Origin of the sequence: Mesorhizobium sp. J18, from assembly GCF_007829525.1 — a bacterium.
GTDB lineage: Bacteria > Pseudomonadota > Alphaproteobacteria > Rhizobiales > Rhizobiaceae > VLJP01.
Genome location: NZ_VLJP01000025.1, coordinates 1 through 41,202, shown reverse-complemented (window position 1 = coordinate 41,202; position 41,202 = coordinate 1). Strand labels below are relative to the sequence as shown.

Below are 41,202 nucleotides of genomic sequence, written 5' to 3'. Positions count from 1 at the left end.
TATGCGTGTTGGCCGTTGCCCCTGAAGACGGCGGAGCCGGCGACCAGCACATTGGCGCCGGCGGCAACCACCTGCGGCGCCGTCTCCGGCGTGACGCCGCCATCGACCTCGATATCGATCGGCCGCTCACCGACCAGCGCCTTGACGCGGCGGATCTTCTCCACCACCGCCGGGATGAAGGCCTGGCCCCCGAAGCCCGGATTGACCGTCATCAGCAGGATGAGGTCGAGCCGGTCGAGCACATATTCGATGACGCTTTCCGGCGTCGACGGGTTGAGCGAGACACCAGCCTTTTTGCCGAGGCTCCTGATCGTCTGCAGCGAGCGGTCGAGATGCGGTCCGGCTTCGGCATGGACGGTGATGATGTCGCAGCCGGCTTCGGCAAAGGCGGCAAGATAGGGGTCAGCCGGGGCGATCATCAGATGGCAGTCGAAGACCTTGTCCGTGCGGTTGCGGACCGCTTTCACGACCGGCGGGCCGAAGGTGATGTTGGGGACGAAATGGCCGTCCATGACATCGAGATGGATCCAGTCGGCGCCGGCCGTCGCCACCGCCTCCACCTCGTCGCCCAAGCGCGAGAAGTCAGACGACAGGATCGACGGCGCGATGATCGTCTTGTTTGTCACATGCCCTCCTTCCCGCCGCTGGGTGCTGCGGCAAAGACCCGGCTTGCCCTGATATCCTCTGCGGAGATGGTCGACAGCGCATCGGCGCTCAACGGACCGGCAGCGCCCTCGAAGAGGCGGTTCGCCTGTCTCAGCCGGGCACGGTCGAGCGCGTTGCGGATCGAGCGCGCATTGGCGAAATGCGGCTGCTGCCTGCGCCGCGCAATATAGTCACGCATGGCAGCCAGCCCCGCATCGTCGAAACGGTAATTCTGCTGCTCGAGCATCTTCACCGCGATTTGCAGAAGTTCCTCGTCCTCATAGTCGGGGAAGTCGATATGGTGGGCGATGCGCGAGCGGAAGCCGGGATTGCTCTCGAAGAAGCGCTCCATCCGTCCGCTGTAGCCGGCAAGGATGACGACGAGATCGTCGCGCTGGTTTTCCATCACCTGGAGCAGGATTTCGATCGCCTCCTGGCCGTAATCCCGTTCGTTCTCGGGGCGGTAGAGATAGTAGGCCTCGTCGATGAACAGCACGCCGCCCATTGCCTTCTTCAGGATTTCCTTCGTCTTGGGCGCGGTATGGCCAATATATTGGCCGACGAGATCATCGCGCGTCACTGAGACGAGATGGCCCTTGCGGATGTAGCCAAGTCGGTGAAGGAGGTCGGCCATCCGCAGTGCCACCGTCGTCTTGCCGGTGCCGGGATTGCCGGTGAAGCTCATATGCAGCGTCGGGGTTTCGTGCGCCAGACCCATGCTCCGCCGGGCCCGCTCCACGAGCAACAGGGCGGCGGTTTCCCTGATCCGCTTCTTGACGGGGGCAAGGCCGATCAGGTCCCGGTCAAGCTCGGCGAGCACGTCCTTGACGCCGGAGTTTTCGAACTCCGCATGCAGGTCGACGGCAATAGGGGTGCTTTCGATGTCGGCTGTGGCGGCTTCGGGCATGGTAGTTCTTCTCGATCCATTCTTAGCTGAGATACTCAAATACCCCTTTCCGTCTCGCGGCGCTCGGCACTCCTCCTGAAGGGGGAACCGTCGCCGCTATGCCGGCGCTCTTTCAGTTTGGGTTTCTCCCTCCCCTTCAGGAGAGGGAGAGTTGGTCCGAAGGACCGGAGAGGGGCTTCGATCAACTACAGCTACGCATACCTCGCTCCGGCCGGGCGATCCGCCGCATAAGGTTTTGTTGCGTAGCGGATCATTCGCCCGCCCATCTCCTCACGCTCCAACCGGAAGCCGGGCTCTTCCGCCGGGCGATTGACGATGAAGGAGAGCTTCACCGATTCCCAGCCATGGCTGGCATCGAAAGCCACTACCCGGATATACCGGTCGCCATAGACCTTCCGGCACTCGGCAAGCTCCATCAGCAGCGCCGCCGCGTCCGGATTGTCGAACATGGGATGGCCCCACATCTCCCAATAGGTGTTGCGGGGATGGGGGTCGTCCGTGAATTCGAGGCTTACAGCCCAGCCATTGTCGATGCAGTACTGCACCTGTGCCCGGATCTGGTCGTCGGTGAGATCGGGCAGGAACGAGAAGGCGCCTTGTGTGATGCGCATGGTCTTATTCTCCATGTTCGTTTCTGGACCGGCGGCGGGCCAAACCCGGCCGAGCGGGTGCCGCGGTGCCAAACAAGATCAGGGTCAGTGCAAGCGAAACCAGAAGTGTCGTCATGGTTCACTCCGCCGCCGTCGCGACCGGCACGAAATCTGGCGAGTCGGTCGAGGCGTAGTTGAAGGTGACGTCCTTCCAGGTATCGAGCGCCTGGCGCAGCGGCAGGCAATGACGGGCCGCCGCATCGAGGATCTCCGGTCCCTCCCTGACATAGTCCCGGCCTTCGTTGCGGGCGAGGATCATCGCTTCAAGCGCCACGCGGTTGGCGGTGGCACCCGCCGCTATCCCCATCGGGTGGCCGATCGTCCCGCCGCCGAACTGGAGCACGACGTCTTCGCCCAGAAGATCGAGAAGCTGGTGCATCTGACCGGCATGGATGCCGCCCGAGGCCACTGGCATCAGCTTGTTGAGCGAAGCCCAATGCTGGTCGAAGAAGATGCCGTTCTCCAACCGCATCGGATTGAACTCCTCGCGGCAGATATCGTAATAGCCCTTCGTCGTTGCGGGATCGCCTTCGAGCTTGCCGACCACAGTTCCCGCATGGATGTGGTCGACGCCGGCGAGCCGCATCCACTTGGTGATGACGCGGAAGGAAACGCCGTGGTTCTTCTGCCGGGTGTAGGTGGAGTGGCCGGCGCGGTGGAGGTGCAGGATCATGTCGTTCTTGCGCGCCCACTTGGCCATGGACTGGATCGCAGTGTAGCCGATGACAAGGTCGATCATCACGATGACCGAGCCCAGCTCCTTGGCGAATTCGGCGCGCTCATACATGTCCTCCATGGTGGCGGCGGTGACGTTCAGGTAGGTTCCCTTGATCTCACCGGTCTCGGCTTGCGCCTTGTTCACCGCTTCCATGCAGTAGAGGAAGCGGTCGCGCCAATGCATGAAGGGCTGAGAATTGATGTTCTCGTCGTCCTTGGTGAAGTCGAGGCCGCCCTTCAGCGCCTCATAGACTACACGGCCATAATTGCGCCCCGAAAGACCGAGCTTCGGCTTCACCGTGGCACCGAGCAGCGGCCGGCCGAACTTGTCGAGGCGTTCGCGCTCGACCACGATGCCGGTCGCCGGACCCTGGAACGTCTTCACATAGGCGATGGGCAGCCGCATATCTTCCAGCCGTAGCCCCTTCAACGGCTTGAAGCCGAAGACATTGCCGATGATCGATGCAGTCAGATTGGCGATCGAGCCCGGCTCAAACAGGTCGAGGTCATAGGCGATATAGGCGAAATACTGCCCGGGAGCGTTGGGAACCGGATCAACCCGGTAAGCCTTGCCGCGATATTTTTCAGCCGCCGTCAGCCGGTCCGTCCATACGACGGTCCAGGTCGCGGTGGAACTTTCACCGGCTACCGCCGCCGCAGCCTCGACCGGATCGACGCCGTCCTGCGGCGTGATGCGGAAGAGGGCGATGATGTCGGTGTCCTTCGGCTCATAGTCGGGCTCCCAATAGCCCATTTTCTTGTATTCCATAACGCCGGCTTTGTAGCGTTCGGCCCCGGTTACCGTCGTCTTTTCGGCCATGGCTCTTGTCCTTTCTTCTTTCGGTCGCTCAGGCGGCCTTGGCAGTTGCGATTTGTGGATCGAGCTGGCCGGCCGCGTAACGCTTCGCCATCTCATCCATCGGAATGACCTTGATCTTCGAAGCGTGGCCGGCCGTGCCGAACCTCTCGAAGCGGTCCCGGCAGAGGTCGCGCAGCGCGTCCATCGCCGGTTTCAGGAATTTGCGCGGATCGAATTCGCGCGGGTTCTCCGCCGCGACACGGCGAAACTGACCGGTCATCGCCATGCGGCAATCGGTGTCGATATTCACCTTGCGGACGCCATGGCGGATGCCGCGCTCGATTTCCTCGACCGGCACGCCATAGGTCTGGGGCATTTCGCCACCATAGCGGTTGATCACATCCTGCAGTTCCTGCGGAACGGAAGAGGAGCCGTGCATGACCAGATGCGTGGTCGGGAGTTTCGCGTGGATCGCCTCGATGACATGCATTGCGAGGATGTCGCCGTCAGGCTTTCGCGTGAACTTGTAGGCTCCATGCGAGGTGCCGCAGGCAATAGCCAGCGCGTCTACCTTGGTACGGACGACGAAATCCACCGCCTGGTCGGGATCGGTCAGAAGCTGGTCATGCGACAGCGCGCCCTCTGCGCCATGCCCATCCTCGGCCTCGCCCTGGCCTGTTTCGAGCGAGCCGAGCACGCCCAGCTCGCCCTCTACCGAGGCGCCGACCCAGTGGGCCATGCGCGCCACGCGTTCTGTGATCGCGACATTGTAGTCGTAGCTTGCCGGCGTCTTGGCGTCGGCCTCGAGCGAACCGTCCATCATCACCGAAGTGAAGCCGTGACGGATGGCGGTCATGCATGTGGCCTCGTCGTTCCCGTGATCCTGGTGGAGGCACACCGGGATCGTCGGATACATCTCGACCAGAGCATCGATCATTTTGGCGAGCATTATGTCGCCGGCATAGCTGCGGGCGCCACGCGACGCCTGGATGATCACCGGCGCGTCGCAGACCTTCGCGGCTTCCATGATGGCGAGGCCCTGCTCCATGTTGTTGATGTTGAAGGCGGGGACGCCGTAGCCATGCTCGGCCGCGTGGTCGAGCAATTGGCGAAGGGTGATGCTGGCCATGCGAAATCCTCCTCAGATCAGCTTCAGCGCGGCTTGCGCCACGGATTCTGGCGTGATGTTGAAATGCCTGTAGAGATCGCCTGCCGGTGCGCTGGCGCCGAAGCCGGTCATGCCGACAAAGGCTCCACTCTCGCCGATCCACCGGTCCCAGCCGAGCCTGGCGGCAGCCTCCACGGCAACCCGTGGCGCAGTCCCTAAAATGACCCGGCGGTAGTCCTCATCCTGTTCCTCGAACAGTTCCCAGCAAGGCATGGAGACAACTGCCGCCTCCACTCCATGCCGGGACCGCAGGTGTTCGGCGGCAGCCAGTGCAATCTCTACTTCCGAACCCGTGGCGAGCAGGGTGACATCCCGCTCGGCGCCCGCCTCATGCAGCACATAGGCACCTCGGCCACTGAGAAGAGCGCCGCCCGCATCGGAGCGCAGCGCGGGCAAGGCTTGCCGTGACAGCGCTAACACGCTCGGCCGGTTCCGGCTTTTCAGCGCCAGTTCCCAGCACTCGGCGGTCTCGATGATGTCAGCGGGCCGGAAGAGATTGAGATTTGGCGTCGCTCGCAGCATGGCGAGGTGCTCGACGGGCTGATGAGTCGGGCCGTCCTCGCCGAGGCCGATGGAATCATGCGTGAAAACGTAGATCACGCGCTGGCCCATGAGAGCAGAGAGGCGGATCGCGCCGCGCGCATAATCGGTGAAACAAAGAAAGGTGCCGCCATAGGGCAGGAATCCGCCGTGAAGGGCAATTCCGTTCATCGCCGCTGCCATGCCGTGCTCGCGAATGCCGTAATGGACGTAGCGGCCCGAATAGTCGCCCGGCGTCACCGGCTTCATGCCCCTGGTGATGGTCAGGTTCGAATGGGTCAGGTCGGCGGAGCCACCGACGGTAAGCTCCGTTGCATCGTTGATCGCTGCCAGCACCATTTCCGATGCCTTGCGCGTGGCGACCTTGGTCGCCTTCTCGGCATGCTCGGCCCGGAACACCCGCAGCGCCTCAAAAACGGCATCCGGGAGCGCGCCGGATATCGCATCCGAGAAGCTTCGCGCATGCGGAGAGGCTGAAAGTCTCGCTTCCCATGCCTTGCGCGCTTTCTTCCCGCGTGCCGCCGCCTCGTGCCACGCTGCAATGATTTCCTGCGGCACCACGAAGGGTGGATAGGGCCAGCCGATATTCTCCCGCGTGGCTGCGATCTCGGCCTCGCCAAGCGGTGCGCCATGCGTCTTTTCGGATCCTTCGAGATTGGGTGCGCCTTTGCCGATACTGGTGCGGCAGGCGATCAGCGACGGCCGGTCGGACGCCCTGGCGCGCTCGATCGCGATGGTTACGGCTTCCATATCGTGGCCATCGACTTCCCAAACCGCCCATCCGGCGGCGGCAAAGCGCGCCGGCTGATCCATCGAAGTAGACAGGGCAGTCGGGCCGTCGATAGAGATCCTGTTATCATCCCACAGCACGATCAGGCGATTGAGCTGCAAATGCCCGGCAAGATCGATGGCCTCGTGGCTGATGCCCTCCTGCAGACAACCGTCGCCGGCAATCACATAGGTGTAATGATCTACGAGATCGGTGCCGAAGCGCGCAGCGAGCATGCGCTCGGCGAGGGCCATTCCGACTGCAGTGGCAATTCCCTGACCAAGCGGACCGGTAGTCGTCTCAACGCCGAGCGTATGTCCGTATTCTGGATGACCGGCCGTGTGACTGCCGAGTTGCCGGAAGCGCATCAGTTCCTCGACCGGCATGTCCGCATAGCCCAGCAGATAGTGCAGCGCATATTGCAGCATTGAGCCATGACCGGCTGAAAGCACGAAGCGGTCGCGGTCGGGCCAGTCGGGCCGCGAAGGGTCGAGCATGATGAAGCGGCGAAAAAGGACCGTCGCGACGTCGGCCATGCCCATGGGCATTCCCGGATGGCCGGAATTCGCCTTCTGAACGCTATCCATGGCCAATGCCCGGATGGCATTGGCCATGTCGCGCTCGGAAACCTGAGCCGGTGCTTTCGCAATCCTGATCGCTGTCTGGCTTGTCATTGTCTCCTCCTCAAGACATGCGCCGCTGCCGCTCAATGAGCTGCAGGATGAGGGGGGTGAGGATGAGCTGCATCGCGAGATCCAGCTTGTTCCCCGGCACCACGATCGAATTCGCCCGCGACATGAAAGAGTCGTGGATCATCGACAGGAGGTAAGGAAAATCGATGCCCCGCGGATTGGCGAAGCGGATGACCAGCATCGATTCATCCGGTGTGGGTATCCAGCGCGCGATGAAAGGGTTCGACGTATCGACGATTGGAACGCGCTGAAAGTTGATGTTGGTTTGCGAGAACTGCGGTAGGATATAGCGGGTATAATCCGGCATCCGCCGCAGGATCATGTCCATCACCGCTTCGGCGGAATAACCGCGCGTCTCCCGGTCGCGATGGATCTTCTGAATCCATTCGAGATTGATCACCGGCACAACGCCTATCTTGAGATCGCAGTGCTGGGCGAGGTTGAGCTTCTCGGTGACCACGCAGCCATGCAGTCCTTCATAAAAGAGAAGCTGGCTCGATGGGAATTCGCGCCATTCGGTAAACGTGCCAGGCGGGGTGCCATAGGTTTTTGCCTCTTCGGCGTCATGCACATAGGTGCGCGTACGCCCCGTGCCGCGGCGGCCATATTCCTCGAAAATGGACTCCAGGAGCTCGAGTTCGTTCGCATCCACGTGGAAATGCGTGAAATTCGGATTGCCGTTTTGGGCCTCTTCCGCGACCTTCCTTTTCATCGCCTCGCGGTCGTAGCGGTGGAAGGCGTCGCCCTCGATAAATGCGGCTTCGATGTTTTCACGCCGGAAAATCTGCTCGAAAATCCGCTTGACCGATGTGGTTCCGGCTCCTGAGGACCCGGTTATGGAGATGATCGGGTGACGCGCCGACATGACCCGGTCCTCAGACGCGCAACAGGCTGCGATGGCCGAACAGCGGCGCGCGCTCGGCGATCAGGCTGGGCTCGGTGTGATAACGCGAGACCCGGGCCACCTCCTTTGCCGAGCCGAAGACGAGCGGAACGCGCTGGTGCAGGCTTTCGGGCACGAGGTCGAGAATGCGGTTGACGGTATCGGTCGCCGCACCTGCGGCCTGTTCGACCAGAAAGGAGATGGGATTTGCCTCATAGACGAGACGCAACCGTCCGTTGCGGTAGCCCTTGCGGTCATCGCCCGGGTAAAGGTAGATGCCGCCGCGCATGAGGATGCGGTAGCATTCGGCCACCATCGAGGCATTCCAACGCATGTTGAAATCCTTTTCGCGGGGGCCTTCGCTCCCCTTCAGGCAGTCGTCCACATAGAGACGCACGCCGTCGTCCCAGTGACGGTAATTCGACATGTTGATCGCGAATTCCTGCGTCCGTGCAGGAATGGTGGGGCTCTCTGACATCTGGACGAAAGTGCCCAGCCGAGCCGAATGGACGAAGATGTGCGTGCCGCTGCCGAAGGTAAGCACGAGCGCGAGCTGCGGCCCGTAGATGAAGAATCCTGCTGCGATCTGCCTGTTGCCCGGCTGGAGAAAAAGGGCGGCCGGATTTGAGCCCGGCACGCCAGCCAGGGGCAGGTCTCCAGGGAGGAGAGAGAAAATCGTTCCAATCGATATGTTGGTGTCTATATTGGACGAACCATCTACCGGGTCTATGGCGATCGCCACCGGCGCGGTTTCGTCGAGAAACTGCGCATTCTCCTGCTCCTCGGAAGCATAAGCGGCCACCGGAGCCTCACGGCAGGCATCAAGGAATATCCGGTCGGCAAGAACGTCGAGCCCCTTCTGGTCGTCGCCTTGGCCGTTGGAGCCACGTTTGGCCCTGTGTTCCGCTTCAAGCGGCCCCTGATTGATAATCCTGCGGACCTCGAGGGCGGCAGCAGTAAGCTGGTGCACGACCGTCCGAACGGCGGGGCGTATGCCGTCCGCCCTGTAGGCGTAGGAGTTCAAAAAGGCATCAAGGGTAGCTGCCACTGTCGTGTCTCCTTCCTGCGTGCCACGTGCAGAAAAAGGTAGGCAGCGAGATTGCCTAAGTACATTTTAATTACTTTACGTATTCGATAAATTTTGCTTAGTTCTGGCTATGAGAAATATCAGTTTGAGACAGCTAAGAACCGTTCGCGCAATTGTGGAACGGGGAAAAATCATTAATGCTTCCAAAGAGTTGAGACTGACAGCCCCGGCCGTTACCATTCAGCTTCGCCAGCTTGAGGAGGAAATCGGGCTGGCACTGTTTGATCGCACCAGCGACGGCATGCGTCCCACTGCCGCAGGGCTTGTCGTGCTGGACGCCGCCCAGGCAATCGAGGAAAGGCTGCGGCAGCTTTCCGACGAGATCGATGCGATCAAGGGCGTGCGGGCCGGAAGTCTCAGGCTTGGTGTGGTTTCGACTGCAAAATATTTCGCACCACGCCTGATGGCGGCTTTCATGAAGGACTACCCCGATATCGAGATGCTGCTTCATGTAGGCAATCGCGCCGAAACGATCGATCGCCTCAAAGCTCATGACGTCGATATGGCTCTGATGGGACGTCCGCCGAAGGACGTGCCAGTGCATGCCACGTCATTCGGCGATCACCCGCTGGTCGTCATCGCATCACCCGACCATCCGCTGGCGACGGAACTCTCCATTCCCAAGGAGAGGATCGCACGGGAGCATTTTCTGATCAGGGAGAGCGGATCGGGCACGCGGATTTCACTGGAGATATTCTTCAGCGACCTTCCGGGCAGGGTTGATGACCTTGGCCTTGAAATGGGATCGAACGAAACAATCAAGCAGGCTGTCATGGCCGGTCTCGGCATCGCCTTCATCTCCGCGCATACGATCGAGGCGGAGGTTTCAAGTGGGAGGCTGGTCGTGCTCGATGTGGTCGGTCTGCCGATCCGCCGGCAATGGTTCGCGGTCAGACGGGCGGACCGGACCGTGTCTCCGGCGATGACGGCGTTTCATGATTTCCTCATGCGAAAGGGCGCCGCCTATCTGCCGCTCCTGGGCAAGCTTTATCCCGAGGAGAGTGTTTCAACCTCCTGAGTCTCAGCCGCCAGAGTCGGGGGCGAGCAGATTGGCGATCGTGCTGGTAAGCTGATAAAGCCGCTGCTCGATCAGTGTCGGGACCTCACAGACATAGGTGAGCGACTGTGCACGCTCCTGGAAAATCCGGGTTTCGAAGGTAAGCTGCTCGGTACGTTGCGCGACCAGCTTGGGGTCGGCATCAGGTTTCTGCCGCAATTGGTCCACGTCTGCTGTTTCCTTGCGCAATGCATCTGCCATTGCCGCTTGCTGGCGGGTGTATCTCTCGATCCCTGCCATCACGTCGGAACGTTCGGCATTCATGTGATCGAAGAGCCCCTGAACAAGCATCAGAAGATGCTCCTCCCGCTCCTCGCCGGAGAGCTGTGCGGCATGGTCTCGTATCTTCTGCTTGGCCTCGTCAAGGGGAATGCGGCGGGCAGCAACTTCCGTCACGAGGGCGGAAATATCCGGATTCTCCGCCCATTTTGTGCTGGATGGAGGCAGTTCCGGTCCATTCCATATCTGCGGCAGCGAAAGCTCCGGTACGCGGCGCTGTATGCATGGCCAGAGCTGTTCCGGGTCTTCGGCGGCCTGCAATGGTGCGGCAATGCCCGCCAAGAGGACGGCGCAAGCCAGAGATCGCAAAAAGAGACTCCAGCGCATCAGGCATTTCCTCCCGTATCCTGTTTCCGATTCATGAGACCGCGCGACGGATCGTAGGCGATGATGGCGCCGATCAGAAAGAGCGCGGTAAAGCCCGCCACGACGCCGAGCGAGGTCCACTCCATCTGACCGTAGAAGGCAAAGCGGATCAGCTCAACCGCATAAGTGAAGGGGTTCGCAAGGCAGATCTTGTAGAGCAGGGGACTCGCCTCCTGGACACGCCATAGAGGATAGAGTGCGGAGGAGGCGAAATACATTGGAAAGATAACGAAGTTCATGATGCCCGAGAAGTTCTCCAGTTGCTTGATCAGCGACGAAAGAAGCATTCCGAGCGATCCCAGCATCAGGCCGGACAGGAAAAGCGCCGGCAGCACGGTGAAATAGCCGAATACGGGCGCCTTGACGTCCCAGAACCAGGCGATCGCCAGAAACACGTAGACCTGGGCCAGTGAAACGACGACGCCTGCAAGAAGCTTCGAGACCAGAAGGAACCAGCGGGGAAAGGGGCTCACGAGCAGGGTGCGCATGTTCCCCATCTCCCGGTCATAGACCATGGACAGAGATGATTGCATGCCGCTGAAGAGCAGGATCATGCCGGCAAGCCCCGGCGTGATGTAGACCTCGTAGAGCACATAGGTCTTGTAGGGCGGTACGATCGACACGCCCAGCACCTGTCGGAAGCCGGCCGCGAAGATGAACAGCCACACGAGCGGCCGTACCAATGAGGCGATGAAACGTTCGCGTTGGTGCAGGAAGCGCAAACCTTCGCGGACGAGGATTCCCCGCAGGCACACAAGATAGTCGAATAGCCCGAACGGGCGCGAATGCAGGGAAACGGCGCTTTCTCCCGTTCGAGATGATGCCGTCTGCATGGTCACGCCGCGACCTCCTGTGTTTCGCCAGCGGGTCGGCAAAGTTTCGAGAAGGCTCCCTTGATGTCCGATGTGCCGGTCGCCTGGAGAATTTCGGGTACGCGGCCGTCTGCCGTAACCTGTCCCTCCCGCAGCATGACGACCGTATCATCGGCTTCCACCTCGTCAATCAGATGTGTCGCCCAAAGGACGCTTATGCCTTCAGCCGCCACGAGCCTGCGGATGAAGGCGAGAATGCTGGCGCGGGACTGTATGTCGAGTCCGACCGTTGCCTCGTCCAGGAGCATCAGCTGCGGCTGATGCAGGAGGGCGCGGGCGATCTCCACCCGCCTCATCTGGCCGCCGGAAAGGCTGCGCACCTTGTCCCGCAGGCGGCTGCCCATTTCCACCGTATCGAGGACGGATTCTATCCGCCGGCGGGCTGCCGCTGTTCCGATCCCGTGCAGCGAAGCATGATAGGAAAGGTTCTGGCGTACGCTGAGATCCAGGTCCAATGTGCGCGCCTGAAAGACGATGCCAAGACGGCGCAGTGCCTCACGCGAATTGCGGCCTATGTCGTGTCCGAAGATACGGATCGATCCGCGCTGCGTCGCATAGAGGCGGCTGATGAGCGAAAAGAGCGTGGTTTTGCCGGCCCCGTTCAGCCCGAGAAGCACCGTGAAACGCCCGGGCGGGATGGAGAAGGTCACATCCTTCAGCGCCTGCTTTTGGCCATAGGAATGGCTGACGGCATCAACCTCCAGCGCCGCCACGGCGGTAGTCCCTTTACCGGCCTGAACATGCCGCACTTTCTTTCCTCCCGCTGGGCGGCCGCCAAAGCTCCGCCGAGCTATCGGACCATTACTTTACGATTATGGTTCCTTGCATTCCATTTTTTTCGAGATCGCGGACGGACCATGTATGGAATCCTGGTCTGGCTGCGACGAACTGGACCTGGATTGTTCCGTGTGCGTCGAATTCGAGCCATGCTGGTGCGCCGTTCATGTGCACTTCGAGGTCGTTGATCACGATCTGGTTCATCCAGACATTTCGGAACAGGTCGGTGAAGAACTTGTATTCGAGATTGCCCTGGGATGTGATCTTCCAGCGATAGGCCTGGCCCGCCTCCAGCTCGAAACTGGTCTGGTTGACCGCGAAGTCGTCTTCGGCGGAGCCGAGGATCAGTTCCGGCAGGTCCTTGCTTGCCAATGTCACCTGGCCGCCGTCGTCATCATCGTCATCGTCATCCTGGGCCATGACGGCCTGGGATTGCAGCATGGCCGCCAGAGTAGCGGCCATGAGAGCCATGAGAAATTTTCGCATCGGGTATCCTCCACTTGTCAATCCTGCTTGGGTAATCCTGCTTGGTCAGTTCTGCTCATTCATTCGGGGACACGACGACGCCCCAGGGCTGCTCGCCCACGGTCACCGACTGCACGGCCTCGTCGGTTGCCACGTCGATGAAGGTGACGTCGTTGGAGATGCCGTTGGTGCTGACGATCATCTTCTGGTCCGGCGTGAAGGCGAGCTGCCAGACGCGCTGGCCGACCAGGACATATTTCTCGACCTCGTAGGTCTCGGCATTGACCACGGCGACGCGGTTGGCGGGGCCGAGCGCCACATAGGCCTTCCTGCCGTCGGCGCTGATGCGCACGCCCACCGGCTGGATCGATTCGGGACGCAGGCCGGGTATCTCGAATGTGATCTTGTGCTTGATCTCGCGCGAGGCATTGTCGATTACCGACACGGTGCCACCGATCTCGGCGCTGACCCAGACCTCCGATCCGTCCGGCTTGAACTCGGCGAAGCGCGGGCGCGAATCCACCAGCACGTTATGCGTGATCTGATGGGTTTCGGTATCGATGAAATGGGCCATGTTGGTCGTCTCGGAGGTGTTGACCAGCGTCTTGCCGTCCGGACTGATGCCCATGCCTTCCGGCTCGACGCCGACGGGGATCTCCGTCACAACCCTCTTGCTTTCCACATCGATCGCCGTGACCAGATTGTCGTCCTCATTGGCGACATAGAGCATCTTGCCGTCGGGAGAGAGCACGAAGAGTTCCGGGTCCGGCCCCGAAGGCAGCGTGCCGACGATCGAATGGCTGGAGGTGTCGATGATCTCGACGGTGTCGTCGTCGGAGGCGCACAGATAGATGAACTTGCCGTCATGGGAAATGGTTATCCCGCGCGGCCGCTGGCCCGTATCGATGGTGTCGACCACCTCCATGGTCTCGGTGTCGATGACGGTGACCGTGTTGCCCCGCTCATTCGACACATAGGCCATATATGCGGAGGCCGGAGACGACATCGCCGCCCCCGCGACGATCGCGCCGGCAAGCACGTATAGGTGATTTCGCATTCACTCTCCTCCCACTGCAATGGTCAGTTCAGATCGCAACTGGTCTCGGGCTCGTCGATCCCCAGCGTGTCCAGCTCCGATACCTGGTGCAGGAAGCCTTCCTGCGGCGATGTCGAGACGACGGAGCGGCCGTCGCCGAGGAAGACCGGCTGGCGCAATTGCTGGTTCCACTTGCGGAAGGTCAGCCGCTGGCCGCGGAACGCGGCGACCTGGAAATCGTCGGAGCGCACGAACTCGGCCACCTTCGCCGGATCGCCGCTCTGCGTCCGCGTCACCGCTTCCCCGATCACCCGCGCCGCCGTCCAGGCCGACATGTCCTTCGACAGCATGCGGCGGCCGATCGCATCCACGAACCGGTTCTGGATCTGCGTGCCGCCCCACTGCTCGCTGGCCGGATGCCAGGCGGAGGCAACGAGCCCCGCCGTGCCGGCTACCGGACGCGGAACCCAGGTGCGGTAGGGCAGGTAGGTCCCGAAGACCTCGCTCTCGTCGGCCACCAGCATCACGTCGTGCTCGGGAAGGTCCTGCGTGAAGACCGGCATCTGCCGCTGGATCTGCACGACGCCCGTGTCGCTGCGCCGCGCCGTGCCCCTGTCCTCGAACAGCTTCTCCGCCACGATCTGCCCGCCGAAGCGGTCCGCCGCCCGCCGCAGCGCATCCGCAAAGAGCCGGTCCGGCTCATGCGACCCATAAAGCAGCACCCAGCGCCGCCACTGCTTCCAGATCAGATACTGCGCCAGCCCGTCCGCAAGCATGGTGCGCGTCGGCGCGGTGTGGAACACGTTCGCCCGGCACTCCTCCTCGCGCAGGACATCGTCATGCGCGCCGACATTGAAGATGATGACACCCTCCTGGCCGGCAAGATCGGCAATCGACAGAAGCTGCTCGGCCGAAAGGTCGGCCAGGATATAGCGCACCCCCTTCGCCATCATCTCCCGGAAGGCCCCGGTCACGTCCGAGCCAGGCTCGACCTCGGTCACATCAAGCGTGAATTCCTGGCCCAGAAACGCGCCCGTCGTGTTGTTGTCGGCGATCGCAACCTCCGCACCCGCAACACCCTCATCGCGCGGCGGAACGTCAAGAACCGACAATGCAAGCCCAGGCGCATAAGCCCGCATATAACCAACCCGGATCTCAAGGGGAGTCACGCCGCTCGGTGCCGGAGGGGCCGACTGGCTTGCCTCCTGCGCAAGGGCAAGGGAAGCGTTGACGCTTAAAAGAAAAAGGTACAGAACAACGCCAAGAGTGTTTGGCACCATGCTCTTCATCAACGCAACCAACCTTCTCCGCACTACGACATGGCAGTGCGATGGATAGATGATAAATCAGGTGCCCAATGGTCAGGTTAGCGGCTTTTGGAACTTTCGCAACCCCGAGAAAGTTAAGGCTTTGCAGTGGCTTGGGTTGCATGCTTGACAGATCATCTTCATTTTTCTCGGCTGTTCGTTTTGTTGCAGGATCGTGATGACTCAGTTCTTGGCCAGCGTCAAAGGTGTGGATGAAGCGCGGATCGCGCTGGCTGGCGGCGCCGATATCATCGACCTGAAAAACCCGCGTGACGGCGCGCTCGGCGCAGTGGCGGTTGAAACCGTTCGCCAGACTGTTGCCGACATTGCTGGCCGCCGGCCGATCAGCGCCGTATGCGGCAATCTTCCCATGGAACCGGAGCGATTTCGCGCCGCAGCGGAAGCGATGGCGGCTACGGGCGTCGATTACCTGAAGGTGGGTATTCCTTCCTACGACAAGGCGAGGGCTTGTGTGGAAGCTCTGGCTCCACTCGCAACGCAGGTAAAGATCGTTGCTGTGCTGTTTGCCGACCTTTATCCGGATTTCGATATCCTGCCGGTCCTGGCGCAGAATGGCTTTCATGGCGTCATGTTGGACACGGCCGGGAAGGGTAGGGGACGGCTGCTCGACCATATCCCGCCCGAACATATCCCGGCCTTCCTGGACCGGGCGCGATCGCTCGACCTGATGGTTGGCCTGAGCGGTTCGCTGGAAGCTCCCGACATACCCCGCCTGTTGCCGCTGCAGCCGGATTTCCTCGGCTTTCGCGGCGCCTTGTGCGCCGATTCCCGGCGTGATGCCTCCATCAATCCGGAAGCTGTCAAGCGTATTCGCGAGCTCATCCCTGAGGAGCTCGTCGCGCAAGCCTCGGCCACCGTGGATTACCGCCTGCTTGCGGCGCGTGGCTATTCGCCGGAAGTGGAAGATCCGGGCCTGGGAACGGACAAGATATTCGTCCGCGACTTTGTCCTGCCGGTCGAGATTGGCGCCTACAGTTTCGAGCATGGGCGCAAGCAGAATGTGCGCTTCGACGTGACGGCGGAAGTCCGGCGGCTCACCAGCAATCCGCAGGATATGCGCCATGTCGTTTCCTATGACATCATCATCGATGGTATCCGAGCGATCGTTTCCCGTGGCCACGTGGAACTGAGCGAGACCCTGGCGGAACAGGTGGCAAGCCATGTACTTGAGGATCCGCGTGTTGTGCGGGTTTCCGTCCGCGTGGAGAAGCTGGAACTCGGTGCCGGCAGCGTCGGCGTCGAGATCGAGCGTATGCGCGCCAAGGAACAGCCGGTGTCGAAAAAGTCGGGTGCGGCCGGTAATTCAAGCGAGGAAGAAATCGCGGAGCGGCGCAGAAAGGGCCTTTTGACATGACGCTCGCCGTCGTCAAGCTTGGCGGCAGCAGCATCTTCCAACCGGAGCTCGCACAATGGGTGGACGCCCTGGCGGCATCGGACCAGCCGCTGGTCATCGTCCCGGGTGGAGGTCCTTTCGCCGATCAGGTTCGCTGCGCCCAGAAGCAACTCGGCTTTTCCGATCGGGCTGCTCACGACATGGCCGTTCTGGCGATGGAACAGTTCGGTTACGTTCTTCTGGATATGTGCACACGCTTTTCTCCGGCCCGCACGGCCAAAGAGATTTCGCGGGCCCTGGACTGCGGCCAGATTCCCGTATGGTTGCCTTCCTCGATGGTCATCGGCAGGCCGGACATTCCTGCTTCATGGGATGTCACATCGGATTCGCTGGCGGCGTGGCTTGCCGGTCAGCTTGGCGCCGATGCGCTGCTGCTTGTCAAGCAGACGCATGACTTCTCGCACGACGACTGTTTTCCGGATCTGGCGGAACGGGGGATTGTCGACCCGATGTTGGCTTCCATGCTGCCCGGGGACATTAATCTTTATGTCGCCGGACCCAAGGATGTGCCGGAAACGCACGGACACACCCTTCCAGGCGTGAGGATAGGGATCCACGCATTTGCGGAACAATCAGGATAACGAATGGCCAAGCTGCAAACGCCCCGCTGGGCCTGGGTCTTGACGGGGTCGGGGCATTTCTTCACCGAAAGCTTTGAATTCATCCGGGAACTGGAACATTGCGATATCTTCGTCTCCAAGGCGGCGGACGAGGTGCTGCGCATGTACAAGCTCAAGCTGGATTTTCCCAAGACCATGCGCATCCTGCATGACAAGACGGCAAGCGCTGTGCCGGTAGGCGAATTCTATCACGGCGTCTACCATACGGTGGTCGTGGCCCCGGCGAGCTCCAACACGGTGGCGAAATGCGTGTGGGGCATATCCGACACTCTGGCCACCAACGTCTTCGCCCAGGCCGGGAAGTGCCGCATTCCCTCCATAGTCTTCGCCTGCGACACCGCACCAGAACTCCTGACGCGCGCGCCGCATGGCCTCGTGAAGGTCTTTCCACGGCGAATAGACCTGGAGAATACGGACCGGCTGAAGGGCTTCGAATACACCACCGTCGTGGAATCGCTGGAAGATCTGAAGGTCGCGATCAGGCGCCGCAGGGCTGAACTGGAGCAAGATGGCTGACAGGTTCATATTTCTCACGGGCCGCCTCGCCCGGCCGAGGCTCGAAAAGGTCCTGGCCGGTCTGGGCGAGACGGAGTTCGATTGGGAAATTATCGATACCGGCGTCAAGATCGCCGCGCTGATGACCGAGGAAATCATCAAGCGCAGAGTGAAATTGCCGGAGGGAACCTCCCAGGTGATCGTTCCCGGCCGCTTCCGTGGGGAGCCGGAAAGGCTCGGCGCGCATTTTGGCGTGCCTTTCCTGCGCGGCCCGGATGAGGTCGCTGACCTGCCGGCTTTCCTCGGCCGGGAAGGCAAACCGCCGGACCTCTCACGGCACGATCTGCGCATATTCGCCGAGATCGTGGACGCATCGGAACTGAGCATGGAGGCGCTGGTATCGAGGGCGAAGGCCCTTTCGGTTGCTGGAGCCGATGTCATCGATCTCGGCTGCCTTCCCGACACGCCATTTCCGCATCTGGGCGAGGCAGTGCAGGCGCTGAAAGCGCTTGGCTTCGCCGTAAGCGTCGATTCGGCCGATATCGAGGAGTTGCGGGAGGGGGCGAAAGCGGGCGCAGACTATCTCCTCAGCCTGACCGAGCACACGCTTGATCTTGTCCACGATTACGCGACCGTTCCGATCCTCATTCCATCTATCCCCGGTGATCTTGCTTCGCTCGACCGCGCCATGGAAGCAGCCGAGAAGAAGGGCTTACGTTTCATCGCCGATCCGGTTCTCGATCCGATACATTTCGGCTTCGCCGCCTCGTTGCAACGTTTCGCGGAAACGCGACGGCGCTGGCCGGATGCGGAGCTGTTGATGGGCACGGGCAACCTGACCGAACTGACCGATGCTGACAGCGCCGGCCTCACGGCGGCGCTTCTAGGCTTCTGCTCGGAGCTCTCGGTCCAGAACGTGCTCGTGGTCAATGTCAGCCCGCATACGAACAGAACGGTGGAAGAGCACGATCTTGCCCGCCGCATCATGTTCGCCGCGCGGACCGATGGGTCCCTGCCGCGCAACTACCATCCCGGCCTCCTGCAGGTGCACGACCGCCGACCTTTCCCCGCCTCCGTAGAGGAGATCGAGTATCTTGCCGGGGAGGTCCGTGACGCCAATTTCCGCATCATGACCGCACCCGATGGCATCCATGTCTTCAACAGCAAGGGCCATTTCGTGGCGCAGGACGCTTTCGAACTGTTTCCGAAGCTCGGTGTCGAGGCGGACGGAGCCCATGCCTTCTATCTCGGGGCCGAACTGATGAAGGCGGAGATCGCCTGGCGGCTCGGCAAGCGCTATGCACAGGACGAGCCGCTTTCCTGGGGCGTGGCCGCGCCAGAACCGGAAGTCGACCGCGCCCGTCTGGCCGAAGCGGGACATACCTTGCGGGCGAAGCAGAAGGATAAGTGATGCCCTATATCCGCGAGTCGATCGTCACCACCGTCAATCGGTCCGGTAAGGTGCATATCGCTCCGCTCGGGATCATTGCTGAGCGCGACGGCTGGGTCATCGCACCTTTCCGGCCCTCGGCCACACTGGACAATCTGCTCCAGCGACCGGTCGCCGTCATCAGCTATACGGATGATGTGCGCATATTCGCGGGCTGCCTCACAGGCCGGAAGGAATGGCCGCTCTCCGCGATAGAAGATTGCCCCGTCCCCCGCCTTTCCGCCGCGCTCGCACATTCCGTGCTCGAAGTGGTTGAGATGAAGGAGGATGAAACGCGTCCCCGCTTCTTCTGCCGCGTCGCAGCCGAAGAGACGCATGCCCCTTTTACCGGTTTCAACCGGGCCAAGGCGGCGGTGCTGGAGCTTGCCATCCTGGTAAGCCGGCTCGGCATGCTCCCGCGCGAGAAGATCGAGTCGGAGATTGCTTATCTTTCGATCGCTGTCGAAAAGACGGCTGGCCCTGAAGAGCGTGAAGCATGGGGCTGGCTGATGGAGCGCGTCCAGAGCCATTTTTCAGGAAGCTAGGCTCGCAAGGCGGTCGAACACATATTGCTTTGCTATACGGACGCTTGTTTCGAGTGTCTCGCCTCGCGCCAGGCTGGCTGCAATGCCGCTTGCCAGCATGCAGCCCGTGCCGCGCATGTTTCCTGGCAGGCGAGCCGCGTGCAAATGAAGGGGCGACTGGTCTTTGCGCAGCAGAATATCGGACGATTGCGGGCCGGAGGCATGGCCGCCCTTCACCAGAAGGGCAGGGCAGCCGGCATCAAGGAGCATGGTTCCTTGTTGGCAAGCCGCCATTTCATCTTGTGCAAGCGCCTCGCCAGTTAGGACAGCCAGCTCATTCAGATTGGGAGTGATGAGCGCGCAAAGCGGCATCAGTTCACGCTTGAGGACCGAAATGGTGTCGCCGGCAAGCAAGGATCCGCCGGAAGAAGCCGCCAGAACCGGGTCGAGAATCGTTTGCAGGCGAGGATGGTCGCGCAGGACTTCGGCGACAGCGATGATTGCCCCGGCGCTGCCCAGCATGCCTATCTTGACGGCGCCAACGGGATTGGCGGCAAGAGCGGCGCGCATCTGAGAGACGATCAGTTCAGGCCGAATTGGTTCGACATATAGGACGGCATCGTGCGTCTGCACCGTCACCGCAGTCACTGCTACGCAGGCATGCACTCCAAAGGCGGCGACGGTCTCGACATCGCGGGTGATCCCGGCGCCGCCAGAAGAATCGGTACCCGCTACCACAAGAACATGCGCCTTGCCGTTCATCGCCATTGAGCGGTACGCTCTATCCATTCGCGGGTGCGGCCTTCCGGGTCAGGATTGAGGGTGATGTCGGTCACTACGGCTGCACTGTCGGCACCGGCCGCGAAAACGCCGTCGAGCCTGTCGGGATTGAGCCCGCCAATGGCAACCAGCGGCAAAGGAGCGACGTGTCGTTTCCATTCGCCGATACGCTCCAGGCCCTGCGGCGCCCACTTCATCTCCTTGAGGATGGTGGGATAGATCGGGCCAAGCGCAATATAGTCGGGCGTGGCCGCCAGCGCGGTTCCCAACTCGGTATGGTCGTGAGTGCTGAGTCCGAGCTTCAGTCCGGCACGACGGATCGTGCCAAGATCGGCGGCGGCCAGATCTTCCTGACCCAGATGAACGAAGTCGCAACCGGCTTCTATGGCCAGCTGCCAGTGGTCGTTGATGATGAGTTGGCAACCGTGGTGTTCGCAAACGGATTTCGCCGTGCGGATTTCGGCAAGCAGAGATGCCGCTACCATATCCTTGATGCGCAGCTGGACCAGCTTGACGCCGAGCGGCACAAGCCGCTCAATCCAAGCCGCACTGTCGACGATGAGGTAGAACGGATCGAGCTTCACGAGAACACCGCCTTCCCGATCACCGGCGTGGAAGGCACCGCCATATCGCGCGGCTCAAGTATGCCGGCATGATAGGCTGAACGGCCTGCCTCTACCGCCTTGGCGAAGGCGGCTGCCATGGCCACCGGATCCCCAGCCCTTGCCACGGCCGTGTTGAGCAATACCGCGTCGAAGCCGAGTTCCATCACGGCTGCGGCGTGGGAAGGACGGCCAAGTCCGGCATCGACAATGAGCGGCACATCGGGGAAATAACCCCGCATGGAGCGCAGCGCGTCGGGATTGAGCGGTCCCTTGGCGGAGCCAATCGGGGCGCACCACGGCATAAGCACCTCGCAACCAGCCTCCAGCAGCTTCTCGTTCACAACAAGGTCGTCGGTCGTGTAGGGGAAGACGGCGAAGCCATCGCGGATGAGCGTCCGGGCAGCCTCCACCAGTTCGAACACGTCTGGTTGCAGCGTATCGTGGTTGCCGATCACTTCCAGCTTGATCCAGTTGGTGCCGAACACCTCGCGCGCCATTGTGGCGGTGGTGACGGCTTCCTTTGCCGAATGGCAGCCGGCGGTATTGGGCAATACGGCGACGCCGAGCGACCGGACAAGCGACCAGAACCGGCCGCCGTCCTTGCCGCCTGCCGTCTCGCGGCGCAGCGAAACCGTCACGACCGCCGTACCGGAGGCCTTTACGGCATCGGCGAGTATGGCCGGCGACGGATATTGCGCGGTGCCGAGAAGGAGATGCGAGGGAAGCTGCTTTCCATATAGCGTGAGCATCCCTTCAGCCTCCCTGCATTGGAGAAAGGATTTCGATGCGGTCGCCTTCGGTTAGAAGGCACGTGCCTCGATCCTCCGCATGCACAAGTTCCCCGTTGCGGGCAGTGGCAAGCCAGCTGCCTTCATAATCAAGCTCCGCCAGCAGGGCCTCAAGCGTGGAGGCCCGCACCTCCTGCGGCTCACCATTAACGGTCAGTCTCATGCGCAAGCTCCCTTGCATCGCAATGTTTCAAAGCAAGCTTTGCCGCCTGTTGCGCCATGGCTGGCGCCAACAGGAAGCCGTGGCGGKAAAGGCCGTTGATGCTGATTACACTGCCTGATCTTTCGACGCGCGGCATATTGTCGGCATAGGCAGGTCTCACGCCCACGCCGACCTCGAGGATTTCCGCTTCACCGAAAGCAGGGTGCAGACTGTAGGCGGCGTTGAGGAGTTCCATCATCGAACGCGCCGTTATCGGAGAGGGCGAGTCGCTCTCGATCATGGTCGCCCCCACCATGAAGCGATTGTCCGAACGGGGCACGATATAGAGCGGGATTCTGGGATGCAGCAGCCGAACCGGCCGCGACAGCACGATTTCGCTGCTCCGCAGTATAAGCATTTCCCCCCGCACGCCGCGGAGGCGCGAATCCACCGCCGATCGCGCCATGCCGGTGCAATCGACGATCAGATCGAAACTGCCGTTCGAAGGCTCTTTGCCTTCGAAGCCAACTCCCGATGCTTCAAGCTTGCCGCGCAATCCGGCCAGGGCCGCACGAGGATCGAGATGGGCTTCGCCGGCAAAATGCAGGCCGTGCCGAAAGCGGCCTGCCAGATCCGGCTCAAGAGCAGCGATACGATCCTCGTCAATGGAGATGAAGCCGGTGGTACGGGAGGCGAAGCGAGCAAGCTCAGCCTGATCGCGGGCAGGTGCGACCACCAGCGTCCCGCCACGCGTGACCGAGCCGGGCAGGGCTTGTTCCCACCAGTCGGCGGCACCGATCCCAAGCTCCAGTACCGGCTGTTCGGCACTCTCGCGTTCACACCAGGGCGCCAGCATGCCACCGGCAAACCAGGAAGCCGCAGTCGTCCCTTCCCGGCATAGGTCCCAGATACTTACCTGCGCACCATGTCGGGAGAGCTCATATGCCACAGCAAGGCCGGCGACCCCGGCCCCCTTGACCAATACCCTCATGGCGCGGTCTTGGCCTCCTTTTCGGTGATCTTGTCCAGGGGCATGTAGAGATCACCACCCTCGCGGTATTTCTCCGCCATGGCTGCCATGCCCTCTTTCTGGGCCTCGGCGCGGATGTCGTGGGAGATGCGCATGGAGCAGAATTTCGGCCCGCACATGGAGCAGAAATGCGCCACCTTGTGCGCCTCCTTGGGCAATGTCTCGTCATGGAAGGCGCGCGCCGTCTCCGGGTCGAGCGAGAGATTGAACTGGTCTTCCCAGCGGAATTCGAAACGCGCCCGCGACAGGGCGTCGTCGCGGATCTTCGCCGCAGGATGACCCTTGGCGAGATCGGCGGCGTGGGCTGCGATCTTATAGGTGATGACGCCGGTCTTGACGTCGTCGCGGTCGGGCAGACCGAGATGCTCCTTCGGGGTGACGTAGCAGAGCATGGCCGTGCCGAACCAGCCGATCATCGCCGCGCCTATGCCGGAGGTTATGTGGTCGTAGCCCGGCGCGATGTCGGTCGTCAGCGGTCCAAGCGTGTAGAAGGGAGCCTCGCCGCAGACGGCGAGTTGCTTGTCCATGTTCTCCTTGATCTTATGCATTGGTACATGGCCGGGACCTTCGATCATCACCTGGCAATCCTTCGCCCAGGCGATCTGCGTCAGTTCCCCGAGCGTCTCCAATTCTGCGAACTGGGCCGCGTCGTTGGCATCCGCGATGGAGCCGGGGCGCAGTCCGTCTCCCAATGAAAACGAAACGTCATAGGCGCGACAGATGTCGCAGATTTCCTCGAAGTGCTCGTAGAGGAAGCTCTCCTTGTGATGATGCAGGCACCACTTGGCCATGATCGAGCCGCCGCGCGACACGATCCCGGTGACGCGATTCACGGTGAGCGGGATGTAATGCAGGCGGACGCCGGCGTGGATCGTGAAATAGTCGACCCCCTGTTCGGCCTGTTCGATAAGGGTGTCGCGGAATACCTCCCAGGTAAGGTCCTCTGCGACGCCGCCGACTTTCTCCAGAGCCTGATAGATGGGCACGGTGCCGATGGGCACGGGCGAATTGCGGATGATCCATTCGCGGATATTGTGGATGTTGCGGCCGGTGGAGAGGTCCATCACGGTGTCCGCGCCCCAGCGCGTGGCCCAGACCATTTTCTCCACCTCCTCGGCCATGGAGGAGGTGACGGCGGAATTGCCGATATTGGCGTTGATCTTGACCAGGAAATTGCGGCCGATGATCATCGGCTCGCTTTCCGGGTGATTGATATTGGCCGGAATGATGGCCCGGCCGCGCGCCACCTCGTCGCGTACGAATTCGGGCGTGACATGATCCGGTATCGCTGCGCCAAAACTCTCACCGTCGCGCTCCAATGCGGCGCGCGCCCGCTCGCGGCCGAGATTCTCGCGGATGGCGATGAATTCCATTTCCGGCGTGATGATGCCGGCCCGCGCATAAGCGAGCTGGGTGACGGCCTTGCCGTCCTTGGCCCGGAGTGGCCGGTGGCGCATGGGAAATTCCGGCGTCAGCCTCTCGCCGGAAACGAAGCCGTTGTCCTCGGGTTTCACGATGCGTCCATCGTAAGCTTCAACGTCACCGCGGGCGGTTATCCAGGATTCACGGATGCGCGGTAAGCCTTTCTCGATGGCAATGGTGATGTCCGGATCGGTGTAGGGCCCAGAGGAATCGTAGACTGTTACAGGCGGTTCGCCGGCGCTTGGATGCACAGCAATCTCGCGCATGGGCACGCTGATGCCGGTATGGATGCTGCCGCCTTTGTAGACTTTGCGCGATGCGGGCAGCGCGCCAGTGGTGACGGTTGGTGCTGTGATATTTGCTGGAGCATTCATTGGGACCTCCTTTGCCTGGTTGCATTGGAGATCCAGTTCGATGCCGGAAGGAGGATAGGATGCTCTATGGGGACTTTGACGCTACCCGATGAGCCCTTGCACCATCCCTACGCCAGTTTGAACTGGATCAGGTTCAACGGGTCACTGCGCTGCACGAAGCCAGCAGTCTCTCAGCCCCTTGTCAGGACTCCCCAGGTGATGGCCCTTAGGTTGGGTGATTGCGGCCGCGGTGTCAACCGCTCGAAGTGCTGAGATGACACCGGCTTGGCTTGTCGCTCAAACGGAAACGGCAGGCGATTTATATCCATCAAGCAAATGGATGTCGGCGTCAAAGATCGCCGCAATTGTCCGAGATGTTCGACTGAACGTTCTCCTGGATCTTGTCCGCCTCGATGCGGAACAGTTCACGCATCAGGACGTCATTGTTGGGGAAATCATAGCAGATGTTGACGGTCACCTGCCCCATCCTCTCGTCCTCTATACGGTATCTGATGTCTGCYCCATCGGCAGCCGCCTCCCATTCATCCAATGCTTCGATGAACTCGGCCTTCGATTGCTCGACACCGAGGTCATCGAGCTGGATTCTCGCGTCATCTGCCAGCAGTTCTGCCAGCCGCTCACGATCGACCGCCGTCAACGCCTCGTACCATGCCGAGATGATATCGGCGTCACCAGCGCGTGTGGGCACAGTCGTTGTTATGATCGCCATGACGATGAGGTAGCCCGACCGGCAAATCGATCCGATATTTCCCATGCAAGCCATCCCTTTGCCGTTAAATCAAAAAGCCATCGGTCAGCTTTGCGTTCCTACTTTATTTGATCGTGCCGCATCTGACAAAAGCTTCGAATCTAGGAAAGTCATCATTAACGCTAAGGCAATAGTTGGCGATATATCCTAGAGAACGGATCTTTCGTGGGCGGGGAATCTCTCGAAAGAAGCAGAACATGGCCCGGAGAGTTCGAATAAATCCGCCAACAAATCCGATTGAACACCCCGATTATTTGAAAGAATGCCAATTCGCACTCGAGCCTTCGATCACAAAGCTGATTGAACTTGCAAGCGATGCAGGCTGGGATCGCAATCAAGCGGCTGTAGCCATCATGTTCCTTGGGGCCGCCAGCGCATCGGACGAAGAGACGACCACGGTGGCTTCAAAATGACCTATCAATCCAAATACGATTGGGTCGGCGACCGGGCGCAGCGGGAACGTCGCATGCGGCTTGCAATCAGGATCGGAGTGGCCATGGCGATCGTTGCAGCGATAGCCGTGCTTGCGAACGGCTTGCTGACGCTCGTCTAGTCATAGTTCTGCGGTCTCCGCTTCTGGTTTTCCATAGCGTGTGTGGCAAACTTGGAAGCGGATCTTACGACGGCTGAAGTCCAACTTGGGATTGGCGATGCCGGTAATCCGTGCTTTTGTTGTTGTTGGGCACCGTTTCTCGTCTATCGGGAGGAATCATGGCCAAGCTTCTCGTGCTTTATAAAACACCGAAAGATACCGCGGCTTTCGATGAACACTACCGTTCGACCCATATTCCCTTGGCGAAAAAGCTGCCCCGTCTGAAGAAATACGAGATCAGCAAAGGCGGCATATCTGCACCTGCTGGCAAGGCTGACCTCTATCTCGTAGCGACGCTTCATTTCGACTCGATGGCAGATATCCAGGATGCGCTCGCTTCGCCAGAAGGTCAGGCCGCAGCCGGCGACTTGGCAAACTTTGCTGACGGCGGTGTTGCTCTCTATTTCTTTGAGACGGAAGATGTTTAAACTGCCAAACCTCGGAGAAACATCATTTTCGGGGTAAAATTGCTCGCTCTATGATTTACGGTGCTGCTATTTCAGTTAGCCTGCCAAACTCTTGTGATAGTATTCGTGCTTGATCTGGCTGGTCGGATTGGCCCGTCGGGGAGGGGGAGATTGTTCGTTCCGTGAGCGAATTCAGACTGGAGAGAGGGAATGGGTACTTTTTTCTACATACTTCTAGCATTCATTGTCGGCTTGCTGCTTGGCTGGTTCCTTTGGGGGCGGTTGCGTGGCGAACTGGACGGGCTGCGGGCTGACCTTGATAGCGCACGCAGCGAGCGCGACAGGCTAAAGGCCGATGTAAGCCGCCTGAATGGAGAACTGGAAGCCTGCGGCAGCGCGCGAGCCGATCTTGAGCGCCAGTTGCGCGAGGCGAAGGCTCCGGGCGGAACCGCCGCAAAGGCTGCTCAGGCGCCCGCCGCTCTGATGTCGGTTCCTGCTACAGCTTCCGAGGCTCCGGCCAAGAAGAAGCCTGCCCGGAAAACCAAGGCCACATCGTCGGCTGCCAAACCCGCATCGGCAAAAGCTGACACTGCAAAGGCCAAGTCGGGCAAGCGGAAGGCCGCCAATTCCTCTAAAAAGGACAACCTGCGCCGATTGATCGGTATCGGACCCGTGAATGAGCGTCGCTTGAACGAGCACGGCATCACTACCTTCGCACAGATCGCCGCCTGGACCGCGGCCGATATAAAGAAGGTGGAAGAGTATCTTCAGTTCGACGGACGCATCGAACGCGAACGGTGGGTGGAGCAGGCTAAACTTCTTGCCGCAGGCGACGAAGAGGAGTTTGCCCGTCGTTTCCCAACGGCAAGCAAGTCGAACAACACCTGATCGGGCCCGTTCGCCGGCAAAGGGAAACCGGACCTGGGAGGAGGGTCGTAGAGTCACAGGCGCGAGGGCGGCGCGCTGGGGTAGAATCCAGAATGCCGCGCGTCTATCAGACCAGGCGCGCCAGCGGTCGCACGCCGCTGAGATAGCGATATGATCTCTTTCCTAAACAGACTGAAACAAATCGCTATCTCCGGCGTCACAGGCGTTTCGCACAATCTACCCTAAATCCGGTGCCGCGCGGAAATGCGCTGCCGACGAACCGCCGTCTGGCATACCGGTTGAAACCTCCATTGAGACAGGGCCGCGAATCGTTTTGAACTATCTCGTAAAGCCTTTCAGCGACCAGATCCGACACGCGCTTCGGGAGGATGAGCGCCTTACGTCCCGATAGGACGGGCCGAGGGCGGCGGCAGGCTTCGGGGATGCCATGCGACTTGCAGCTTACAATGTCGAAAACCTGTTCGATCGTCCCAAGGCGATGAACCTGGAAAGCTGGGCGGACGGCAAGCCGATCCTGGAGAAGTTTGCGGCCCTGAACGAACTCCTGGGGGAAATCACCTATACCGCCGCGCGCAAACGCCAGATGGCAGAACTGATGATCGAGCTTGGTTTGGAAAAGTCCGATACCGGCCCCTTCGTCATATTGCGCCGCAATCGCGGCGGACTGCTGAAGAGGCCCAAAGCTGGCGGCATCGAAATCGTCGCCGGCGGCCGGGCTGACTGGGTAGGCTCGCTGGAATTGCGGGACGAGCCGATCAATGAACATGCTATGCACAACACAGCGCGCGTCATGATCGATGTGGAAGCCGACGTTCTCGGCGTGGTCGAGGCGGAGAGCCGTCCGGTGCTCGCCGCTTTCAACAAGGAGATCATAGCTGCCATGGGTGGAACGCCGTTCCGCCATGTCATGGTGATCGATGGCAATGACGAGCGAGGCATCGATGTCGGTCTGGTAACACGCGAAGGCTATCCGATTGGACTGATGCGCAGCCATGTTGACGATCTGGCGTCCAATGGCGAGCCAATCTTCTCCCGCGACTGTCCGGTATTCTTCATCACGACGCAGTCCGGCAATTCCCTTACCGTGATGGTCAACCATCTCAAGAGCAAGGGCTATGGCAGCATTGCCGCCAACAATGCCAAACGGCATGCCCAGGCCGAGCGTATCAAAGCGATCTACGAAACACTGCTGGCGGAAGGCTACGAGAATATTGCAGTCATTGGCGACTTCAATGACACGCCGGACAGCAACCCGCTCAAACCGCTTCTCGCCGACAGCGATCTCAAGGATGCTTTCGAGCACCCCGCCTTCGACGATGGAGGGTGGCCTGGGACCTATGGTCTTTGCAATGCGTCGGACAAAATCGACTACCTTCTTTTGTCGCCAGGGCTTTTCGAGCGGGTCGAGAGGGGTGGCGTGTTCCGGCGCGGCATGTGGCCCGGTTCGCGGCCTGTCCGCTGGGAAGTCTATGGCGAACTGAAGCGCAAGCAGGACGCTGGTTCCGACCACGCCGCGATCTGGGTGGACATCGACATCTGACACAAGGGTGTAGCGTCAAATCCCGACCTGAGTCCGCTGTCGCCTGTTGCAGAGGTTTGTGTTCAAGTCTTGACCGGCTACCGCAGGGAAAAATTGCAATCATCTCTCGCGGGACTACCATCATATCAGTTTCGGAGGAGGAAACCATGCCCAAATATTTCGGTGAGAATTCCCGAATCCGGCCTTACCTTGTGACTTGTTGCAGTTTCCTGTCGTTGTTGTCGGCGGTTTGCATAGCGGCGTCAGCGTCTCTTGCTGGTGCAGAAGAATTGCCTGGCCTTGCTGTCGCCGATTTCGACTTCAGGGATACGTCGGGCGAAGTCAGAGATCAGACCGCCGAACACGACGCTCGGCTGGAGATGTTTGGGATCAGCCTGCGCGACGGGATTTCGGATGGCGAGAAGACCAAGCTCGTTACGCTGCCTTGTCAGGCACAGCACTGCTCGGCCAATCACATCGGCCTGCGGACCATCGCGGCGCAGGCAAGGAAGGCCAATGTGAGATATCTTCTATTTGGAGAGATCCATAAGATGAGCACGCTGGTCGGCTGGGTGAAATTCGCCATGGTCGATTTGAACAAGAACGAGCCCATTTGCGACCGGTTCCTGACTTATCGGGGTGACACTGACGAGGCTTGGCGGCGTGCGGCGAAATTTACAGCGCGTGACATCGTGAAATACTGCCTGCCGTAGCTGGCCTGTGGCCGTCAGTGACTGAAGCAGGGACCGACCCGGGCTTCGGGTTCAGCCACAACGGTTGTCACACTTCGATCTGTCTGCCGATGTAAAGTGAGGGAATTCCATTCTCACGGCGCCTGCCGGTGAGCGAATTCGCCCGCTTTGAAGAGGACGACAATGGTCTATCGAATCGATCCCGACAGCCTTGGCCGCTATAACCAGGCCGGTAATCGGACAACCAGCGTCAGCGCTGCGCAGCAGCGGGTATTCCAGCAGGCCATTCAGGAAGCGATCACAGATCGCAGAGAGGCAGGCGGGCCAGCCCAGTTCAACCCTGAGAACGAGCAGGTAGCAGTGGTCGAGGCAGGCGATACGCCTGAAGGGATTGCAAGCAAGTTCAATGTCAGCCTCGAGGATCTCAGGAGCGCCAATCGCGGCATCTTCGGCGGCGCCAATCCGCTGGAGGTCAATGAGGTGGTTTTTCTTCCGCCGAAGGACCCCGTGCTCGTCGCCCAGGGGCCGCGAAATAGGCAAGGCGTACCTGCTGGCGAAGAGGCATTCCGCAGCGACATCTATGACCGGGCCAACGAACTGCAATATGACGACAATGCAACGCTTGGCGATCGTGACAGGTTGCGCGCCGAACTTAGACAGGATGTGAAGACCTATCTTGATGCCTTGCCGGCCGCGGAACGGCAGGCAGCGGCAGAGCGGCTACTGGGCGACGAGGCGGACTGGCAGGACGCAACCGTCGGACGCGAGGCGATCAAGGCCGGGCAGGATGATAGCTTCGCCGGGGAGCTTTACCTGAAAGGCAACAGGGTCGAGTACGCCGAGCCGGGCGTGGATACCACTGCCGCAACGGCTGGTATCGCCAACGACGTCAAAACTTATATCGAGAGCCTGCCGCCAGAGGAACGTACGGCGAGGCTGCAGGCGCTTTATGACCATGACTGGCGCGACGCCGGTCCGGCACAGATTGCCATCGAAGATGCCGCGGAAGATATGGGCATCACATTGCGCGAAACGACCCATGCAGGACCGGAGGTGGAGAGCCAGGCGCGGACTGTGATCGATCGGGCCAAACAGGCCGGTTCGCCGGATGAAGTAAAACAGGCCTATGACAGGCTCTATGCCGAACAGCCTGCGGAAGTCCGTCAGGCGCTCGATATCAATCTGGAGGCACAGCAACTGCTGCGTGATGCGACGCAGCAGGGCAAGATCGACGCGATGATGGAGGAATGGGATCCCCAGGACTTCCACAACGAAGAGATGATGGCGGCTCTTCGGGGTGAAAATCCCGATCTCGGACAACTGAGCGAGGCCGGCAAAGTCCATCTCATCGACAAATATGTCGACCTTTATTGCGACCTCAACGATGCGGGCAATATGCCCCCGATGATCTCGTCCTTGATCGACTTTGCCCGCTTCGATGCCGATCCGGCTACGCGTGATCTGATCGTCAGCCGGCTTGCGCACAAGGCGCTTGAGTTCAATCAGAATCCGATGGAGGGAGATCCGGTATACTTGGCCAATGCCGCCATGCGCGCCGCGAGCGGGGATCTCTATACAGGCACGGAGCTCAGTGCCGAAGACACGGACAGCCTCAAGGCACTGATCAATGGCATGCAGCCGGAGGAACTGGCCTCTTTCATCGGCCTGTTCGGCGACAGGGATATGCTCAGCCACCCGGGCAACAATACGACCGAGGTGAAGGCGCGTCTGCTCGCAACGATCCTTGAGATGCCGCCAAGTCCGACCGTGAGCGCGGGCGTGCAGGCTCTCTTCGCCGGGGCCAACGATGCGATGCCTCCGGAAAGCCTGGAGCAGCTTGCTACCGCGATCGCTCGTGAATGGTATCCGGGCGATCCGGCAAGGCAGAGCCAGGAGGCGGAGCGCCTTTCGGGCATACTCGCCACCGATCAAGGCAAGGCATTGCTGCTGCAGAAATACATGCCGGATCAGGGGGATGTCAGCCTTAATGCCCGGGTTCAGGCTCTCTTACAAATTCGCGGCGATGCGGGCATCGACGCCAAGACACTGCAGCAAACGGATGACCCATGGCAGAATCCGGTCTTCACGGATCCGATCGCCCAGGAAGCTGCAACGCCTTACCTGACTCTGCGTGGAGATGCGCCGATCGTCCATTCGGGCACCGACCTTGACAACATGGTCGGAACCGCGATGGGGGCACAGCCGGTGCTGCCGGAAGGCACGTCGCCTGATGACGTGCAGGCGCAGGTGGTCGCGGGCACTCTTTCGCTTTTCCAAGGCGAGCAGAATGAACATGTCCAGACGGTTGCCAATGCGATCAGGGAATATGGCGGCGACAATGCGGCGGTGACGGTGCTGCCGATTCTCTACTCCAGCGCCGAGACCGGCACAGTTAGCTTGCCATTGTTCCGGATCGATACGCCGGAAGGCGCTAGGTTTGTCGATAATCTTGGCCGCAAATACGACAGTTTTGACCAATGGAAAGCGGAAAACAAATTGCCGCCAGGCTCGATGACTTATCCGACGGATGGGCATCTCACCCAGAATGCCGACGGTTCGGTCAGGCTGTCAGCGCCGGAGGCCACACCGGAAACGGTCGATACGTTCGGTGAGCATGTCACCGGTATCCTGGATAAGGCAGCACTGGTCGGCGGTATCGTGCTGGCGGGCGCCGTGATCATCGGCAGCGGTGGCACGGCAACGCCACTGGTGGCGGCCGGCGGTGTTGCGGTGGCCAGCTGGGGGGCATACCGCACCGGAACCGAGCTGGCGGATCGGGCCGAGCATGGTCAATCCATCAATCCGCTGGACAATTCCGAGGCCCGCATGCTCTGGCTGAATGGCGTTGCCAGCGTGGCGGGAGTGGGCGCTTTCGCCAGTGCGGGCAAGCTGGCAAGCCTGGCGGCCAAGGGTGCCCCGCTGACGCCAGCGATGGCGCGGGTGATCGGCGCGACGCAGGCGATCTCGAACACCGCCGACGCAGCGGCCATTGTCAATATGGGCCACTACAGCGTTGCAAACTGGAACAGGCTGTCCGGCGAGGAGCGGATGTCGGCCATCCTGTCCATGGGCTTCTGGGGCGCCACCATGGGGATGAACGCCTCGCGCGGCCCCGGCCTTTCCCCGCGCACCATACCTGACATGTTCAACCCGGAGGCCCAGATACGCAATCTCAATGCAGCCTATACGCCGCGTGTCGTCGACGATCCCAGCTTGCCGGGCAACGAAATCCACATCGTAGATGATCCAGCGACGGGCGGCTTCACCATCCGGACGGGGCCGACCGCATCCGAAGCGGACATCGCCAACCATGTGCATGTGGCCCGGTTGATGTATCAGAACAATGGCCTCTCCGGGCAAATGAAGAGCCTGTTCGGCGCAGAGACCTACAAGCCGGGCACTAAAGCCTATCGAATCCGATTCGAGGCGGAAAAACTGGGGCCGAAACTGCAGCAGCTCAGCGATGATTTGCAGAACCCGAATCTGACCGAAGCACAGAGGGCGCAGATCCAGGCGGAGATCGACGACTACGGCTATTTCCTGGCCGGATTGCAACGGGCAGCGACTGATCCGAATGTCGATGCCAACGCCATTCGCCAACCGGCGACCGGCAAGGAAATAGCGTCCACCGATGGCCCCAGTGGCACCGGGCAGGGCTCTTCTCAGGAGGCCCTGGAATCCTACTGCCGGGCCAACGGGCTTAATCCGCAGGATTATGTCTGGTATCGACGCCCCGGCGCCAATGGCCAGCCGGATACGGCCGCTCTGCGCCGTGCCAGCGGAAGCACGACCGCGCCTGAACTCGAGGTGCGGGTGGGGCCGAACGGGCACCGGACAATCGTTCCGAAGCCGCCAACCACCACACCTTCATCCAACGGCAGGATCGGCGACGCGGCGGAGAACCACGCGATCGAAACCTTCAAGCAGCGCGGATATACCACGATCCTGACAGTGAAGAACCCGTCGGGCCACGGGGTAGACCTGTTCATGTATAACCCGACGACCAAGCAGTATGTCGTGGCGGAGATCAAGGCTAATTCCAGCCAGCTAAGCCCCGATCAGAGGCTGGGACCGACCTATGCGCTTGATCGGATGACGCGAGCCGCCGAGGGGCAGGGCAGTTGGTCATCCGCCAGCCCGGCAGACAAGCTACGCGCGGAAGTGGCATTGCGCGAAATGCTACCCGGCGAAGCACGGCCCGATATCCACTATCTCGTCATCCGCTACGATGTGGATCCAGGCACGTTGGAGGTTTCCAATCCGCGGCATGTAAGCTGGGGCGCGCAGGAGGGCATATCCACCGGGGGCGACCTGTTCAGCCTCGATGGGCCGCCGGAGTTCCCAGTCAACCCGGATTGGCTGTCAGGCGACGGCGTTCCTTGAGATCCCCTCGACGACATTTAGCGGCAGACGCGCCAGCCGCACAAGTGCCGGCTTGACCCTACCTGCTTGATGTGTCGTCGGCACCGCCCGATCCGACACCTATCCCGATGCCGCCGCCCATGCCCATACCCATGCCGCCCCCTCCTCCGCGGCCGGAACCTCTTTCTCCACGCTCACCTTTGCCTCCAGAGCCTGAAGGTCGAGTCGGGCCTTGTATTGGGATTTCCAGGTCGGCGGGGATAGGCGCAAGGTCGAGCGCCTTGCGTATGAAGTCGCGAAGCGAAACGACAAGCTCAGCGGTATGCACGGGCCGTCCTGCTATCAACTCGCGCACGGCCCGCTCTGCCAGTCGAACCTGTTCCTCGGTGCCGAGCAATATGATGTCCGACAGGGCCGCTTCCACAGCATCTCTGATGCGCCGTGGCCGATCTGATCCTGGCTCGCTGGGAACGTCGCTGCCTTCGACTTGCTCGACTCCGGCTTCCGGTTGACTGCGCCGATAGTCACGTAGATGGCGTGGGTCGACGGTGAGATTTCCGGTGAACGAACCCCCCAATGTCTTGTAGGCCGCGATCAGTGTCCGCAGCCGTTCATTGATCTGCCGGTTCACCCGTTCACGCCGTTGCTGGATGGTGAACATCATCAGCAAGCGGATACCGATGCTGATGAATGTGAACAGGGCGATGCCGATCAAAGTGACCAGAAGGCCGTGCCAGGATGTGAAGTCAAAGCCACGCATCTATTCTTTTTGGTTGCCGCCCAATCAATGCCTTTCGACCTTGCCGGAATCTACTTGCATACCGCTTCGTCAGAAGATAGCCCCCACATGATCCGGGCGGACCATAATACCGGATGCACCGATGAGACCGGGAAGCCCAGGATATTCTGCTGTCGATGGAAATATTCTGCTTTCGCAGTGAGTTCTGTTATAAAATGATAACCGGATCGTTGATTCTCAGAGAAGAAGGTCCCGCTGCTTGAATCCTTTCTTCTTAATGGCGGGTTGGAATTTGTCGTTCTCCGGATGCATAGCCCAGATTTGGGCCGAAATTACAGGCTTTGAAGACGCTGATAGATCCAACTTAGGCTTTCATAAACCAGTACAGTATGTATACTTCAAATTAGGTCGGTACCATCGAGGCGATCTGCAGCATCAAGATCGTCCTCGTACCAAGAAATCATGAGGAGGATGAATGCCGAACCGCTTTACCTATATAAGCCTGCTTGCGATCTCGACATTCATATCAGGCCCTGTTTTCTCTCAAACAGCCACTACACAATTCAATGTTCAGATCACGATTAATGCCGAATGTCAGATCAATTCAGCAAGCGATCTGGACTTCGGCGAGACAGGCGTCATTGACACTGCCGTCTCGGCAACAAGTACAATTGGCGTTCAGTGTACCAATGGAACCCCCTATGACATCGGCCTTAACGAGGGAACGGGTGCCGGCGCGACGGTTGCTTCGCGTCTCATGACCGGACCAAATGATGAGACGGTTGAATATTCCCTTTATACGGACACCACGCATACTGATGTCTGGGGCAATACAATCGGGACTGATACTGTCACAGACACTGGAACAGGCTCCGAGCAAACCCTGACAGTCTACGGCCAAGTGCCGGTGCAGGCTACTCCAACACCTGGAGCCTATACCGACGTCATCACTGTGACGCTGACCTACTGACGACTCTGAAAAGGAGAAGAGTGGGTGAAGCTGCTCATTGTAGCTGCCGTTGGTATATTGTTGAACGTGCTCGCCAGCACGACGTTTGCTGCCTCCTTGAGGGTTGCTCCGGTCGTACTTGATCTCAAGGCACCAACTGCGGCCTCCACGATCCGAATCTGGAATGACGAGAGTCGCCCTATAAACGTGCAGGTCCGCATCTTCCGGTGGTCCCAGCGCAACGGGGAAGACTTTTATGAGGCGACAAACGACGTCGTGGCCAGTCCGCCGATAACCACCCTCCAACCCGGCGGCGAGAATCTTATCAGGATCGTCAGAACAACAAAACGGCCGGTCCAGGCGGAAGAAAGTTATCGGATTGTCGTCGATGAATTGCCTGATCCGTCCCGCCGCAAAAGCGGCACAGTCGTCTTGGTCGTTCGGCACTCGATCCCGGTATTTTTCAGCCGGACCGATGCTGCCGGAGCCAACCCGTCATGGTCCGTCAGGCCCTTGCGAGGAGGCTATCAGGTTACAGTCAGGAACGGTGGAGCGCAGCGGCTGAAGGTGTCCAATCTGGCATTGAGCGACAATGGAAGGGTTGTCGGCAAGAAAGATGGACTGGTCGGATATGTCCTCGGCAACGCGACAGCAAGTTGGATCGTGCCTGGCACGGGGGCTGGTCGGCCATCCGGAGGCTCGCTGACAATCAGCGCCGATAGCGAAGCAGGGCGTTTCGATGCGACCGCGCGTATTGGCGGCGGGTAGCCTGCTGGCGTCAATGTCAATCGGATTGATGCCGTCGCTGGACTGTGCTCCTGCCTTTGCGGGATCACTTCCGCCAGTGGAAATTCCCAAGGACATGGGCCTGCAACAAGAAGCCGGCCCTGTTCGCAACCTACAGCTTGAAGTGTTCGTAAACGGCAGGCCGACCGATCTCATCGCGGAATTTCGGCAGGAGGCGGATGGGAGCCTCTCCATTCAGCCGGATCAGTTGCGCAACGTGGGAATTGCTCCGGCAGGGCAAGCGCAAAGGCCGGATGGACTGATCAATATCTCGCGTCTTCCGGATGTTTCCTACGAATTCGATGAAGTGTCGCAGAGCATCCATTTCACCGTTGGATACGACGCCATCTCCACGCGCATCATCGAGGCGCACAAGGCTGAGTCGGAGGTTCCGAAGGCTCAAAGCGGTGTAGGCGGCCTTGTCAACTATACGATATTTGGGAGCACCGGTGGCGACGGAATCGACGACATGTGGGCCTTCGAAGGCGTTTCGGGATGGTTCGAAGGGCGAGCATTCAGTCCGCTCGGTGTCATCAGCCATTCCCAGATCATCAGTTCGTCATCCGACGAGACCTACGATTCCGTGCGTCTCGACACGACGTGGTCGTATTCGGACCCTCGGACGATGGTTACCTATCGCGCGGGTGACCTGGTCACAGGAGGACTGAACTGGACACGCCCGACTCGTCTTGGCGGTATTCAGATCCAACGCAATTTCGGATTGCGCCCCGACCTGATAACCATGCCTTTGCCGGAGTTGTCGGGATCTGCCGCCGTCCCCTCGACAGTGGATGTTTATGTCAACAATACCCGCCGTCTGTCGCAGGAGGTTCCGCCCGGTCCCTTCGAAATAACAAACCTTCCGGTTATTACGGGCAGCGGCACGGCTCGCGTCGTCGTACGGGATGCTTTAGGGCGTGAAACCGTTTCCGAGACACCGTTCTTTGCTTCATCCAACCTGCTTGCACCGGGATTGTGGGATTTTTCCGCAGAAGCCGGTTTTGCTCGCCGGTTCTATGGCATCGAATCGAACGACTATGACGATCGCCTCATGGCATCGGGCACGGTGCGATACGGTCTCAGCGACCGGCTTACCCTGGAGGCCCATGCCGAGGGTGGAGGAGATCTCCTGAACGGAGGCGCGGGCGTGATATTCGGCATCGGGAATTACGGTGTCGGATCATTCGCGGCGGCCGCGAGCACCTATGACGGACAGACAGGATACCAGATAGCTGGCAGCATCGAAGTTCAGCTATGGAATCTGCACCTTTATGGACGGACACAACGCACCTTCGGTGACTATCTGGATGTCGCCGCGGTAACCGTCGAGCCGTCATCACTACTGCCGGATTTTGACCTCCTCAGCGTAGCGCCGCCCCGGTCGCTGGATCAGGTCTCGCTCTCGGTTCCTTTGAAGTTCGATCCGTCGACCTTCAATGTCAGCTACACGCAGTTTGAAACGGTGCAGGGTGACCGGTCTCGCATTCTCGGCTTTTCATACAGCCGTCCGATCGGCAGCAGGGCATCGTTTTTTGCCACCGCTTATAAAGACTTTGAGGAAGACGACTCCTTTGGTGTGTTCGCTGGTCTGTCGATGACACTCGGAGGCGATGTCCATGCTTCGGTCGGAACGTCTTCCGATTCGGAAGGAACCACGGTGACAACCGACTTGATCAAGTCTGGCGGTAACGAGATCGGCAGCGTCGGTTGGCGTCTTCGAGACACCGAAGGTGCCCGGACCAACAGGCTTGCCTCTGTCGACTATCGTGCGCCGATCGGCCATTTCGAGGCAGGGGTTGAGCAATACGAAGATCTCTATCGGGCAAGTGCCCAGATCAATGGTGCCGTGGTTCTGGCTGGCGGCGGCATCTTCCTGTCGAACAGGGTCGATGATGCCTTTGCTGTAGTAGATACTGGGGCTCCGGGTGTCGATGTCGAATATGAGAACAGGCCCGCCGGCCGCACGAATCGAAGCGGCAAGCTCCTGCTTTCCGACCTGCGCTCCCATGAGCCCAACAAGATTACGATCGATCCTACAAATCTTCCCGTGAACGCGGAGGTTAAAGGAACCCGCGAGACCACAGTGCCGGCCGATCGCAGCGGCACGGTGGTCAAATTCGACGTCGATACGGAACCGCAAGCGGCCCTGGTGACCTTACGTGATGAGGAGGGCGCTTTCGTCGAGACAGGAGCCACGGGTCGGCTTGCCGGGGGATCCGAGGATTTCGTCGTCGGCTATGATGGCCAAGCCTATGTCACCGGGCTCGGATCGAACAACACGGTCACGATAGAACAACCGTCGCGTGGCCGGTGTGAGGCGACATTCGCGTTCCAGCCACGGCAGGGAGAGCAGGTCGCCATTCCCGATGCGGTCTGCCGAGCTACCCAATGAGGCACGCGATGCGCCCTACTACGCTGTTCGTTCTCGCGCTACTTTTTCTGACACCGGTCCCGGCATACGCTCAAAACTGCTCTTTCAGTGTCACCGGCGTGAATTTTGGCAGTGTGGATACATTGTCCGGTGCGGCGGTGGACGCTACCGGAACCGTGGAGGTGACGTGCGAAGGTCTGCTTGGTGCACTTCTTCCTGTCCGTGTCTGCCTGAACATCAATGCAGGCTCAGGCGGCGCGACTTCGGGAACACGCCATATGCGCAATGCCGCCAACGCTCCCCTGAATTTCAACTTCTATCAGGATGCCGCGCGTCAGACGCCGTGGGGCTCGCGTACGCAACCGGCTCTCGGAAACCCGGTATCACTCACATTCAGTGGCTTCGTGATCGGAGTTCCGCAGACGCAGGTGGCAACCATCTATGGCAGGGTCCTGCCCAACCAGCAGAGCGCTGCGACCGGGGGCTACACATCGACCTTCTCTGGCGCGGACGTCTCCTTCAACCGTGCAACTGCCCTGACTGTTCTATTGCTGCCTGACTGCCAAAGCATCACCGGGAACACGACGTCTGCCTCTTTCACCGCGCAGGCCAATGTTGTGCCGAATTGCCGTGTCACGGCCCAGAACATCGATTTCGGCAATCACGGAGTTCTGGACACGGCAGTCGACGCTGCTGGCGGCCTCGATGTCACTTGCACGCCGGGGACGGATTATGCTGTTGCCCTGAACAATGGGCTCACCGGCACCAGTCCGACCGACAGGCGCATGACGCTTGGTGGGCAGGCAGTCGTTTACGGACTTTACAAGGATGCCGCCCGCAGTCAGCCCTGGGGGAGTTCAGGTGGCCAGTTGCTTTCCAATACCGGCACTGGGGCAACACAGAGCGTGCCGGTTTATGGGAGAGTTCCGGCACAACCGACACCAGCACCTGGCACCTATACCGATACGGTCGTGGTAACGGTAACCTATTAACTACACGCCCCACCCAGGACTGAAGCATTCAAGCGATCGGTCTCGCGGCTGAGATTCCCCGAGCTTGGTGTTTGCTCCGGGCGCCCTGCGGTCGTGGACAAAGGTTGTCGTCATAATGGATTTGGCTGTTTTCCGCTGATTTTTATCAGCCGAGAAATTTCCTTTGCGGCATCCTGCAATGCCGGCAGATAGCGTTCCAGCATCAATTCAGGCGTTGCACGTGATTCGGGGGCCCCGACATTGATCGCCGCAACGATCTTCCCGGACTCCCCAAAGACGGGCACGGCGATCGAAATCAACCCCTCCTCGAATTCCCCGTCCACCAAGGCGAAGCCCTGCTTGTTTACGGCGTCCAGTTTCTGCCTGAACAGCAGCGGATCGGTAATTGTACGCGGAGTGGCCGCTTGAAGGCCGCGCTGATGCAAGAGAGCATCAACGACTTCCGAAGGTTGGTGGGCCAACAATACGCGGCCCAAAGCAGAAACCGGCGCGGGAACACGTGTCCCGACAGAAATTGTAATAGACTGAACAATGCGGCGGGCTTCAGCGCGGGCAATATAGATTACATCCGCTCCGTCGAGCACGGCGAGGGAGCAGTTCTCTTGCAACTGGTCAACGACCTGACGCAGATACGGCGTGACGAGTTGCGGAAAATTCCAAGTGGAAAGATATGCATAGCCCAGCTCCAGAAGCTTCGGCTGTGGCTCGAACATATCATTTTCATTCCTCAGGTAACCAAGCTCCGACAGCGTGAGCAGGAACCTGCGGGCAGCCGCGCGGCTGAGCCCTGTCAAGTTGGCTGCGTCGCTGGTGGTTATGCGGGGGGTATCAAGGGAAAATAGGCGGATGATCTCCAAACCTCTTGCCAGGGCAGAGACGAAGTCCGCCGGCTTGATGCTGCTGATCGGTTTCGAAAGCTTGCGGACGACCTTACGGGAGTTCGGTTGTACGGTGGTCATGCCAATTCCCCTCGGTAGTTCATTCCGTTGTGCCCAAAACCCTGTAACGCGCATGGCTTTACAAGACTTTCGCGCCTTTGTACGAAAAACACCATCTTAGGCAAAGCTATTTATCGTGCTTCTTGCCCGCGATGGGGGCATGTAAGTGCCCGTCAAGATCGCGCCCTACGGTATGGCTGCACTATCGGAGCTGAAAAAGGCCTTAATCCGGAGCCCATAGAAGACAGTCCAAGTGGAAGCTCTGAGAGTCTGGCCACTGCTCCCAATTCTGAGAAATAGCTGGTATTGCCAATATCGCACATATGTGCGAAAGTTTACATATTGCAGCTGATCCACCCCCATTGAACGGGTCCACCTTGAAGTATGGTTTTGACCATGAAGGAGGACCACAATGGCAAACAAGCGACACAAGCCCGACGAGATCGTCACGAAGCTTCGGCAGGTTGAGGTTTTGCGCGGCCAAGGCATGGCGATGGCGGATGCTGTTCGCCAGATCGGCGTTTCCGAGCTGACGTTCTACCGGTGGCGTAAGCAATATGGCGGCATGAGCCGTGACCAG

General features: G+C 60.1%; 41 protein-coding genes and 1 riboswitch. Of the genes, 18 read left to right on the top strand and 23 right to left on the bottom strand.

Going from position 1 to position 41,202, the window contains the following annotated elements:
• From rpe to L598_RS11465, 8 genes are all read right to left on the bottom strand, one after another.
• Window positions 1-626, bottom strand: a 626-nt coding sequence (gene rpe, locus L598_RS11500; RefSeq protein WP_144862662.1) for a ribulose-phosphate 3-epimerase, incomplete at its 3' end; no start/stop codon positions are given.
• Complete coding sequence (gene cbbX, locus L598_RS11495) at window positions 623-1,552, bottom strand: CbbX protein (protein WP_144862661.1); 930 nt, start codon at window positions 1,550-1,552, stop codon at window positions 623-625. The genes cbbX and rpe, both read right to left, overlap by 4 nt.
• A gap of 191 nt (window positions 1,553-1,743) precedes the next feature.
• Window positions 1,744-2,163, bottom strand: a complete 420-nt coding sequence (locus L598_RS11490) for a ribulose bisphosphate carboxylase small subunit (protein ID WP_144862660.1) — start codon at window positions 2,161-2,163, stop codon at window positions 1,744-1,746.
• Window positions 2,164-2,281: 118 nt separating this feature from the next.
• Window positions 2,282-3,739, bottom strand: coding sequence for a form I ribulose bisphosphate carboxylase large subunit (locus tag L598_RS11485; protein ID WP_144862659.1), 1,458 nt, complete (start codon window positions 3,737-3,739; stop codon window positions 2,282-2,284).
• Window positions 3,740-3,767: 28 nt separating this feature from the next.
• On the bottom strand, window positions 3,768-4,847 hold the full coding sequence (gene fba / locus L598_RS11480) for a class II fructose-bisphosphate aldolase (protein WP_144862658.1): 1,080 nt from the start codon (window positions 4,845-4,847) through the stop codon (window positions 3,768-3,770).
• A 12-nt stretch (window positions 4,848-4,859) separates the two neighbouring features.
• Window positions 4,860-6,869 (bottom strand): transketolase, encoded by a 2,010-nt coding sequence (gene tkt, locus L598_RS11475; protein WP_144862657.1) that lies wholly within the window; start codon window positions 6,867-6,869, stop codon window positions 4,860-4,862.
• Window positions 6,870-6,879: 10 nt separating this feature from the next.
• Complete coding sequence (locus L598_RS11470) at window positions 6,880-7,752, bottom strand: phosphoribulokinase (protein ID WP_144862656.1); 873 nt, start codon at window positions 7,750-7,752, stop codon at window positions 6,880-6,882.
• A gap of 10 nt (window positions 7,753-7,762) precedes the next feature.
• Entirely contained in the window at window positions 7,763-8,818 is a 1,056-nt protein-coding gene (locus L598_RS11465; RefSeq protein ID WP_144862655.1) for a class 1 fructose-bisphosphatase, read from the bottom strand.
• Between the two features lie 109 nt (window positions 8,819-8,927).
• On the opposite strand from L598_RS11465, the gene L598_RS11460 reads away from it, so the two are divergent.
• Window positions 8,928-9,875 (top strand): LysR family transcriptional regulator, encoded by a 948-nt coding sequence (locus L598_RS11460; protein WP_144862654.1) that lies wholly within the window; start codon window positions 8,928-8,930, stop codon window positions 9,873-9,875.
• Window positions 9,876-9,878: 3 nt separating this feature from the next.
• On the opposite strand, the gene L598_RS11455 is transcribed toward L598_RS11460, so the two are convergent.
• Genes L598_RS11455 through L598_RS11430 form a run of 6 tightly spaced genes read right to left on the bottom strand, consistent with a single transcriptional unit; the run spans window position 9,879 to window position 14,989 of the window.
• Complete coding sequence (locus L598_RS11455) at window positions 9,879-10,520, bottom strand: HET-C-related protein (RefSeq protein WP_144862653.1); 642 nt, start codon at window positions 10,518-10,520, stop codon at window positions 9,879-9,881.
• Window positions 10,520-11,392, bottom strand: a complete 873-nt coding sequence (locus L598_RS11450; RefSeq protein WP_144862666.1) for an ABC transporter permease — start codon at window positions 11,390-11,392, stop codon at window positions 10,520-10,522. The genes L598_RS11455 and L598_RS11450 overlap by 1 nt, the downstream gene beginning before the upstream one ends.
• Before the next feature lie 2 nt (window positions 11,393-11,394).
• Window positions 11,395-12,180, bottom strand: a complete 786-nt coding sequence (locus L598_RS11445) for an ABC transporter ATP-binding protein (protein ID WP_144862634.1) — start codon at window positions 12,178-12,180, stop codon at window positions 11,395-11,397.
• Between the two features lie 52 nt (window positions 12,181-12,232).
• Entirely contained in the window at window positions 12,233-12,694 is a 462-nt protein-coding gene (locus L598_RS11440) for a hypothetical protein (protein ID WP_144862632.1), read from the bottom strand.
• Between the two features lie 55 nt (window positions 12,695-12,749).
• Window positions 12,750-13,730, bottom strand: coding sequence for a YVTN family beta-propeller repeat protein (locus L598_RS11435; RefSeq protein ID WP_186445011.1), 981 nt, complete (start codon window positions 13,728-13,730; stop codon window positions 12,750-12,752).
• Between the two features lie 23 nt (window positions 13,731-13,753).
• Entirely contained in the window at window positions 13,754-14,989 is a 1,236-nt protein-coding gene (locus L598_RS11430) for an ABC transporter substrate-binding protein (protein ID WP_246658721.1), read from the bottom strand.
• 205 nt (window positions 14,990-15,194) lie between these two features.
• On the opposite strand from L598_RS11430, the gene L598_RS11425 reads away from it, so the two are divergent.
• The 5 genes from L598_RS11425 to L598_RS11405 are packed head-to-tail and all read left to right on the top strand — an operon-like array spanning window position 15,195 to window position 19,519.
• Complete coding sequence (locus L598_RS11425; protein WP_144862628.1) at window positions 15,195-16,391, top strand: (5-formylfuran-3-yl)methyl phosphate synthase; 1,197 nt, start codon at window positions 15,195-15,197, stop codon at window positions 16,389-16,391.
• Window positions 16,388-17,011, top strand: a complete 624-nt coding sequence (locus L598_RS11420) for a dihydroneopterin aldolase (RefSeq protein ID WP_144862626.1) — start codon at window positions 16,388-16,390, stop codon at window positions 17,009-17,011. The genes L598_RS11425 and L598_RS11420 overlap by 4 nt, the downstream gene beginning before the upstream one ends.
• A 3-nt stretch (window positions 17,012-17,014) precedes the next feature.
• Window positions 17,015-17,566: a flavoprotein gene (locus L598_RS11415; RefSeq protein ID WP_144862624.1), complete on the top strand. Its 552-nt coding sequence runs from the start codon at window positions 17,015-17,017 to the stop codon at window positions 17,564-17,566.
• The gene (locus L598_RS11410) at window positions 17,559-18,956 is read left to right on the top strand and encodes a DUF6513 domain-containing protein (protein ID WP_144862622.1); all 1,398 of its coding nucleotides are present in this window, start codon (window positions 17,559-17,561) and stop codon (window positions 18,954-18,956) included. The genes L598_RS11415 and L598_RS11410 overlap by 8 nt, the downstream gene beginning before the upstream one ends.
• The gene (locus L598_RS11405) at window positions 18,956-19,519 is read left to right on the top strand and encodes a DUF447 domain-containing protein (protein ID WP_144862620.1); all 564 of its coding nucleotides are present in this window, start codon (window positions 18,956-18,958) and stop codon (window positions 19,517-19,519) included. Before L598_RS11410 ends, L598_RS11405 begins: the two co-directional genes overlap by 1 nt.
• Here the strand turns inward: L598_RS11405 and L598_RS11400 are convergent.
• The 7 genes from L598_RS11400 to L598_RS11370 all read right to left on the bottom strand — a co-directional run bounded on the left by L598_RS11400 (window position 19,508) and on the right by L598_RS11370 (window position 25,393).
• Window positions 19,508-20,266: a hydroxymethylpyrimidine/phosphomethylpyrimidine kinase gene (locus L598_RS11400; protein ID WP_144862664.1), complete on the bottom strand. Its 759-nt coding sequence runs from the start codon at window positions 20,264-20,266 to the stop codon at window positions 19,508-19,510. The two genes, L598_RS11405 and L598_RS11400, sit on opposite strands and share 12 nt — an antisense overlap.
• Window positions 20,257-20,862, bottom strand: a complete 606-nt coding sequence (locus L598_RS11395; RefSeq protein WP_144862618.1) for a thiamine phosphate synthase — start codon at window positions 20,860-20,862, stop codon at window positions 20,257-20,259. Before L598_RS11395 ends, L598_RS11400 begins: the two co-directional genes overlap by 10 nt.
• Window positions 20,859-21,632 carry a thiazole synthase gene (locus L598_RS11390; protein WP_144862616.1) on the bottom strand — a complete coding sequence of 258 codons (774 nt, stop codon included), beginning with the start codon at window positions 21,630-21,632 and terminating at the stop codon, window positions 20,859-20,861. Before L598_RS11390 ends, L598_RS11395 begins: the two co-directional genes overlap by 4 nt.
• Before the next feature lie 4 nt (window positions 21,633-21,636).
• Window positions 21,637-21,834, bottom strand: coding sequence for a sulfur carrier protein ThiS (gene thiS / locus L598_RS11385; RefSeq protein ID WP_144862614.1), 198 nt, complete (start codon window positions 21,832-21,834; stop codon window positions 21,637-21,639).
• A complete protein-coding gene (gene thiO, locus L598_RS11380) occupies window positions 21,818-22,804 on the bottom strand; it encodes a glycine oxidase ThiO (protein WP_144862613.1) in 987 nt (328 codons plus the stop codon). The genes thiS and thiO overlap by 17 nt, the downstream gene beginning before the upstream one ends.
• Window positions 22,801-24,639, bottom strand: a complete 1,839-nt coding sequence (gene thiC / locus L598_RS11375) for a phosphomethylpyrimidine synthase ThiC (protein WP_144862611.1) — start codon at window positions 24,637-24,639, stop codon at window positions 22,801-22,803. The genes thiO and thiC overlap by 4 nt, the downstream gene beginning before the upstream one ends.
• A gap of 86 nt (window positions 24,640-24,725) precedes the next feature.
• Window positions 24,726-24,843: riboswitch (TPP riboswitch) on the bottom strand.
• Between the two features lie 124 nt (window positions 24,844-24,967).
• On the bottom strand, window positions 24,968-25,393 hold the full coding sequence (locus L598_RS11370; protein ID WP_246658720.1) for a nuclear transport factor 2 family protein: 426 nt from the start codon (window positions 25,391-25,393) through the stop codon (window positions 24,968-24,970).
• A 191-nt stretch (window positions 25,394-25,584) separates the two neighbouring features.
• On the opposite strand from L598_RS11370, the gene L598_RS11365 reads away from it, so the two are divergent.
• The 7 genes from L598_RS11365 (at window position 25,585) to L598_RS11340 (ending at window position 33,868) form a co-directional block, all read left to right on the top strand.
• On the top strand, window positions 25,585-25,800 hold the full coding sequence (locus L598_RS11365; RefSeq protein ID WP_144862607.1) for a hypothetical protein: 216 nt from the start codon (window positions 25,585-25,587) through the stop codon (window positions 25,798-25,800).
• Window positions 25,797-25,940, top strand: a complete 144-nt coding sequence (locus L598_RS21435; protein WP_186445010.1) for a hypothetical protein — start codon at window positions 25,797-25,799, stop codon at window positions 25,938-25,940. The genes L598_RS11365 and L598_RS21435 overlap by 4 nt, the downstream gene beginning before the upstream one ends.
• Before the next feature lie 158 nt (window positions 25,941-26,098).
• On the top strand, window positions 26,099-26,407 hold the full coding sequence (locus L598_RS11360) for an EthD family reductase (RefSeq protein ID WP_144862605.1): 309 nt from the start codon (window positions 26,099-26,101) through the stop codon (window positions 26,405-26,407).
• Window positions 26,408-26,596: 189 nt separating this feature from the next.
• Entirely contained in the window at window positions 26,597-27,274 is a 678-nt protein-coding gene (locus tag L598_RS11355) for a proton-conducting membrane transporter (RefSeq protein WP_144862603.1), read from the top strand.
• 427 nt (window positions 27,275-27,701) lie between these two features.
• Window positions 27,702-28,814, top strand: coding sequence for an endonuclease/exonuclease/phosphatase family protein (locus L598_RS11350; RefSeq protein ID WP_144862601.1), 1,113 nt, complete (start codon window positions 27,702-27,704; stop codon window positions 28,812-28,814).
• 269 nt (window positions 28,815-29,083) lie between these two features.
• Window positions 29,084-29,506 carry a DUF2380 domain-containing protein gene (locus L598_RS11345; protein ID WP_210244985.1) on the top strand — a complete coding sequence of 141 codons (423 nt, stop codon included), beginning with the start codon at window positions 29,084-29,086 and terminating at the stop codon, window positions 29,504-29,506.
• Window positions 29,507-29,668: 162 nt separating this feature from the next.
• Window positions 29,669-33,868, top strand: coding sequence for a DUF4781 domain-containing protein (locus L598_RS11340; RefSeq protein ID WP_144862597.1), 4,200 nt, complete (start codon window positions 29,669-29,671; stop codon window positions 33,866-33,868).
• 58 nt (window positions 33,869-33,926) lie between these two features.
• On the opposite strand, the gene L598_RS11335 is transcribed toward L598_RS11340, so the two are convergent.
• Complete coding sequence (locus tag L598_RS11335) at window positions 33,927-34,607, bottom strand: hypothetical protein (RefSeq protein ID WP_144862595.1); 681 nt, start codon at window positions 34,605-34,607, stop codon at window positions 33,927-33,929.
• 454 nt (window positions 34,608-35,061) lie between these two features.
• Here L598_RS11335 and L598_RS11330 point away from each other — a divergent pair, with 454 nt between their 5' ends.
• The 4 genes from L598_RS11330 to L598_RS11315 all read left to right on the top strand — a co-directional run bounded on the left by L598_RS11330 (window position 35,062) and on the right by L598_RS11315 (window position 39,684).
• Window positions 35,062-35,556: a spore coat U domain-containing protein gene (locus tag L598_RS11330; protein WP_144862593.1), complete on the top strand. Its 495-nt coding sequence runs from the start codon at window positions 35,062-35,064 to the stop codon at window positions 35,554-35,556.
• Window positions 35,557-35,580: 24 nt separating this feature from the next.
• Window positions 35,581-36,303: a molecular chaperone gene (locus L598_RS11325; protein ID WP_186445009.1), complete on the top strand. Its 723-nt coding sequence runs from the start codon at window positions 35,581-35,583 to the stop codon at window positions 36,301-36,303.
• A gap of 94 nt (window positions 36,304-36,397) precedes the next feature.
• Window positions 36,398-38,713: a fimbria/pilus outer membrane usher protein gene (locus L598_RS11320; RefSeq protein WP_246658719.1), complete on the top strand. Its 2,316-nt coding sequence runs from the start codon at window positions 36,398-36,400 to the stop codon at window positions 38,711-38,713.
• A gap of 8 nt (window positions 38,714-38,721) precedes the next feature.
• Window positions 38,722-39,684: a spore coat U domain-containing protein gene (locus tag L598_RS11315; protein ID WP_144862589.1), complete on the top strand. Its 963-nt coding sequence runs from the start codon at window positions 38,722-38,724 to the stop codon at window positions 39,682-39,684.
• Window positions 39,685-39,794: 110 nt separating this feature from the next.
• Here the strand turns inward: L598_RS11315 and L598_RS11310 are convergent, their stop codons facing one another.
• On the bottom strand, window positions 39,795-40,643 hold the full coding sequence (locus L598_RS11310; protein ID WP_186445008.1) for an IclR family transcriptional regulator C-terminal domain-containing protein: 849 nt from the start codon (window positions 40,641-40,643) through the stop codon (window positions 39,795-39,797).
• A gap of 391 nt (window positions 40,644-41,034) precedes the next feature.
• Here L598_RS11310 and L598_RS11305 point away from each other — a divergent pair.
• The coding region (locus L598_RS11305) for a transposase (RefSeq protein ID WP_144862585.1) at window positions 41,035-41,202 on the top strand (168 nt) is incomplete at its 3' end.

What these genes read in the sequence shown, in the direction of transcription:
- L598_RS11440 (WP_144862632.1), bottom strand. Translation starts at nt 12,694, where the DNA reads ATGCGAAAATTTCTCATGGCTCTCATGGCCGCTACTCTGGCGGCCATG.
- L598_RS11335 (WP_144862595.1), bottom strand. Translation starts at nt 34,607, where the DNA reads ATGCGTGGCTTTGACTTCACATCCTGGCACGGCCTTCTGGTCACTTTG.
- L598_RS11410 (WP_144862622.1), top strand. Translation starts at nt 17,559, where the DNA reads ATGGCTGACAGGTTCATATTTCTCACGGGCCGCCTCGCCCGGCCGAGG.
- L598_RS11405 (WP_144862620.1), top strand. Translation starts at nt 18,956, where the DNA reads ATGCCCTATATCCGCGAGTCGATCGTCACCACCGTCAATCGGTCCGGT.
- cbbX (WP_144862661.1), bottom strand. Translation starts at nt 1,552, where the DNA reads ATGCCCGAAGCCGCCACAGCCGACATCGAAAGCACCCCTATTGCCGTC.
- L598_RS11330 (WP_144862593.1), top strand. Translation starts at nt 35,062, where the DNA reads ATGCCGAACCGCTTTACCTATATAAGCCTGCTTGCGATCTCGACATTC.
- fba (WP_144862658.1), bottom strand. Translation starts at nt 4,847, where the DNA reads ATGGCCAGCATCACCCTTCGCCAATTGCTCGACCACGCGGCCGAGCAT.
- L598_RS11320 (WP_246658719.1), top strand. Translation starts at nt 36,398, where the DNA reads ATGGGCCTGCAACAAGAAGCCGGCCCTGTTCGCAACCTACAGCTTGAA.
- L598_RS11415 (WP_144862624.1), top strand. Translation starts at nt 17,015, where the DNA reads ATGGCCAAGCTGCAAACGCCCCGCTGGGCCTGGGTCTTGACGGGGTCG.
- thiC (WP_144862611.1), bottom strand. Translation starts at nt 24,639, where the DNA reads ATGAATGCTCCAGCAAATATCACAGCACCAACCGTCACCACTGGCGCG.
- L598_RS11490 (WP_144862660.1), bottom strand. Translation starts at nt 2,163, where the DNA reads ATGCGCATCACACAAGGCGCCTTCTCGTTCCTGCCCGATCTCACCGAC.
- L598_RS11365 (WP_144862607.1), top strand. Translation starts at nt 25,585, where the DNA reads ATGGCCCGGAGAGTTCGAATAAATCCGCCAACAAATCCGATTGAACAC.
- thiS (WP_144862614.1), bottom strand. Translation starts at nt 21,834, where the DNA reads ATGAGACTGACCGTTAATGGTGAGCCGCAGGAGGTGCGGGCCTCCACG.
- L598_RS21435 (WP_186445010.1), top strand. Translation starts at nt 25,797, where the DNA reads ATGACCTATCAATCCAAATACGATTGGGTCGGCGACCGGGCGCAGCGG.
- L598_RS11455 (WP_144862653.1), bottom strand. Translation starts at nt 10,520, where the DNA reads ATGCGCTGGAGTCTCTTTTTGCGATCTCTGGCTTGCGCCGTCCTCTTG.
- L598_RS11315 (WP_144862589.1), top strand. Translation starts at nt 38,722, where the DNA reads ATGCGCCCTACTACGCTGTTCGTTCTCGCGCTACTTTTTCTGACACCG.
- L598_RS11430 (WP_246658721.1), bottom strand. Translation starts at nt 14,989, where the DNA reads ATGGTGCCAAACACTCTTGGCGTTGTTCTGTACCTTTTTCTTTTAAGC.
- L598_RS11310 (WP_186445008.1), bottom strand. Translation starts at nt 40,643, where the DNA reads ATGACCACCGTACAACCGAACTCCCGTAAGGTCGTCCGCAAGCTTTCG.
- L598_RS11420 (WP_144862626.1), top strand. Translation starts at nt 16,388, where the DNA reads ATGACGCTCGCCGTCGTCAAGCTTGGCGGCAGCAGCATCTTCCAACCG.
- L598_RS11400 (WP_144862664.1), bottom strand. Translation starts at nt 20,266, where the DNA reads ATGGCGATGAACGGCAAGGCGCATGTTCTTGTGGTAGCGGGTACCGAT.
- L598_RS11435 (WP_186445011.1), bottom strand. Translation starts at nt 13,730, where the DNA reads ATGCGAAATCACCTATACGTGCTTGCCGGCGCGATCGTCGCGGGGGCG.
- L598_RS11470 (WP_144862656.1), bottom strand. Translation starts at nt 7,752, where the DNA reads ATGTCGGCGCGTCACCCGATCATCTCCATAACCGGGTCCTCAGGAGCC.
- L598_RS11340 (WP_144862597.1), top strand. Translation starts at nt 29,669, where the DNA reads ATGGTCTATCGAATCGATCCCGACAGCCTTGGCCGCTATAACCAGGCC.
- L598_RS11360 (WP_144862605.1), top strand. Translation starts at nt 26,099, where the DNA reads ATGGCCAAGCTTCTCGTGCTTTATAAAACACCGAAAGATACCGCGGCT.
- L598_RS11390 (WP_144862616.1), bottom strand. Translation starts at nt 21,632, where the DNA reads ATGCTCACGCTATATGGAAAGCAGCTTCCCTCGCATCTCCTTCTCGGC.
- L598_RS11355 (WP_144862603.1), top strand. Translation starts at nt 26,597, where the DNA reads ATGGGTACTTTTTTCTACATACTTCTAGCATTCATTGTCGGCTTGCTG.
- L598_RS11425 (WP_144862628.1), top strand. Translation starts at nt 15,195, where the DNA reads ATGACTCAGTTCTTGGCCAGCGTCAAAGGTGTGGATGAAGCGCGGATC.
- tkt (WP_144862657.1), bottom strand. Translation starts at nt 6,869, where the DNA reads ATGACAAGCCAGACAGCGATCAGGATTGCGAAAGCACCGGCTCAGGTT.
- L598_RS11485 (WP_144862659.1), bottom strand. Translation starts at nt 3,739, where the DNA reads ATGGCCGAAAAGACGACGGTAACCGGGGCCGAACGCTACAAAGCCGGC.
- L598_RS11450 (WP_144862666.1), bottom strand. Translation starts at nt 11,392, where the DNA reads ATGCAGACGGCATCATCTCGAACGGGAGAAAGCGCCGTTTCCCTGCAT.
- L598_RS11350 (WP_144862601.1), top strand. Translation starts at nt 27,702, where the DNA reads ATGCGACTTGCAGCTTACAATGTCGAAAACCTGTTCGATCGTCCCAAG.
- L598_RS11460 (WP_144862654.1), top strand. Translation starts at nt 8,928, where the DNA reads ATGAGAAATATCAGTTTGAGACAGCTAAGAACCGTTCGCGCAATTGTG.